Origin of the sequence: Ahrensia kielensis DSM 5890 (assembly GCF_000374465.1) — a bacterium.
GTDB lineage: Bacteria > Pseudomonadota > Alphaproteobacteria > Rhizobiales > Rhizobiaceae > Ahrensia > Ahrensia kielensis.
In genome coordinates this window covers 1-51,302 of sequence record NZ_KB894536.1, presented here as the reverse complement: position 1 = coordinate 51,302, position 51,302 = coordinate 1, and the positions used below count along the sequence as shown (strand labels likewise).

Annotated in this window: 49 protein-coding genes and 1 pseudogene; 14 read left to right on the top strand and 36 right to left on the bottom strand. The window is 47.0% G+C overall.

The window, feature by feature from the left end; translation table 11 throughout:
* Positions 1-119: 119 nt before the first annotated feature.
* The 3 genes from C504_RS0116400 to C504_RS0116390 form a co-directional block, all read right to left on the bottom strand.
* A complete protein-coding gene (locus C504_RS0116400) occupies positions 120-1,430 on the bottom strand; it encodes a TRAP transporter large permease (RefSeq protein ID WP_018690459.1) in 1,311 nt (436 codons plus the stop codon).
* A complete protein-coding gene (locus tag C504_RS0116395; RefSeq protein ID WP_018690458.1) occupies positions 1,427-1,933 on the bottom strand; it encodes a TRAP transporter small permease in 507 nt (168 codons plus the stop codon). The genes C504_RS0116400 and C504_RS0116395 overlap by 4 nt, the downstream gene beginning before the upstream one ends.
* Before the next feature lie 79 nt (positions 1,934-2,012).
* Positions 2,013-3,029 (bottom strand): TRAP transporter substrate-binding protein, encoded by a 1,017-nt coding sequence (locus C504_RS0116390; RefSeq protein WP_018690457.1) that lies wholly within the window; start codon positions 3,027-3,029, stop codon positions 2,013-2,015.
* 314 nt (positions 3,030-3,343) lie between these two features.
* Between C504_RS0116390 and C504_RS0116385 the strand changes: the two genes are divergently transcribed.
* Positions 3,344-4,033, top strand: coding sequence for a GntR family transcriptional regulator (locus C504_RS0116385; protein WP_018690456.1), 690 nt, complete (start codon positions 3,344-3,346; stop codon positions 4,031-4,033).
* Between the two features lie 101 nt (positions 4,034-4,134).
* On the top strand, positions 4,135-4,884 hold the full coding sequence (locus C504_RS0116380; RefSeq protein ID WP_018690455.1) for an SDR family NAD(P)-dependent oxidoreductase: 750 nt from the start codon (positions 4,135-4,137) through the stop codon (positions 4,882-4,884).
* A 97-nt stretch (positions 4,885-4,981) separates the two neighbouring features.
* Here C504_RS0116380 and C504_RS0116375 read toward each other — a convergent pair whose 3' ends face one another.
* From C504_RS0116375 to chvE, 12 genes are all read right to left on the bottom strand, one after another.
* A complete protein-coding gene (locus C504_RS0116375) occupies positions 4,982-5,590 on the bottom strand; it encodes a TetR/AcrR family transcriptional regulator (protein WP_018690454.1) in 609 nt (202 codons plus the stop codon).
* Between the two features lie 3 nt (positions 5,591-5,593).
* Positions 5,594-6,238, bottom strand: coding sequence for a DsbA family oxidoreductase (locus C504_RS0116370; protein WP_018690453.1), 645 nt, complete (start codon positions 6,236-6,238; stop codon positions 5,594-5,596).
* A complete protein-coding gene (locus C504_RS0116365; RefSeq protein ID WP_018690452.1) occupies positions 6,216-6,422 on the bottom strand; it encodes a hypothetical protein in 207 nt (68 codons plus the stop codon). The genes C504_RS0116370 and C504_RS0116365 overlap by 23 nt, the downstream gene beginning before the upstream one ends.
* A 73-nt stretch (positions 6,423-6,495) precedes the next feature.
* Positions 6,496-7,065: a carboxymuconolactone decarboxylase family protein gene (locus C504_RS0116360; RefSeq protein WP_018690451.1), complete on the bottom strand. Its 570-nt coding sequence runs from the start codon at positions 7,063-7,065 to the stop codon at positions 6,496-6,498.
* Between the two features lie 293 nt (positions 7,066-7,358).
* Positions 7,359-8,687: a putative bifunctional diguanylate cyclase/phosphodiesterase gene (locus C504_RS18135; RefSeq protein WP_018690450.1), complete on the bottom strand. Its 1,329-nt coding sequence runs from the start codon at positions 8,685-8,687 to the stop codon at positions 7,359-7,361.
* A gap of 276 nt (positions 8,688-8,963) precedes the next feature.
* Positions 8,964-10,478 (bottom strand): aldehyde dehydrogenase (NADP(+)), encoded by a 1,515-nt coding sequence (locus tag C504_RS0116350; RefSeq protein WP_018690449.1) that lies wholly within the window; start codon positions 10,476-10,478, stop codon positions 8,964-8,966.
* A 19-nt stretch (positions 10,479-10,497) separates the two neighbouring features.
* Positions 10,498-11,421: a Gfo/Idh/MocA family protein gene (locus tag C504_RS0116345; protein WP_018690448.1), complete on the bottom strand. Its 924-nt coding sequence runs from the start codon at positions 11,419-11,421 to the stop codon at positions 10,498-10,500.
* Entirely contained in the window at positions 11,421-13,163 is a 1,743-nt protein-coding gene (gene araD, locus C504_RS0116340) for an L-arabinonate dehydratase (protein ID WP_018690447.1), read from the bottom strand. Before araD ends, C504_RS0116345 begins: the two co-directional genes overlap by 1 nt.
* 3 nt (positions 13,164-13,166) lie before the next feature.
* Positions 13,167-14,162 carry an AraD1 family protein gene (araD1, locus tag C504_RS0116335; RefSeq protein ID WP_018690446.1) on the bottom strand — a complete coding sequence of 332 codons (996 nt, stop codon included), beginning with the start codon at positions 14,160-14,162 and terminating at the stop codon, positions 13,167-13,169.
* 2 nt (positions 14,163-14,164) lie between these two features.
* Positions 14,165-15,415: a multiple monosaccharide ABC transporter permease gene (mmsB, locus tag C504_RS0116330; RefSeq protein ID WP_018690445.1), complete on the bottom strand. Its 1,251-nt coding sequence runs from the start codon at positions 15,413-15,415 to the stop codon at positions 14,165-14,167.
* Positions 15,416-15,424: 9 nt separating this feature from the next.
* On the bottom strand, positions 15,425-16,942 hold the full coding sequence (gene mmsA, locus C504_RS0116325) for a multiple monosaccharide ABC transporter ATP-binding protein (protein WP_018690444.1): 1,518 nt from the start codon (positions 16,940-16,942) through the stop codon (positions 15,425-15,427).
* A gap of 78 nt (positions 16,943-17,020) precedes the next feature.
* Positions 17,021-18,085, bottom strand: coding sequence for a multiple monosaccharide ABC transporter substrate-binding protein (gene chvE / locus C504_RS0116320; RefSeq protein ID WP_018690443.1), 1,065 nt, complete (start codon positions 18,083-18,085; stop codon positions 17,021-17,023).
* Positions 18,086-18,243: 158 nt separating this feature from the next.
* Here chvE and C504_RS0116315 point away from each other — a divergent pair, with 158 nt between their 5' ends.
* Positions 18,244-19,185 carry a LysR family transcriptional regulator gene (locus C504_RS0116315; protein ID WP_018690442.1) on the top strand — a complete coding sequence of 314 codons (942 nt, stop codon included), beginning with the start codon at positions 18,244-18,246 and terminating at the stop codon, positions 19,183-19,185.
* Between the two features lie 105 nt (positions 19,186-19,290).
* Here C504_RS0116315 and C504_RS18130 read toward each other — a convergent pair whose 3' ends face one another.
* The 5 genes from C504_RS18130 to phnD all read right to left on the bottom strand — a co-directional run bounded on the left by C504_RS18130 (position 19,291) and on the right by phnD (position 23,604).
* Positions 19,291-20,139 carry an HAD-IIA family hydrolase gene (locus tag C504_RS18130; protein ID WP_211097989.1) on the bottom strand — a complete coding sequence of 283 codons (849 nt, stop codon included), beginning with the start codon at positions 20,137-20,139 and terminating at the stop codon, positions 19,291-19,293.
* 62 nt (positions 20,140-20,201) lie between these two features.
* Positions 20,202-21,011, bottom strand: a complete 810-nt coding sequence (gene phnE, locus C504_RS0116305; RefSeq protein ID WP_018690440.1) for a phosphonate ABC transporter, permease protein PhnE — start codon at positions 21,009-21,011, stop codon at positions 20,202-20,204.
* Positions 21,008-21,802 (bottom strand): phosphonate ABC transporter, permease protein PhnE, encoded by a 795-nt coding sequence (phnE, locus tag C504_RS0116300; protein WP_018690439.1) that lies wholly within the window; start codon positions 21,800-21,802, stop codon positions 21,008-21,010. The genes phnE (C504_RS0116305) and phnE (C504_RS0116300) overlap by 4 nt, the downstream gene beginning before the upstream one ends.
* Positions 21,799-22,575, bottom strand: a complete 777-nt coding sequence (gene phnC / locus C504_RS0116295) for a phosphonate ABC transporter ATP-binding protein (RefSeq protein WP_018690438.1) — start codon at positions 22,573-22,575, stop codon at positions 21,799-21,801. The genes phnE (C504_RS0116300) and phnC overlap by 4 nt, the downstream gene beginning before the upstream one ends.
* Before the next feature lie 54 nt (positions 22,576-22,629).
* Positions 22,630-23,604, bottom strand: coding sequence for a phosphate/phosphite/phosphonate ABC transporter substrate-binding protein (gene phnD, locus C504_RS0116290; RefSeq protein WP_018690437.1), 975 nt, complete (start codon positions 23,602-23,604; stop codon positions 22,630-22,632).
* 178 nt (positions 23,605-23,782) lie between these two features.
* Here phnD and C504_RS18125 point away from each other — a divergent pair, with 178 nt between their 5' ends.
* Complete coding sequence (locus C504_RS18125; RefSeq protein WP_041951804.1) at positions 23,783-24,562, top strand: DeoR/GlpR family DNA-binding transcription regulator; 780 nt, start codon at positions 23,783-23,785, stop codon at positions 24,560-24,562.
* Positions 24,563-24,642: 80 nt separating this feature from the next.
* Here the strand turns inward: C504_RS18125 and C504_RS0116280 are convergent, their stop codons facing one another.
* Positions 24,643-25,845, bottom strand: coding sequence for an ROK family transcriptional regulator (locus tag C504_RS0116280; RefSeq protein ID WP_018690435.1), 1,203 nt, complete (start codon positions 25,843-25,845; stop codon positions 24,643-24,645).
* A 171-nt stretch (positions 25,846-26,016) separates the two neighbouring features.
* Between C504_RS0116280 and C504_RS0116275 the strand changes: the two genes are divergently transcribed.
* From C504_RS0116275 to C504_RS0116260, 4 genes are all read left to right on the top strand, one after another.
* Positions 26,017-27,048: a sugar ABC transporter substrate-binding protein gene (locus C504_RS0116275; protein ID WP_018690434.1), complete on the top strand. Its 1,032-nt coding sequence runs from the start codon at positions 26,017-26,019 to the stop codon at positions 27,046-27,048.
* Between the two features lie 84 nt (positions 27,049-27,132).
* Complete coding sequence (locus C504_RS0116270; RefSeq protein ID WP_018690433.1) at positions 27,133-28,215, top strand: ABC transporter permease; 1,083 nt, start codon at positions 27,133-27,135, stop codon at positions 28,213-28,215.
* A complete protein-coding gene (locus tag C504_RS0116265) occupies positions 28,215-28,991 on the top strand; it encodes an ATP-binding cassette domain-containing protein (protein WP_018690432.1) in 777 nt (258 codons plus the stop codon). Before C504_RS0116270 ends, C504_RS0116265 begins: the two co-directional genes overlap by 1 nt.
* A gap of 7 nt (positions 28,992-28,998) precedes the next feature.
* Complete coding sequence (locus C504_RS0116260; protein WP_018690431.1) at positions 28,999-29,634, top strand: nucleoside/nucleotide kinase family protein; 636 nt, start codon at positions 28,999-29,001, stop codon at positions 29,632-29,634.
* Positions 29,635-29,809: 175 nt separating this feature from the next.
* Here the strand turns inward: C504_RS0116260 and C504_RS0116255 are convergent, their stop codons facing one another.
* From C504_RS0116255 to C504_RS0116220, 6 genes are all read right to left on the bottom strand, one after another.
* Positions 29,810-31,924, bottom strand: coding sequence for a TRAP transporter permease (locus tag C504_RS0116255; RefSeq protein ID WP_018690430.1), 2,115 nt, complete (start codon positions 31,922-31,924; stop codon positions 29,810-29,812).
* A gap of 61 nt (positions 31,925-31,985) precedes the next feature.
* Positions 31,986-32,999 (bottom strand): TAXI family TRAP transporter solute-binding subunit, encoded by a 1,014-nt coding sequence (locus C504_RS0116250; protein WP_026317595.1) that lies wholly within the window; start codon positions 32,997-32,999, stop codon positions 31,986-31,988.
* Positions 33,000-33,545: 546 nt separating this feature from the next.
* Positions 33,546-34,484, bottom strand: a complete 939-nt coding sequence (locus C504_RS18120) for an ABC transporter permease (protein WP_018690427.1) — start codon at positions 34,482-34,484, stop codon at positions 33,546-33,548.
* Positions 34,474-35,964 carry a sugar ABC transporter ATP-binding protein gene (locus tag C504_RS0116235; protein WP_018690426.1) on the bottom strand — a complete coding sequence of 497 codons (1,491 nt, stop codon included), beginning with the start codon at positions 35,962-35,964 and terminating at the stop codon, positions 34,474-34,476. Before C504_RS0116235 ends, C504_RS18120 begins: the two co-directional genes overlap by 11 nt.
* Before the next feature lie 65 nt (positions 35,965-36,029).
* On the bottom strand, positions 36,030-36,971 hold the full coding sequence (locus C504_RS0116230; protein ID WP_018690425.1) for a sugar ABC transporter substrate-binding protein: 942 nt from the start codon (positions 36,969-36,971) through the stop codon (positions 36,030-36,032).
* 421 nt (positions 36,972-37,392) lie between these two features.
* The gene (locus tag C504_RS0116220) at positions 37,393-38,022 is read right to left on the bottom strand and encodes a TetR/AcrR family transcriptional regulator (protein WP_018690423.1); all 630 of its coding nucleotides are present in this window, start codon (positions 38,020-38,022) and stop codon (positions 37,393-37,395) included.
* A 72-nt stretch (positions 38,023-38,094) separates the two neighbouring features.
* Here C504_RS0116220 and C504_RS0116215 point away from each other — a divergent pair, with 72 nt between their 5' ends.
* On the top strand, positions 38,095-38,814 hold the full coding sequence (locus C504_RS0116215; RefSeq protein WP_026317594.1) for an SDR family oxidoreductase: 720 nt from the start codon (positions 38,095-38,097) through the stop codon (positions 38,812-38,814).
* Positions 38,815-38,938: 124 nt separating this feature from the next.
* Here the strand turns inward: C504_RS0116215 and C504_RS0116210 are convergent, their stop codons facing one another.
* Positions 38,939-40,570 carry an FAD-binding oxidoreductase gene (locus C504_RS0116210; protein ID WP_018690421.1) on the bottom strand — a complete coding sequence of 544 codons (1,632 nt, stop codon included), beginning with the start codon at positions 40,568-40,570 and terminating at the stop codon, positions 38,939-38,941.
* A gap of 53 nt (positions 40,571-40,623) precedes the next feature.
* Entirely contained in the window at positions 40,624-41,265 is a 642-nt protein-coding gene (locus C504_RS0116205) for a glutathione S-transferase (RefSeq protein ID WP_018690420.1), read from the bottom strand.
* A gap of 216 nt (positions 41,266-41,481) precedes the next feature.
* Here C504_RS0116205 and C504_RS0116200 point away from each other — a divergent pair, with 216 nt between their 5' ends.
* Positions 41,482-42,381, top strand: coding sequence for a LysR family transcriptional regulator (locus C504_RS0116200; RefSeq protein WP_018690419.1), 900 nt, complete (start codon positions 41,482-41,484; stop codon positions 42,379-42,381).
* A 79-nt stretch (positions 42,382-42,460) separates the two neighbouring features.
* Here the strand turns inward: C504_RS0116200 and C504_RS0116195 are convergent, their stop codons facing one another.
* The 4 genes from C504_RS0116195 to C504_RS0116180 form a co-directional block, all read right to left on the bottom strand.
* Positions 42,461-43,612: a low temperature requirement protein A gene (locus C504_RS0116195; RefSeq protein ID WP_018690418.1), complete on the bottom strand. Its 1,152-nt coding sequence runs from the start codon at positions 43,610-43,612 to the stop codon at positions 42,461-42,463.
* A gap of 147 nt (positions 43,613-43,759) precedes the next feature.
* Positions 43,760-44,176 (bottom strand): hypothetical protein, encoded by a 417-nt coding sequence (locus tag C504_RS0116190; protein ID WP_156815987.1) that lies wholly within the window; start codon positions 44,174-44,176, stop codon positions 43,760-43,762.
* Between the two features lie 39 nt (positions 44,177-44,215).
* A complete protein-coding gene (locus C504_RS0116185) occupies positions 44,216-44,665 on the bottom strand; it encodes a GNAT family N-acetyltransferase (protein WP_018690416.1) in 450 nt (149 codons plus the stop codon).
* Between the two features lie 98 nt (positions 44,666-44,763).
* The gene (locus tag C504_RS0116180) at positions 44,764-45,639 is read right to left on the bottom strand and encodes a LysR substrate-binding domain-containing protein (protein ID WP_026317593.1); all 876 of its coding nucleotides are present in this window, start codon (positions 45,637-45,639) and stop codon (positions 44,764-44,766) included.
* Between the two features lie 220 nt (positions 45,640-45,859).
* Between C504_RS0116180 and C504_RS0116175 the strand changes: the two genes are divergently transcribed.
* On the top strand, positions 45,860-47,041 hold the full coding sequence (locus C504_RS0116175) for an MFS transporter (protein ID WP_018690414.1): 1,182 nt from the start codon (positions 45,860-45,862) through the stop codon (positions 47,039-47,041).
* 33 nt (positions 47,042-47,074) lie between these two features.
* Here the strand turns inward: C504_RS0116175 and C504_RS0116170 are convergent, their stop codons facing one another.
* Complete coding sequence (locus C504_RS0116170) at positions 47,075-47,959, bottom strand: LysR family transcriptional regulator (protein ID WP_018690413.1); 885 nt, start codon at positions 47,957-47,959, stop codon at positions 47,075-47,077.
* Positions 47,960-48,081: 122 nt separating this feature from the next.
* On the opposite strand from C504_RS0116170, the gene C504_RS0116160 reads away from it, so the two are divergent.
* The 3 genes from C504_RS0116160 (at position 48,082) to C504_RS18115 (ending at position 50,366) form a co-directional block, all read left to right on the top strand.
* Positions 48,082-48,516 carry a DoxX family protein gene (locus tag C504_RS0116160; protein ID WP_018690412.1) on the top strand — a complete coding sequence of 145 codons (435 nt, stop codon included), beginning with the start codon at positions 48,082-48,084 and terminating at the stop codon, positions 48,514-48,516.
* A 68-nt stretch (positions 48,517-48,584) separates the two neighbouring features.
* On the top strand, positions 48,585-49,487 hold the full coding sequence (locus C504_RS0116155) for a VOC family protein (protein ID WP_018690411.1): 903 nt from the start codon (positions 48,585-48,587) through the stop codon (positions 49,485-49,487).
* A 177-nt stretch (positions 49,488-49,664) separates the two neighbouring features.
* Positions 49,665-50,366 carry a GntR family transcriptional regulator gene (locus C504_RS18115; protein ID WP_018690410.1) on the top strand — a complete coding sequence of 234 codons (702 nt, stop codon included), beginning with the start codon at positions 49,665-49,667 and terminating at the stop codon, positions 50,364-50,366.
* 64 nt (positions 50,367-50,430) lie between these two features.
* Here C504_RS18115 and kduD read toward each other — a convergent pair whose 3' ends face one another.
* Positions 50,431-51,174 (bottom strand): 2-dehydro-3-deoxy-D-gluconate 5-dehydrogenase KduD, encoded by a 744-nt coding sequence (gene kduD / locus C504_RS0116145; RefSeq protein ID WP_018690409.1) that lies wholly within the window; start codon positions 51,172-51,174, stop codon positions 50,431-50,433.
* Positions 51,171-51,302 (bottom strand): annotated as a pseudogene (locus tag C504_RS18980) (5-dehydro-4-deoxy-D-glucuronate isomerase); the annotation flags it as partial. The pseudogene C504_RS18980 and the gene kduD, both read right to left, overlap by 4 nt.

The following is a 51,302-nucleotide window of genomic DNA, read 5'->3' as shown; positions in this document are numbered from 1 at the left end:
AGCCATCTGTGTCGAGGGTTTTGGCCGTTGGTGGATCAATCGCATAGCGCGTTTCGGAAATCTGCATTTTAGTCCTCATAAGTTATAAAAAATCGGCGCGGCGCGGCGCATTTTTGAGCTTATTTAAAAGAGTCTGGCATTAAGGTTGTAGGCAACCACAATGCGATCTCAGGGAACAAAATCACCAAAAGTAAGATGAGTATCATCGGCGCCAGAATGATTATGACGTCCGGCAAAACCTTCATCACATTGATGTTGCCAATAGACGCAGAGATCAGCAAACACAGCCCATAGGGCGGCGTTACCAGTCCGAAAGCTAGAGAAATAATGCCGATGATCGCAAACACAACAGGGTCAATTCCCGCCGCTGTTGCAACAGGCATTAGCACTGTGCCCAGAATAATAATTGTTGGAATGGCATCAATAAACAAACCAAAGAATAGGAATAAAGCTGCGATCAAAATCGCCGTCCCAAATGTGCCGAACTCCAAAGTTGTCATGAGCTCCACGATCAAACGCGGTGCATTGTAGAATGACAACATCCATCCAAATGCAGATGCTGTACCAATGGCAAACAAGGAGATTGAGGCAAATCGGCCCGTTTCATAGAATATGAAACCCAGATGCCTAATTGTTACGGTGCGGTAGACAAATACGCCAAGGATTAAAGAATAAGCCGCAGCAATAATGGCGCTTTCTGTTGGTGTAACCAAACCGCCAACGATGCCACCGATCACAAGAAGCGGTGTGAGCAAGGCGAGCGAAGCCCCTTTTAATGCCTGCCAGAACGTGGCGAATGTAGGCTTTGCGACAATCGGATAATCATAGATTTTTGCGTAAACATATACCGTTGCCATTAAGGCGAAACCGATGAGAAAGCCTGGAATAGCGCCCGCCAAAAACAACGCGCCGACGGATATCTGCATAACGCCGCCCCACACAACCATTAAGATGCTCGGCGGGATAATTACGCCCATAACAGACGAACAAGCGGTCAGCGCTACGGCAAAGCGTAAGTCGTACCCCTCTTTTTCCATCGCGGGGATAAGAATTTTACCGCACCCTGCAGCGTCAGCTGTCGATGAGCCTGAGATGCCAGCAAAAAGCATAGATACGGCAACATTCACATGACCAAGGCCACCTGGCAGCCATCCGGTCATAACGCGCGCCAGCGCAATTAGTTTGTCTGTAATTTGGCCCGAATTCATGAGGTTCGCAGCAAGCAGGAAAAACGGGACAGCGAGTAGAATGAACGAATTATAAGATTGGAACATCCGGTCGATAATAATAAACGGCGTCAAACGTACATCGAAAACGACAATCGGTATCGTTGCCAAACCAAGGGCGAAAGCCACTGGTACGCGAATGAAAATGAGAAATAGAAACCCGCCAACAAGAAGGGCGCAGGCGATGCCTGTGGAAATAATCATGATGTTGAGCCCTTATTGTCGCTGACGGCTTGGCGATATGCGGCAACCGCTTCGTATAGTCGGTAAAATGAGAAAAGCGCCCAAAATGAACCGGCGATCGGCACTGAAATGTAAATCCATAAGAGGTTGGCGCGCATCATTACTGAGCTTTGTATTGAACCAACCTTGGCGTATTCGATGCCATACCAAGCAAACAAAAATGCAAAAATAGATATGGAAATGTAAACTACGCTTTTTTGCAGCAGGACCATGAAAGGTCGCTCCGCGTCTGGAGTGATAACGACATCAAAATGCGTTCCCTCCCACACGGCGACCATAGAGCCGATCATCACAATCCAGATGAAAATGAACGTGGAAAGTTCTTCAGTCCATAAAAATGTCGGGATGAAATCGATATATCTCGACAAGACCTGCAACCCGACAGGGATAGCGAGCGCGGCCATAAGCCAGCCAATTAAAAATTTCAAACCATGGCAAAAAGTTTCCAGCGCATGCCCGAACATATTAGATCCCCACTGTGGTCGGAAAAGTTATATCGAGAAACGAAAAGGGCATCCGCCAAACGAATGCCCTTTCATGTTTTTACATATCGCGGATAGCTGTTAGCAAATCGGAAGCACCGATTTCTGCAGCATAGTCGTCTTGTACAGGCACGACCATTTCAAGCAATTTTTCTCGGTTTTCGAACTCTGTTGCTTTGATCTGACCAGCATCGATCATCTCTTGTAATTTGAGACCATCTTCACGCGATTCAAGTTCGCGGCCATATGCGCCAGCTTCCATTCCAGCTTTTTGAATTGCTGCTTGAAGACCTTCTGGCAAATTCCGGTAAGTTTTTCCGCTAAAGACGATTGGGCGCACTGTGATCGTGTGACGTGTGAGCGTCACGTTTGGTGCAACCTCGTAAAATTTAAGGTTTTGAATACTCGCAGCTTCGTTTTCAAAGCCTGCAATAACACCGGACTGAATAGCGTTATAAACTTCATTATAGGCAATTGCTGACGGCGCTGCAGTAAGAGCTGCGAAAATCTGAGCCTGAATTGGAGCGCCCATAACACGCATTTTATGACCTTGAAGATCATCAAGATTTACCACTGGCTCACTGGATAAAAGGTTGCGTACACCGCCGCCTGTATAGCCAATGATCTTGATATCGGCGTTTTTCAAAAGCTCTTCTTCGAGCGGTGCGAAAGTGGTGCTTGATAGAACCTTTTCCCAATGATCGAGATCACGGAACAAGAAAGGCATGTCCATCAACGGAATGGATGGCGCGAATTTTGCCATGTTTGACGGCGCTAAAATGGTGTAATCAATTGCTACACCCTGCTGCAGAAAGTTCACATAGTCGCTTTCGACGCCAAGCTCACTGTTTAACCGCAGATCAAACTTCACGTCGCCATCATAATATTCGTCAACCAGCTCAGCGAACTTGACCATCGTTTTAGTAAAGGCGTGGTTTTCATCGAACATGCTCGCGCCGCGCAGTGTAACCTCTTGCGCATTCGCAGGCGTAATTGAAGGCGCGCCTATAGCGAGCGCCAACGCTAAACCCAACGCACATCCCAAATTGCGTCTCTTGGCCATATCAAAAAGTTTCATAGTAATCCTCCCAGTTGCTATTTGCGTTCATGACTGCCTTGAGGCGACAAATTCAATGAACCTTAATTTGGGGTAACCCCTTTATTAGGGTTTCGTCAATAAAAATGTTGACTAGTATGGTAAATTGCTTTGTAGATTGTTTTAATGACACAGAGAAGTCACCAGCCTGAAAAACAAATAGGCTGTGCCACAATCCTAAAAACGAGTAACCACAACGCAGAAACCTAGAGCGCAGCCAAAGATTGATTACGGCGAGAATATCGGGTTACTAAAGATGTGCGCGTAACTGCGCACTTCACGCAACGGGGCAGCATATGAATATTCAGCAGACACTGAGTGATACGAGACGCCAAACTTCAGCTGAAGAGATTTTTCAAAAGCTGAAAGACGATATTGTTTCGCTGCGTTTGCAGCCTGGAGCAAAACTTTCTGAAGTTGAGATTGCCAAACAATATGAAGTTTCACGGCAGCCTGTGCGTGAAGCATTCCTACGTTTGGGGGACTTAAACTTGCTGCAAATCAGGCCGCAAAAAGCCACACTAGTGCGCAAAATATCTCTCCAAGACCTTAGAAATACACGGTTTATTCGGACAGCGGTCGAAGTCGAGGTCGTGCGTATTGCCTGCAAGAAAGCTGATAAAGATAGCCTCGCTCTCCTGCGAGATAACTTAGAGAAACAAGCCCTGGCAATTGAAGGTAAAGACTCCATTCAGCTGCATAGTCTGGATTACCAATTCCACCGCTTGATTTGCTTTGCTGCGGATCGCGTGCAAGCTTTTGAGGTTATAGCCGCAAATAAAGCCCATACAGATCGCGTATGCACATTGGAATTAGCCGACACATTTGGTATGGCTGAAGTGCTCGAAGACCACAGCGACATTGTAAACGCCATCGAAGCCAAAGACGAAGACTTGGCCGTTGCATGCACCAGACATCACTTAGCTCACCTTGATGGGACGCTTTTTAAAGCCTGCGAAAATCACGCAGACTTTTTTGAAGACTAGCTTTTCCAACTTCAGCGTTGACACCTCCAGAAAACTACCATACCAGATTATCAGTTTGTAATCTCAAATCGCAATCAGCGGTTCAAGCTGAGGAGCTCGTAATGAATTTAAAAGGTAAAACAGCAATCATAACCGGTGGTGGCCGCGACATTGGCCGCGCTTGTGCGCTTCGCTTGGCTCAAGAAGGTGCAAAAGTCGCAATCAATTATCACTCAAGTGGTTACGGTGCCGATTCTGCTGTCGCGGAAATTGTTGATGCTGGCGGCGAAGCATTTGCTCTACAGGGCGACATGACAAAGCCTGCTGATGTTCAAAAACTTATCAGCGAAACACAATCACGATTTAACAGTGATATTGACGTTTTAGTTCATGTTACGGGCGGTCTTGTTGCACGCAAGAAATTTGGTGAAATGGACGCGGCGCACTGGAATGCTGTTATGGATCTGAATGTGACGTCGCTGTTTCATTTGGTTTCAGCAGCTACGCCTCACATGTCTGAGGGAAGCAGCATCATAACCTTCGCTTCACAAGCTGGACGTGACGGCGGTGGCCCTGGCGCTATTGCTTATGCTGCCTCTAAAGGCGCAGTCATGACAATGACCCGTGGCATGGCAAAAGAATTCGGCCCTAAAATTCGCGTCAATGCGCTTTGCCCAGGTATGATAAGCACTGACTTCCACAACACCTTCACGAAGGACGAAGTTCGCAAGAACGTTGCCAATGCCACACCGCTGAAGCGTGAAGGATCATCTGAAGATGTCGGCAATTTAGTCGCATACCTTGCATCTGACCAATCCGCCTTCATTACTGGCGCATGCATAGACATCAATGGCGGTATTTTGTTCTCTTAAGCGGCCGATAAACACGGTTAGTTCAAAGCAGAACCATCGTTTCACATTATTAGGATCGCGGTCTAATCGACTGCGGTCCTTTTTTATACACTCGCCATTAATGAGATGTTTGCGACAGGCCGATCTGCATTGTTTCTTGCGCCATATCTTCAGCAAGCGCGATCATGTCGTCCTTTGATCTTTCTCGCTCCAACTCTACCCGCAAGGCAGTTAAATTAGCTTGATATCGGCGTGCGAGCCGTTTGGGATCTGCGTTTGAAGGCAACTCGCCAATATCTAGCGCAGTCTCGAATGTCTTTGCGAACTCCGCGCACATACGATCTAAATATTTCTGTGAAGCTTCAGCAATTTTGGGATCTGTGGATTTGGTATCCACAAGCGTTTTCATCAACATACAAGATCGGCGTGACGGGTCTGCATCCGCAAGGCTAACGTAGTTTTGAAACTGTGCGGCCAACCCTTCCAGTGGTGACTCAAACTGCATCATCTTTGCTCTAAACCCTTGGCGTGACGTTTCGAAATAACGTTCTATCGCCAAGAGGTAGAGGTTTTCTTTGCTCTCGAATGCAGCATATATACTGCCCGGCTTCATGCTAAGTGTCGCTTCCAAATCTTTTAGCGACGTTGCGTGGTAGCCTTTGCGCCAAAACACAGCCATGGCCGCATCAAGTGCGGCGTCACGATCATAATTTGCAGCGCGGGCCATGGGTCAACTTTTCAATTTTGCGATTTGGGACAGAATATTCGTGTAGTTTTCCACGCCTTGTGCACCTGTGACAAGGTGTTTGCGATCAAACACGACGGCCGGCACACCTGAAATACCCTGTTGTTGCCAAAAAGTTTCGGCGGCGCGCACGTCATTTGCATAGCGCTGATCTTCAAGAACAGCCAAAGCCTCTTCGCGGTTCAAGCCGATTTCAGCGGCTATATCAGCTAGCACATTATCATCGGATAGGTTGCGCTGATCCGTGAAATGAGCTGTGAACAGCGCCATTTTAAGATCGTGGCGACGGCCTTGCGTATCTGCCCAGTGCAGCAATTGATGCGTGTTGAATGTGTTGTGCATGCGGGAATCATCCGTCCATGCAAAGTCAAATCCAAGGCTATCGCCCAGTGCCTTCATCTGCTGGCGCGATTGCTCAGATTGCTCCGGCGTGCTGCCGTATTTTTCCATGATGTGTTCGCGCGTATTTTGCCCTTCGGCAGGCATTTGAGGGTTTAGTTCAAAGGGATGCCAGTGAACTTCGTGCGCGGTTCCTGAGGCCTCAAGCGCTGCAGACAATTGGCGATATCCAATAATGCACCATGGGCACATCACATCAGACACAATATCAATACGTAGGGGTTCGGTCATATTTATACACTCCAGATGCGTCTAATAACACGACGATCACGCCAAGCCATAAATGCAAATCATTGATTTCAAACAACAGTGTGAACACATTCGCTGTAAATAGGACAGTGAGGTAGGTGTCATAAGCACCAATTACCATAGAGCGGGTGAAAAACAGCGCAAGAAGCGAAGGGCTAAAAACCATAACACCCGCCACACAGATAGGTGTCACTTGGTCGGGGTAAGTGCCGAAGCGATCACACACTCCGGCGCTTCAATTATTCAGCCGCGACTGCTGTTTTCTTTTCCCAAGCGAACTTTTGGAACACTTGGTCAACAGGCGTTTTTGCAAAGTGGTTGGTGTAGTTTGACATCAGCTTTTGCGCAGCGCCCAGAATGATTTCAAGGATGTTCGTTTCTGTGAAACCGGCATCTAAAAAGGCTTGAGTATCGGCTTCAGCAACGAAACCGCGGTCACGAACCATAGCCAATGTGAATGTACGCAAGGCTTCGAGTTTGGCAGTCGGAAGCGGTGTTTCATCGCGCAAAGCATCAGTGATTGCATCATCGATCTTCATCATTTTCGCAATTCCAGTATGCGCAGGCACACAGTAATGACAATTGTTTTCAACATTGATTGTTTGCCAAACGACAGTTTTCTCCTCATCAGTCATTGAGGTTGCCATGAACTGCTGATGCGCGAAATTATAAGCTGCGAGCAATGGCGGTGCATCTGCCATGGTGCCGTGCAAACCTGGAATGCGACCATTATTTTTAAGTGATGTTTCTAAAAGCGGCTTACCTGCTTCAGGTGCAGATTCAATCGTGTGAATAGTAAAGTTTGTCATGGATTTTCCTTTTTAGAAATTCTTCTCGGTTTCGATGATTGACACTTAGAATAATTTGAGTGATCACTCAACAGTATAATTGAGTAATCACTCAAACGTGATGCGACCAAACTGAAACCGAACAGTTTCGGTAAGAACCAACGCTAAAGGAAAATTGTTTTTGTACAGAGTAGCGAAGCTTTACTTCGCTTTCGTGACCACCTGCCCCATGGCTTCATAGGTCTTTGCGAAATGAAGGCGCTCGAAAGAAAACTTTTACGTTTGCTCCTCCCTGTACGAACCGCAAGCTCTTCTCACGAACCCATGTTGCGCTCTTCAAATTCGGCCAAAGCCATGGGCTTACCATAGAGATAACCTTGAAACTCAATGCAGCCGAACTCAGCCAACAGCTCGTGCTGCTCTACCGTCTCCACCCCTTCGGCCAGAACGGTGCGTCCCAAATCTCGAGTCATAGTGACAATATTCTTGACGAGCGAAGCGCTGCCTGAGCTGTTCACGGCATCTTGCACGAAGCTGCGGTCGATCTTTATCTGCTGGATAGGCAAACGGCGCAGATATGACAGCGAAGAATAACCCGTGCCAAAATCATCGAGTGCAATAGTGATCCCCATTTCACGCAGCCCATTGAGCCTAGCAATCACCAACTCGATGTCAGTGACCATCACGCTTTCGGTCAATTCAAGGACAAGTCGCTGCGGGTCCGCATGGGTTTTAGCCAGTGTGTCGCGCACAAATGTCTCAAAATCTTCGTGCATAAGCTGGCTGGTGCTAACATTGATGGACAAGGTCAAATGTCGAAGATGAGGCGTTTCGCCCCATTCGGCCAAGGTCAAACAACCCCTTTCGAGCACCCAGCTGCCGATGGCGACCATAAGACCTAGTTTTTCCGCCTGCGGGATAAATTCGACAGGAGATACCAAGCCGCGCTGCGGATTATTCCAGCGCAGAAGCGCTTCAGCGCCAATTGTATTTTTCGAAACATCGACCTGTGGCTGATAGACGAGATGGAACTCACCTCTCCATAGGGCGTCCATAAGATCACGGCTGAATTTGTCTTTGCGTGTGAACTCGGCCTGCATGGCATGGATGCAAGCGGCAAGCATTGTTGTGGCCATAAATGCATTGGCCCAAGTGCCTATGGTGTGCACCATTTCGGGCAGTACAACATAGGGCGATGTTAGATGCGCACTGGAGAGCACAATGAACGACAGTAGGCACAGACCAATCAGTGCCAACTGAGCCCGTGAATTTTCTCGCTGATAATTGAGATAGCCTAAAGCCGCCAAAACCAACAAATAAAGATGACTGATACGGGGTGTTTCAGAGGTAGGGACATCGAGAAGCAATCCCATTGCTATTGCAATCACCATCAATGCGGCTTGGCCGGCCAAAACCCCGAAAGCAAGATGGCCACGCCGGATCAGAATGTAAATTGCGATCCCCGCAATGAAAACAGCGACCTCCATTGCCACTACCAACCACGAACCAATCAAGGCAAAAATGACGGCTTGGATGAGACCGATGCCAGCAATCGCCAGCGATCCATACCGAAAAGCCGTGACCATTCGCGTTGAATACTGCTTGGAAAACTCAGACAAGATCGGCGGCTTCGTGATTGCCATTAATGTTCCTAGCTTGGCATCATAAGATGTTTCAGCCCATAAATAGCATCTGACTTATTAAGAAGATATTGTCAGAGAAATTTCGACCAAGTTCATAAGCCGACACAAGCGATCATTATGCCGGGCACGAAGCGCGTCAACCTTATAAACATTGATCGCGTAAACATATGAAATTGTGCAGTTTTTCAAGTCATGAAGAATTATTTTCGTTGCCAATATCGAGATTTAACCCTATCTCTTTGGGAAAAGCATACCCCATTGACAACGGCCTTGTTCTTACTCGCTAAGAGCTTTTGGCAGTAATTCAACCGGAAAATTTTGGTAGCAAACAGGTCGCAGGAAACGGCGAATAGACATTGAACCAACAGATGTGGCACCAAAATTGGTTGAAGCAGGATAAGGGCCACCATGAACCATCGCATCGGCAACCTCTACGCCGGTTGGAAAGCCGTTTACGAGCAAGCGCCCTGCTTTGCGCTCAAGGATCGGTAGTAAATCTTGTGCCAAAGAAAGGTCCGTTTCATCCATGTGAAGCGTAGATGTTAGCTGTCCCTCCAAGGACTTTGCGATCTCTATAATTTGTGCATTATCTTTGGCCCGAACCACAATTCCCAAAGGTCCAAACACCTCTTCGCTGAGATCATTTTTCTCAAGCCACACATCGGCATTAACTTCGTACAATTGAGCGCCCGCTTCGCGATCAGCACATTTATTTTGTACAAGTGCCTTTACGCCTGTTATTGCTGCCACCCGCTCGGCATCCTGCTGGTAACTATGGGCAATTGCAGATGTAAGCATTGTTTGATTTTCAACGCTTTCCAATGCATTTTTAGCACCTGAAATAAAACCATCAGCTTGTTCGTCCAAGATCACCGCTACGCCGGGATTTGTACAAAATTGTCCAGCGCCCATCGTGAGCGATGATGCCCACCCTTTACCTATATCAGCGCCGCGTGCCGCGGCAGCTTGCGGTAATATAAACATCGGGTTGATTGAGCCAAGCTCTCCAAAAAATGGGATTGGAACCGGCCTTTGAGCACATAGCTCAAAAAGAGCACGGCCACCGCGTAAAGAACCGGTGAAACCGACCGCGCAAATTAATGGATGTTCAACCAGTGTCTTACCAACATCAAAGCCATTATCTTGGATCAGAGAAAATACACCGGGATGTACGCCGCATGACTTAATGGCTGCTGAGATAGCATCTGCAACCAATTCACCAGTACCAGGATGTGCGGGGTGCCCCTTCACGATAACTGGACAGCCGGCGGCAAGCGCCGATGCCGTATCTCCACCCGCTGTCGAAAATGCCAAGGGAAAGTTAGAAGCGCCAAATATAGCCACAGGCCCTATAGGACGTTGTACCATTTGCAATTCAGGACGCGGTAAAGGTGCGCGGTCCGGTAATGCCTCATCCTTGCGCTGGTCAAGATATGCGCCTTTTCTGATGTGCTCAGCAAAAAACTTCAATTGTCCCGTAGTTCGTCCGCGCTCACCTTCAAGTCGCGCCTCTGGCAATCCAGTTTCTGAAGCCCCCAAAGCCGTGATATCCGCGCCGCGCTTTTCTATCTCTTCAGCAATCTTTTCTAAGAAAGACGCCCGCTGCTCATTTGTCGCCCAGCCATAGGATGAAAATGCATCTTCAGCAGCTTGCACTGCGCCGTGGACATGTTCAAGCGTTCCCGTACTGAAAGAATATGCGGTTCCACTTGCAGGTTGAGACTGAAAAGTTTCAGTTCCAGAAACCCAATTTCCTGCAATCAGATGCTTACCGTGCGGAGTGTAATTCATAGTATAAATCTTTCAACTTTTAAAAGTGAAATGGTGCAACAGTGGTGCGCTTACCCAATGCGAATGCATCGCAAACATGGATCATAGGACTCAAATCAAAATCGCTTTTATGCGCCTGCAGCAGCCCATCCATTTGCGTGTACAGATTGGCGTATTCATGATCGCTACCATCAATCCTCACGTTGCCATCAATGCTCATCTTTGCGCCGCCAGACGATATTTTTAGGTCGCCTTGATCCGTTTCGACATCAATGTCCCATGTTTGTGGGCCCTCTTGGCGCCAATCAAATACTGCCTCAACATTTGCTCTATCAGCGTTCGTAAAAGAAAGTTTTGCGGCAATCGGCGTATCTCGATTGGACGGAAATTCCAAAGTTGCAGCATTTAGATGGACAGCAAATGGCAAAATTTCAGTCATGATAGAAAGCGCATTTATCCCAGGATCAAACACCCCCAAGCCACCAGGACTCCACACCCATTCTTGCCCTGGATGCCAACGCCGCACATCTTCTTTCCAAGTAATTTGAAAGCGTTTGATTGTGCGCGAAGAAAGCCATTCTTTCGTAGCTGGAATAGAAACCGCATATCGAGAATGCCATGTGGCAAACAATGTCACATTTTTTTCAATTGCCAGTTTTTCCAGCGCATAACATTCCGCTAAACTTTGGCCCGGCGGCTTTTCCAGCATCAAGTGACGCCCTGCTTTTAAGGCTTTAACAGCGTAATCAAAACGTGGTTGCGGCGGTATGGCTAAAGACACGACCTTAATATCAGGCCGCGCTTCAAGCATTTCATCAAGGGTTGCGTAGCTATCCACACCGTCGACAGAAGCATTTCGACTAACTGTAGCACTTAGCTCTAAGTTAGGATTATTGGTGATGGCTGGAATATGCTGATCAATGGCAATCTTACCTATGCCTACCAAAGCTATTTTATGTACCATTAATGTGAGTCCTTGCCGACTGCTGAACCGCGACACCCTTTTAGAAAATCAAAATCTGCCCCCGTATCAGCGCCCTCAACATGGTCATGAAACAATTTTGCATAACCACTCACAGGCACATCGTGGCTACGTTTCCAAGAATCAAGTCTTGACTGCAACTCATCATTTGGAATGTCGAGATGAAGGCTTCGTGCTGCCACATCCAGTTCAATCATGTCACCATTTTGAACAACCGCAAGCGGCCCACCTGCTGCAGCCTCCGGTGCAGTGTGCAATATAACCGTTCCATAAGCTGTACCTGACATGCGCGCATCTGAAATGCGTACCATGTCTGTTATTCCTTTACGCAAGACCTTTGGTGGTAACCCCATATTGCCTACTTCAGCCATTCCAGGATATCCCTTGGGGCCACAGTTCTTCAGAACCATGATGCATGTCTCATCAATATCAAGCGCTTCATCATTGATCTTGGATTTGTAATCATCAATATCTTCAAAAACGACAGCGCGTCCGCGATGCTTGAGCAGAGATGGTGTTGCTGCAGAGGGTTTAAGCACGGCACCGTTGGGAGCAAGATTACCGCGCAAAACGGCAATCCCGCCCTGCGGCGTCAGCGCATTTTCAACAGGACGAATAACATCTTCATTCCAGTTTTTAGCGTCTTTGACTTCATCCCAAATCGATGTACCCGAAACAGTCAGAGCATCTTTATGCAACAGCCCGCCATCACCCAAAGCTTTTAGCACAACCGGCAAACCACCTGCATAGAAAAACTCTTCCATGAGATATTTTCCCGACGGCATAAGATTAACAATGGTCGGAACTTCACGCCCGCACCTGTCCCAATCATCCAACGTTAAATCAATGCCGACGCGCCCTGCCATAGCCATCATATGGATGGCTGCGTTTGTCGACCCACCAATTGCGCCGTTAGTTCGGATCGCATTTTCAAATGCTTGTTTTGTCATGATGTCGGAAGGTTTAAGATCATCCTTGACCATTTGTACGATACGGCGCCCTGACATTTGCGCCATAACACGGCGTCGTGAATCAACGGCTGGTATCGCCGCATTACCTGACAATGCCATGCCAAGTGCTTCGACCATTGAAGCCATTGTTGATGCCGTACCCATAGTATTGCAAGTGCCAGATGACCGCGACATAGATTGTTCCGCCTCAGCAAACTCTTCTGGGCTCATCTCACCAGCTTTAATAGCTTCAGCAAATTTCCACAGATGCGTTCCAGATCCTAACCGCTCTCCGCGGAACCAACCATTGAGCATCGGCCCACCTGTAACAGCAATGGACGGAATATCAGTAGAGGCTGCTCCCATAAGGAGTGAAGGTGTGGTCTTGTCGCATCCGACCAGCAAAACCGCTCCATCAATTGGCTGTCCGCGCATTGCTTCTTCAACAGACATAGCAGCCAGATTTCGGTACATCATGGCGGTGGGGCGAAAAGTATTTTCTGACGCAGAAAAAACAGGCACTTCAAGCGGAAAACCACCGGCCTCCCAAACACCTGCTTTAACCTTTTCAGCAAGCTCGCGCAGATGCCCGTTACATGGTGTAAGATCAGACCATGTATTCAATATGCCAATAACCGGCCTTCCGTCGAACAAATCGTGCGGGTAACCTTGGTTCTTAAGCCAGCCTCTATGATAAATCGCATCGCGTGAGGTACCGCCATACCACTCTTGCGAGCGTAATTTACGCGGCCACTTTGCAGGTTCAAAAGTCATAATTTATAGCACCTCAACAGAAATGAGGGCGTCGGTCTTACGTGCCATTTGTAATGGATTGCGCAGTGGCATACCAAAATCAGGTGCGGAGATCACAAATTCGTCGCCATTTTCACAAGCGATTTTATCAGCGAACGAAAGTGTTGCTGTACCAAACATATGGACGTGTACATCACCCGGCTGTCGGAACAATTCATATTTAAAATGATGATGTTCAAGATTGGCAATTGTATGGGACATGTTGTCTTCGCCAGACAAGAATGGCTTTGACCATATTGTCTCACCATTGCGCACAATAGAGCTCGTACCACGGATATCTGCCGGCAATTCGCCGATAAAAATCTCTGGTCCGAATGATGCTTCACGCAGTTTGGAATGCGCAAGATAGAGGTAATTTACCCGTTCCATGACATGATCTGAAAATTCGTTCGATAGCGCAAATCCAACACGGTGGACCACCCCAGTATCCCCGATCACATAAATGCCAGCAACTTCCGGTTCTTCCCCACCATCATCAGCAAATTCAGGACTGTTAAGTGAATGGCCCGGCGCGACTGCAGCTGTACCATTGCCTTTGTAGAACCATTCTGGTTGGACGCCAACCTTACCAGCAGCTGGTTTGCCGCTTTCCAGTCCCATTTGGAACATGCGCATAGAATCCGTCATTTTGCTGCTTTCGACAGCATTTTTACTATGCATTGCATCACGCGTTGAAGCGGACCCTAAATGTGTTAGTCCAGTGCCGGTTAAATGCATATGTGACGGGTCATCATGATGGATAGGCAAAAGTATGCGATTTTGCTCGGCTAGCACTTCAAGATCGACAGCTGGTCCAAGTGTGTGTTCGCGAACACATGTAGCAATCGACATTTTACCGACAATGGCTTTGCGTACCAACGCATAGCTACTATCAACCCCCTGTATGATAGAGGCTTCAGCGCCATTTCTAACAACGACACTAATGCCGCCTTGGTCGTTTCTAATCTGAGAAATCAACATGCTCAGGCCTCCTTATTCTTATTGTAAACATCGAAAACTACTGCAGCGAGAAGGACGAGCCCTTTGATCATTTGTTGATAATCAATACCAATACCCATGATGGACATGCCGTTATTAAGAACCCCCATCAAAAAGGCACCAATGACAGCGCCAACTATCGTACCCACGCCTCCTGACATCGAAGCGCCGCCGATAAAGACCGCAGCGATCACATCCAATTCGAGAGCGAAACCTGCTTTAGGTGTCGCAGTATTCAAACGGGCTGCAAAAACCATGCCGGCGGCGGCGGCCAAAAATCCCATATTTGTAAATGCGAGAAATGTTAAGCGCTTGGTTTTGATACCCGATAATTGAGCGGCTTTTTGATTGCCCCCCAGTGCGTAAATGCGGCGTCCAATAACGGTATTTTCAGTTACAAAGCCATAGATGACGGCAAGAAAACCCATCGTCAAAAGTACATTGGGTAAACCACGGAATTGGCTTAGCTTGTACATTACGAAAATAAGTGCAGCGGCAACGATGAAGGTGCGTACATAAAAGATAACTGCGGGTTCTTCTTCAACCCCATATGCGATATTTGCAGCACGTTTACGCATGCCCATCCAAACAAGTAGAATGGCAGCTGCAATACCCGATAGGAATGCGACAGTATTGATCTGCCTTACTGCAAAAATGCTAGCCAGCCCCTCACCTATAGTCTTGGGGAAAAAATCACCCAAAAAGCCTGTCGCTATAATTTGAAACTCACGCGGAAATGGTCCGACTGATTGGCCTTCAAGTAAGAGCAATGACAATCCGCGGAAAACCAACATCCCTGCCAAAGTGACGATAAAAGATGGAATGTTCCAATAAGCAACCCAGTACCCTTGTGCAGCGCCTATAAGCGCGCCCGTAGCAAGGCATATAGCGCCTGCTAAATAAATATTCATATCAAAATTGACGATCATGACCGCCGCCAGAGCCCCGATGAATCCCATAACTGAGCCCACCGAAAGATCGATATGTCCCGCAACAATAACGATCAGCATGCCAAGAGCCATAATGATGATATATGAGTTTTGCAGTAGCAGGTTTGTTACATTCACCGCGCGCAAAAGCGTACCATCAGTAACAATTTGAAAGAAAACCATTACAACAATAAGAGCTAGAAGAAGCCCGTACTGGCGTAAGTTTGCAGACAGATAATGCCCAATACTTTTTGTTTGCACGGCAGGTTTTGTCGAAGATAATTCTTGTGTTTCGCTATCAACCATCTTGTATCTCTATTCTTGAACGATCAGCGCCATGATGCGCTCTTGGTTTGCTTCAGCCGCGTCTAACTCACCGACGAATTCACCCTCATTCATCACGTAAATTCGATCACACATACCCAGTAGTTCAGGCATTTCGGAAGAAATCATCACAACCGCTTTACCAAGATCAGCCAGTTCATTGATGATGTTATAAATTTCGTATTTTGCACCGACATCTATCCCGCGGGTCGGTTCATCCAAAATCAGAACATCCGGTTCAGTAAATAGCCATTTGGCTAAAACCACCTTTTGCTGGTTACCGCCAGAAAGGTTGACGGTTTTCTGAAAGACCGATGGCGTGCGCACTGCAAGCGCATTGCGGTATCGCTCCGCAACGCTTGTTTCCATATTGCGCTTAATAACACCTGCAGAAGATACGCCGTCTAGATTGGCAAGCGTGGTATTGAAGCGGATAGTTTCATCAAGTACCAAACCATAAACTTTACGGTCTTCCGTTACATATGAAATTCCGGCGTCAATTGCACGATCAACACTCGATACATTGACCGGATTGCCATTTAATTTTACCTCGCCCGAAATCCGTTTGCCGTAAGATTGGCCGAATATTGACATAGCGAGTTCGGTTCGTCCCGACCCCATGAGACCAGCAATGCCAACAACTTCTCCCGCACGCGCCTGGAATGAAATATTCTTGATTATTTGGCGTTCAATATGTTCGGGGTGCCATACATTCCAGTTACTGACATCTAGCAATACATCGCCAGGCGTTCTTTTGTGTTCGGGAAAACGATGCGTCATATCGCGGCCAACCATATCGCGCACGATATCATCTTCTTTAAAGCCGCTCTTAGCACTAAGCTTGGAGACCGTTGAACCATCACGGATCACCGTAACGCTGTCGGCAACATAGCGTACCTCACCTAACTTGTGAGATATGATGATGCTCGTGACGCCTTGCGCCTTCAATTCAAGCATCAAATCCAGCAATTTTCGGCTGTCATTTTCCTGCAATGCAGCGGTTGGCTCATCTAAAATAAGTAATTTAACATCTTTCGACAGCGCTTTAGCAATTTCAACCAATTGCTGCTTACCAACGCCAATGCTACCGACCTTCGTTGTCGGCGCCTCAACAAGACCTACCTTTGCAAGTAGCGCTTCTGTTGCACGATTGGTTTCGTGCCAATTGATAACAGAGTTTTTTGAACGTTCATTGCCGAGGAATATATTTTCAGCAATCGACAATTGTGGAACAAGCGCGAGCTCTTGATGAATGATGATGATGCCGCGGTCTTCGGAATCGCGTATATCGCGCAGATTCAATCGCTGCCCATCGAAGATGATTTCACCTTCATATTGTCCCTTAGGGTAAACTCCTGACAGGATCTTCATGAGGGTGGATTTTCCAGCGCCGTTTTCGCCAACGACCGCATGGATTTCGCCTTCAGCGACCTCAAGATTAACGTTATCGAGTGCCCTGACCCCTGGAAACGTTTTGGTGATGTCGCGCATTTCTAACAGCGTGGACATGCTCAACTAACCTTCAGTGAAATCAAATGAAATTGTCCGGCCGCCTTTTAATCAGCAGCCGGACTCGGGAGACCGTGATTACTGGACCTGATCTTTAGTGTAATAACCGCTGCCAATTAGGACTTCTTCCCAATTTGACTTGTCAACGGACACTGGCTCAAGAAGATAAGACGGAACCACTTTAACACCATTGTCATAAGTAGATGTGTCATTAATTTCTGGCTCTCCGCCTTCAACCAATGCATTCACCATACCAACTGTGACACGAGCAAGCTCACGAGTATCTTTAAATACTGTTGAGTATTGCTCGTCAGCAAGAATAGACTTTACTGACTGCACTTCAGCATCCTGTCCAGATACGATAGGCATCGCCAAATCGCCTGATCCATAGCCAACACCTTTAAGCGAAGACAAAATACCAATCGACAAGCCATCGTACGGACTTAGCGCACCGTGAAGTACTTTATCGGTGTAGTGGGCAGACAAAAGGTTATCCATACGCGCCTGCGCAACCGCGCCATCCCAGCGCAATGTGCCGACAGTATCCATACCCATTTGGCCAGACTGAATTACGATTGTGCCATCATCAATTAACGGCTGAAGCACACTCATTGCACCATTGTAGAAGAAGTAAGCATTATTATCGTCAGGCGATCCGCCGAACAACTCTACATTGTATGGACCATCGCCAAAGCGTTCTTTAAGTCCATTTGCAAGTGACGTTGCCTGCTGAACACCGACTTTGAAGTTATCGAATGTCGCATAGTAATCGACATTGCCGCTATCACGGATCAAACGGTCATATGCGACAACTTTAATGCCAGCTGCCGCTGCATTTTCCAATGCGTTCGACAATGTTGTGCCATCGATAGCTGCAATGACCAATACATCGGCACCTTTGGTGATCATATTCTCGATCTGAGCCAATTGGTTTGGAATATCATCTTCTGCATATTGCAAATCGGTTGTGTAGCCCGCTTCTTTGAATTGCTCGACCATAGAATTACCGTCAGAGATCCAGCGCGCGGATGATTTGGTCGGCATAGCGATGCCGATCGTGCCTTTGTCCTGCGCCACTGCAGGACCAACAGAAATAGTGGCCAATGCAGCAAGAGCGGCAAGACCTGTTCTAAAGAATTTCATAGTTTCCTCCCACGATCGCAGCTAGCGATCCCTAATTAATTTTTCCCAATCCGAAAGCACAAGCGCACTTTTAGATACCCTGTCATGAACAAACTAGACATACCCGTCAAATTATTTAATCTTATATTATTATATCAAAAATGTTATATTGAGTGGCTATGTCGATTGATTTATTGAACAGAGGTTTAAAACTATCTCACCTCCGCTTCGCCGCTGTCTTACGCCAGTATGGCGGTATTTCAGCTGCAGCAGATGCCATCGGCATCAGTCAGCCTGCCGCTTCGCGATTGGCAAGCGAGCTTGAACAGTTAAGTGGCATTGCAATGTATCGACGTACCGGCCGTGGTATTGAACTGACAAGCGCAGGAGAGAAATTTGCTCTTCGCTCCTCGCGTATTCTTCGAGAGATTGATGATGCGGGCCAAGAAATCGATGAACTCGCCAAAGGCATTTATGGTTCGGTTTCACTTGGTTCAGTAACTGGGCCAGCAATCGATTTTGCAATACCTGCATTGCGCCGTATTCGGTTAAGTTATCCGACTATATCTTTACGGGTGGATGTTGCGGCAAGTGACGCCCTCATTCCTATGGTACTAGATGGAGAACTTGATTTTGCCCTGTGCCGACTGCCCCATCATGCTGATCATAGGCAATTTACACAGTCCATAAAAATAGAAGAACAGGTTTCCTTCGTCGTAAGACCTGGCCATGCACTGGCGAGAAAAGGCGGGATGTTGCCTATCGATGCTCTGCTGCCTTACGATTGGATATTACCGAAAGCCGGTGCAATTTTACGGACAACCGTTGAACGAACATTGAGCCGTGCAAAGATACCGTTGCCGCAAAACATTCTCACCACGTCATCATATTTGTTTACGCTAGCGCTGGTCAGGCAATCCAATGCCATTGCACCCATTGCGACATCCGTTGCGAAAAGTTTTGCAGCTGAAGAAGGTGGAACAAACGGTCTTGTTACACTTAAAACTAACTTACCTATTTCTGTTGAGCCTTATTCTTTAATTAGCCGCGCTGGGGCAGAATTTACACCTGCCGCATCAATGGTCTTCAATGAAATTGAGCGCTCTTTTCAAGAAGCTTAGGGCGTGAACGACAATGTTTGATGCAAGTCGTATTTCGGATCTCACAATCCTCCACATTTATGCAAATATAATGGGCTCGAGTATAAATTAGGGAAATCAGTAAGATTATATCTCGTCGATCACAAAGTTAGGGACAATGCCAGAACGCTTGATTGCTTTGTCTGCATCAAATCCTGAGAGCAAGCCGTGTTTCATTACGAGCGCGGTATCAAACCCCATCTGGCTGCCACCAAGGATATCAGTATGCAATGTATCGCCTACCATCAGCACCCGTGATGGCTCCAGTTTCAGTGATTGCCTTGAGAGAGCCAAATCATAAATCTCTTTAAATGGTTTTCCGATGAAATGCGGCTTGACGCTGGTCTTATCGGCTAATCGGTGCGCGAAATAGCCCGGTTCACGTGACAGCCCTCTTTCCCGCGGAGCAACCATATCTGGATTACCGACAATAACAGGGCGCGGTTTTTTGCGTAACGATCCCTCTAACATTTCTTGGCGTTCATCACTCCATGCATCTGCACCGAACAATAAAAATCCATCAACCGCATCATAGGTGGACGGCTCATCCGTTAAACACTCTGCATTCACGCTTTCTAGATCGCTGATACCATGCGAGGCATTCAGCATCATGCCCCATTTCATAGAGTTAAATTGCTCAATATATTGCACCAAAGCCTCACGGCTTGTGACGACTTCAGATGGTGTGAAATCAAAACCAAGTCGCGCATATCGCTCCATCATGCGCGGCTTTGGGTATGCGGCCGAATTTGATACTACCATTACCTTTTTGCCACATTCACGTAGTGAGGCAATGCGTGATGCTGCGCCTTCAATGGCGACTTCCCCCACATTCAAAACACCATAAGCATCGAGCATTATGACATCATAAGGCTCAACAATTGCTTCTAATGTTTTCGCTTGCACCCATGACGTCGGAAATTCTGCAAACGGCAAGCGATCACGTACCTATATATAGGCACTGAATGCGTTATGTGCGTCAGTGCTCATCATTGATATTATAAAATACGGCTACGCAGAAACGCGGCAATAAATTCACCGATTACTACCAAAGCAATAATAGCGAGTAACACCGTTGCTGCCTCAGGCCAATTGAACGTATCAATCGCACCTTGCAAAACAATACCGATACCTCCCGCTCCAACAAGACCAAGCACAGTGGACTCACGCAGATTTATGTCCCAACGCAATATCGCTACCGCCCAAAATGTCGGTATAACTTGCGGAACAATCGCATAGACAATTACTTTGAAGCGGGACGCACCTGTTGCCTCAAGAGCTTCTACAGGACGCTTATCAATTTCTTCAATTGCTTCACCAAGCAATTTGCCTATGAAACCTATTGAGCGGAACATGATAGCCAGAATACCCGCAACAACTCCTGGGCCGAAAATCGCCACAAAAAGCAATGCCCATATGATGGTGTTCACCGACCGTGATGTAACAAGGATCAATCGCCCAAGCCAAAGTGTAGCCCGGTTGGGTGTCGTGTTCTGAGCGGCTAAGTAAGCAACAGGCAAAGACAGCAAGACACCAAGAACAGTTGCAAATGTTGCAATATTCACCGTCTCCAGCAAGACGCTGAGAATTGTCTTTAGATTACGCGCATCGGGTGGATACATCCGTCCGAACAAATCTGCCATTTGTTCTGGCGCATCCCAAACCCAAGGCCATATGACATCAATCGAGCTTATAGCCCACCCAAGTGTTAACGCGCTAAAAGCAAAAACGGCATAGCGCTGCAGCCGTTGTTTGGGTGTAAAACGCGCCCAATCTTCACGACCGAATTTTTCCGCAATCGTACTCATCCGATGCGCTTCCTTATCTGTCCGCTTATTCCTTCAGAAATCAAAATGACGCCCACGATGACAATTGTAATGGCTAATGCGAAATCGTAATCGTACCGCCCAAATGCGTTAGCCAATGTGGCACCGATACCGCCTGCACCAACGAGGCCCACCACTGCTGAAGCACGTAAATTGGAATCAAGTTGATAGATCGCCAAACCGATTTGACGGGGCATAATTTGAGGAAATATCGCATAAAACAAAGTAGAAAGATAAGGTGCACCTGCGGCGCGCATCGCTTCAACTTGTCCAAAATCAATCTCTTCAATTCGCTCCGCTAGCATTTTAGCAACGAAGCCTATCGAATACACAATGAGCGTTAGAACGCCTGCAAAGGGTCCAAAACCAACAGACTTAACGAAAATGATCGCAACAATAACGGGGTGAAAACTACGTGCAATAATAATGATCGCACGTCCAATATAATAAACAGGTAAGGGTACAATATTGCGCGCCGCCATAAAGGCGATTGGGATCGATAAAATCACACCACCAGCCGTTGCAAGCAATGCGATTTTTAAACTTTCAAGAAATCCATCAATCAGCAGACCGCTGCGTTCAAAGCTTGGCGGAAAAGCTCCACCAAAAATTTGACCAGCCCTGCCTATACCTTCTGAAACACGGACCCAATTGATCGGCATCGTTGCACCGACCCATAAAAAATAGGCTATCGCCCCGCCATAGACGAGCCAACGTAAAGCGGTATTGGCGATGAAAGGCGGTTTTTGCCAATGATCACGCACCTCGCTCATGCTGTCTCCAACATGTTTTGGTTACGATCTGCTTGCGGATTGCCCGAATAGATTTTGTCCATAGCCTCTTTGTCGAGTGCATCTGGTTTATCATCAAAAATAATCCGCCCGTAGCGCATACCAACAATCCGGTCGGTATAGATTTTTGCTTCGGTCACATTGTGAATATTGATGAGAACAGGCAGCTTCAATTCAGCAGCAAGATTGCGCAACAATTCCATAATTTGCTCAGACGTTTTAGGGTCAAGCGAGGCCGTCGGTTCATCGGCCAGTAATATTTCAGGGTTCTGCATCAAAGCGCGAACCACACCCACACGTTGGCGTTCACCGCCAGAAAGCTCATCGGCTCGTTTGTTGGCATAATGAGCGATGCCGACACGCTCCATCAATTCGAATGCACGGCGAATATCTTCTTTTGGATAACTCCGTGTCACAGCAGCCCACGTTGAGATGTAACCCAAACGGCCTGACTGAACATTTTCCATCACAGTCAGTCGGTCGACAAGGTTGAAGCCTTGAAAGACCATACCGATTTTACGCCTAGCTGTTCGTAACTGCCGACCTTTAAGCTTCGTCAGTTCATTGCCATTCAGCTCGATACTGCCGGATGTGGGTTCTACCAACCGATTGATACAACGCAGAAGCGTGGACTTACCTGCTCCCGATGAACCGATAATAGAGACGACACTTTCGCCCTCAATCATCAAGTCAAGATCTTTTAAAACCGGCTCGCCATTACCGTAGCGTTTGACCAAGTTGGTGATTTTCAACATATACGAGCTCCTTGGATGGATCGGCAACAAGGTGCCGATCCCCAACGCTTTTGATTATTCTGCAGCAAGGCCTTCAGGTGTGTATTGAACACCGTTAGCTTTTTGAATCTGGCGGATAACTTTCCACTGATCCTTATATGTAATCGGAATGAATTTGCTCACACCGGAGAACTCTTCACCAAGGGCCGTACCTTTAAAATCAAAGCTGAAGAAAGCCTCTTTGATTTTCTCTTTTAGCTCAGGCGCAAGATTATGCGCGAAAGTGTAAGACGTTGTTGGAAATGGGTCGCTTTCCCACACAATACGTACTTTTGCAGGATCATAAAGACCGCGCTCAGCCATACGATCAACCACTTCCGATGCTACAGGAGCAGCATCATAATCGCCTGCAACCACACCCAACATAGATTGATCGTGGGAACCGGAATAACTTACAACGTAATCTTTATCCGGCACGACGCCGAGATCTGGGAACAATGCACGCGGCGCAAGATTACCTGAGTTTGATGTTGGTGAAGTATGCGCGATGCGCTTGCCAGCCATATCAGCAACTTCTTTTATGTCACTGTCGGCTTGTGTGTAAATCTGAAGCTTGTAACCGAACTGACCATCATCGCTACCCATGATCGCAAATGGCACTGCACCAGCAAGGTTAACCGCATAGGGCGTTGGGCCCGTTGAGAAGCCGGCGATATGCAAACGTCCAGAGCGCATAGCTTCAACTTCTGCCGAGTTTGATTGAACAGCAAAGAATTGAACGTCTTTGCCTGTCACCTTTTCAAGGTGATCGATGAATGGTGTCCAAATATCTTCATAAATTGCAGGGTCTTCAACGGGTGTGTAAGCGAATACGAGTGTGCTTGGGTCATCCAGCTTAGCAGCATCAGTCGGTGCGTCTGCAACAAGATCGCCGTCTGCATCAGTATATTGACTGTCCAGCGATGCTGTCTCTTCCTGCGCATAGGCTGCGCCTGTTGTAATCAAAAGTGTTGCCAGTATCGTCGTGGCCCACGGTGCTTGTCTGAGCATTTGTTTCTCCTCCCAGAAAAATATTTTGTCCGGCGAACCGGACACGATAGGAGAAATGACACCACTAAAATCTGCGATAAGCAAGATGTATTCTTTCAAAATTTTGGATTTCCAATATTTTTTGTTGAATAAATGTTACAAAACTACGCTATAAAGTAGCCATGCAAGAGGGTGAAAAGTGCTAACACGACGATACAGAAAGCAGGAACGGCACGCGCAAATACTGCTTGAGTTGAAGCTCAAACCACATGTTCGCGTTGCTGAATTGGCCAAACAGTTCGGCGTCACGACCGAGACAGTGCGCCGCGATTTTGAAGAGTTGGGGCGCAGCGGGTTGTTGCAAAAAGCCCACGGCGGCGCATCTGCGCAGCACCCTGGAGCACCCAGTGATCTTGATGAGCGACGTCATCAACGTGTCGCAGAGCGCGAACGGCTTGGCCGATTTGCTGCTTCCACAGTCAAGGATGGCACGTCAATCATGATTGACGCCGGTGCCACAACGATGGAATTTGCACGTATTCTTGCCTTTCGCGAAACACAGATAATCGCAATTACCAACAGTTTGCAGGTAGCGATGATTTTAGGCCAAAACCCCAAAGCCGACGTACGTCTTGCCCCTGGCGAATATCTACCACGCGAAGCTGCAGTTATTGGCCTTGAAACATGTGAATACTTAGCAGGCTACAACGTAGATGCTTGCTTTCTTGGGGCCACAGGCATCAGTGATGTCGGGGTAACGGAAGCTGTTAAGGGCTTTGCCTCTGTCAAACGCGCCATGATACGACAAAGCCGACGGTGCAATTTTCTTATCGACGCCAGTAAATTTGGTCAGACGCATCTGACACATGTCGCAAAGTTTGATGAAATTGACACTCTCATAAGCGACAAGCGGCCAGCCGCCGACTTTACCAAAAAATTAGAGGAAAATAGCGTTCAGATACTTGTGCCTAACTCCTAGCGCGGCGTGTAGCTTGCCGATTCAACGATCAAAGTAGAAAGTGAAAAATCATTATAATATCGTGAAACAACACCTTTTCCCTACTGAACCTTAGCTAAACCCACATTTGTGTTTAGTAAATATTGTGCGAAAATCGGGCCGCTGGCCGCGCCCAATGCACGGGCATTGCCGCCAATACTTCCAGCTTCAATCTTGGGGGGGATTAATCCGCGCATATCTTGATTTGCAATATAGCGCGACGTTCTTTCTGCCAATTCAAAGCGGATATTTTCAGGAAAAGCGCCATCGATGAGCACCGCCTCGAAATCAATCACCGAACAGGTTGATAAAGCAGCTTTGGCGAGCTCCTGCGCAGTTTCGCCCATCCACGCATCAACGTAACGTGTGATACCGCTCCAATCCTGCGGATGCCGCCATAAAATGTTTCGGTCTATCCCAGCTTGCTCTAATCGCGATTCAAGCAAATGGATTGAAGCGATGTCAATTAATTGTCGACTCTCGCCATTTGGGCCCGTGCTTCTTAGCGATCCCAACGCACCGGCATTGCCTTGATGGCCTTCAAAAACAGAATGATTGAGTACGATGCCGCCACCAACAAAAGCTGCTATAAAGAAATAAGCATAATCGCGGAATTCTTTTCCCCGACCATAAACATGTTCTGCACGGCAGGCAGCTGTAGCGTCATTCATTATATAGATTGGCAATGCGCTAAACCGCGAAACCTGTTCGCGAAAATCAATATCGCGCCACCGCAAAAATTCTTCTGCCGGAGCGCCTGCAAACTCATACCAATTCCACAACTCGAATGGCGCAGCCAAACCAAGGCCGCATATCCGCTCACGCTCAAGCAACGATAAATTAGAAGCAATGTCGCTCATGCCAGTTTCTAGAAAGTCAAAAATCTGATCCGGCATTGGGTAGTCATAAGAAAAATTCTTTTGTGCGCGGATCCCACCCTTAAAGTCAATAAGAATAAGATCAGCATTGCGCCTTCCGATCTTCAAACCATATGCATAGGCACCGCCAGCAGCTAATCCCATAGGTATTGATGGTTTTCCAACTCGTCCACGTTGCGGTTCACCGCGCTCCAAGAAACCGTCATTCTCCAGTTTGCGTAAAATGATTGAGACTGTCTGTGCTGACAGACCCGCGTGCCGTGCCAAATCACTTCCCGGCATCGGCCCATTGCGCAGCAGCATGGACAGAAGCAAGCGCTCATTATAATCGCGCAAACCGCTTTGATTAGCGCCGCCGCTAAGAGATCTAATTTCTGGCACGTTCATACCGCCTCCTCTAATCCATTTATTGCAACATATATAGTGCGCATATTCAATTAATAAATAAACTTGATTTATTAATTGACAACGATCAATTTTTGAGTCTGAATAGGCGGGTCATCAGATGTACGATGACGTTATTTGTTTCGCGGCATGGTGCCGCTTGGGAGGAACATCATGAAAAAGTCCATTCTGGCAGCCGGTGTCGGCGCCCTAGTTGCATCAGCAGCAGCGATCACTCCAGCCTCAGCCGCAAGCCATTCGGTTAGCGCTTGCCTTATTACAAAAACGGACACGAACCCGTTCTTTGTGAAGATGAAAGAAGGCGCAGCAGCCAAAGCTGAAGAGCTTGGTGTTGAGTTGAAAACTTTTGCAGGCAAAATTGACGGTGACCACGAAACGCAGGTCGCAGCGATTGAAACCTGTATCGCAGACGGTGCGAAAGGCATTTTGATAACGGCGTCTGATACCTCATCAATCGTTTCATCGGTTCAACAAGCCCGCGATGCTGGCCTGTTGGTGATCGCGCTTGATACACCGCTAAACCCAATTGATGCTGCCGATGCGACATTCGCAACAGATAATTTCTTAGCTGGTGAATTGATTGGTAAATGGGCAGCGGCATCTCTGGGTGCTGAAGCAGCAAACGCTAAAATTGCAATGCTTGATCTCGCAGTTTCACAGCCAACCGTCGGTGTTTTACGCGACCAGGGCTTCCTGCAGGGTTTCGGCATTGAACTTGGCGACCCAAATAAATGGGGCGATGAAACCGACCCGCGTATCGTTGGCAATGACGTAACAGCAGGAAACGAAGAAGGTGGCCGCAAGGCGATGGAAAACCTTCTGGCCAATGATTCAGAAATCAACGTGGTTTATACCATTAATGAACCTTCCGCCGCAGGCGCTTATGAGGCTTTAAAATCAATCGGGCGCGAAAACGATGTCCTAATCGTTTCTGTTGATGGCGGATGTCCAGGCGTTCAAAATGTTGCGGACGGCGTCATCGGCGCAACATCGCAACAATATCCACTTTTGATGGCATCTAAGGGAATTGAGGCCATTGCAGCATGGGCAAAAGACGGCACGAAACCAGCATTGAGCGAAGGCAAAGATTTCTTCGATACAGGCGTTGCACTCGTCACCGACAAGCCAGCAGAAGGCGTTGAATCAATCAGTGTCAAAGAAGGCATGGATAAGTGTTGGGGTTGATCTCCCTTTGAAATAGATAAACTCTAACATGAGGCGGCTGATTTTTTGCCGCCTCATTGCCAATATTTTATGCTGGGAGAAATTATGGCTGACGCTCAAGATTATGAAAAATTAGCGACGAGCAATGCACAAACGGTTGCTCAGTTTGCAGATGATGATCGCGGTTTTGTTGGCCGCTTACAACACCGACTGCACTTAACCCCGTCCCTTGTGCCTCTGATTGTTCTTGTTCTCGCAATCATTGTTTTTGGTATTTTACTTGGCAGTAAATTTTTCTCACCATTTGCGCTCACGCTCATTCTTCAACAAGTTGCGATTGTTGGCATTGTTGGCGCAGCACAATCGCTTGTTATTTTGACCGCCGGCATTGATTTGTCCGTTGGTGCGATCATGGTTCTTTCATCCGTGGTGATGGGCCAATTCACGTTCCGTTACGGCCTACCGGTTGAAGTTGCCGTCGCCTGCGGACTCTTGTGTGGCACGTTATGCGGCTTCATCAACGGATGGCTCGTTGCGGTCATGAAGCTCCCGCCTTTCATTGTCACGCTCGGCATGTGGCAGATCATATTGGCAACCAACTTCCTCTATTCAGCGAATGAAACCATTCGCAGCCAAGAAATCGCAACCGAAGCGCCGCTTTTACAATTTTTCGGCACAACCCTTACCATTGGTGCGGATGAAGCAGGACGAGGCGGTGCAAACTTTACCTACGGCGTTATTTTCCTAGTCGCCTTAGTTCTTGCCCTTACCTATGTACTGCGCGAAACCGCTTGGGGAAGACATGTTTACGCTGTGGGTGATGATCCCGATGCGGCAGAGCTGTCAGGCGTTCGCGTCAAGCGCACGCTTATTTCTGTCTATATGTTGTCAGGATTGATTTGCGCCTTTGCAGGCTGGGCACTTATCGGACGCATCGGATCCGTATCCCCTACCTCAGGCCAGTTAGCAAATATTGAATCAATAACGGCTGTGGTTATTGGCGGCATCTCATTGTTTGGTGGTCGCGGGTCTGTTCTTGGCATGCTGTTCGGCGCGCTTATTGTTGGCGTTTTCACGCTTGGCTTGCGGCTTCTGGGCGCTGATGCACAATGGACTTATTTACTCATTGGATTGCTCATCATCGCAGCTGTCGCTGTCGACCAATGGATCAGAAGGGTATCAAACTAATGGAACCGATTTTGAAAGGCCGTAATTTGGTCAAGCGCTACGGCAAAGTAACCGCGTTGGATAGTTGTGATTTTGATTTGATGCCTGGCGAAATTCTCGCTGTCATTGGCGACAATGGCGCTGGTAAATCAACGCTTATCAAAACAATATCCGGTGCCGTTATTCCCGACGCAGGCTCGATATATATTGAAGGTAAAGAGGTAAAGTTCACCTCTCCCATTCAAGCACGCGCTCACGGCATTGAAACCGTTTATCAAACGCTTGCAATGTCACCAGCATTGTCGATTGCAGATAATATGTTCATGGGCCGAGAAATCAAAAAAGAAGGTTTTATGGGTACTATTTTCAGGCAGCTTGATCGCAAGAAAATGGAAACCCTCGCCCGTGAAAAATTGACCGAGCTTGGATTGATGACAATTCAAAATATCAATCAAGCCGTCGAAACGCTTTCCGGCGGTCAACGCCAAGGCGTTGCTGTAGCACGGGCCGCGGCTTTTGGTTCAAAGGTTATTATTCTGGATGAGCCAACGGCGGCACTTGGTGTCAAGGAATCGCGCAAAGTGTTGGAACTCATTCAGGACGTTAAAGCACGGGGAATTCCAATTATCTTGATTTCCCATAACATGCCGCATGTTTTTGAAGTTGCTGATCGCATTCACATTCATCGGCTTGGTAAACGATTATGCGTCATTGATCCCAAAGATTACACAATGTCTGATGCCGTCGCATTTATGACAGGTGCAAAAGAACCGCCATCAGAAGCGGTCGCGGCCTAACAAAGTTATGTTCATCACAGAACGCAAAACTATTTTGGCGTATATTGCAAAAATCTGCAAAAGCGACAGGCGTTTAATTATAGCTGTCGCGGGTCCGCCTGCTGCTGGCAAATCCACTTTGGCTGAACGTCTAGTGGATGACCTCAATTCAACGGAGCGCGGCAGAGCGGCCCTTGTGCCAATGGATGGTTTTCACTTGGACAATGCGCAACTTGACAAAATGGGGTTGCGCCACCGGAAAGGTGCGCCCGAAACGTTTGACGCAGTAGGCTTTGTAAAACTGGTTAGCCAAATTTCGGAAAAACAATCTGAGATATATTACCCAACTTTCGATCGCACTGTTGACGCAGTCATCCCTGAAGCACAAGCGCTATCTTTGGAAACACAGATCGTGGTCATTGAGGGCAATTATCTCCTTATAAATGAACAACCTTGGTCAAACGTCATTCCGTTTTTAGACCTCACAATCTTCGTGCGGCCAAACCTAGAGACCCTCAAGGAACGATTAATCGAGCGATGGCGAGAGCACGGTTTTGGTGAGAATGCTGCCTTAGATAAAGCAATGGGCAATGATATTCCAAATGCGCTCTATGTTCTTGAAAAGAGCAAAGCTGCCGATTTAGAATTCAAAACAAACGCGTAATATGTGCTGATCACCATTGTCTTTAACCTCGCGCAACTATCTCGTTACGCGCAGGACATTTCGCCTAAACTCCCAAGTCTGAGAAACAGTGATTTTTGAAGCCTCAAAACGATGAGGCTTCAATAACAACGAGCGATAGGTGAACGCACCTACGGTATAATTTTTACCTGCCGGATTATGCCGTATTCACTTTTCTCATTCCAATTAAAGCTCTGATCAAAACAGGGGTACAGATCGCAGCTGCAACCAGCGTTGTTATTAGATCAGGAGCGACAAAGAGCAACGCAGAAACGGCCAACAATGCGCGTTCCCAAGCCAATAATGGTTGGGTTAAATATCCAGAAAAAGCCGCTGATAACGCGGTAATTCCGAGCATAGCCCCAGAGACTGCCAAAATGAATAATGGCCATGTGAACCCTTGCGTGACAATCAGCAATGATGGCGAGAAAACAAAGACAAATGGCACCAGAACCTTACCCATCGATAGGCGGAACGCTGTATTACCGGCTTTAAATGCATTTGCTCCGGCTATACCTGCCGCCGCATAAGCGGCCAGAGCCACAGGCGGTGTAACATCGGCCAAAACACCATAATAGAAGACAAAGAAGTGAGCTACGATTGGCTCAACACCCAGTGCATTCAAAATTGGCGCTGCAATGGCGATCATGATGAGATAGTTCGCTGTTGTTGGTATGCCGCATCCCATCAAAATACAGACAATGGCTGTCATGATGAGCGTGAATAATAGCGTTAGGGATTGCACCGTGAATAGATCGAAAGGAACAAATGCTATAACACTTTCGGCCCAGCCACCTGCTGTTGCTGTCACGAGATAAACGATCTTGAAGCCAACGCCCGTCAAAGTCACAACGCCGATTACGACGCCGACAAGAGCAGCAGCCGCTGTAACAGAAAGCGAATATTTAGCGCCTAAAACAAAACCGTCGAAAACATCTTGTGCGACACCGCGCAAAGCCTGCGAGAACGGCAGACGTGTTATGTTTTGAACCACCATTACAGCGATACAAGATGTGATACCCCAGAATGCCGCTGAATAAGGCGTGCGGCCTGACAGTAGGACCGCAACAAGCACGATAAGTGGGAAAACGGTAATCCAGTCCTTCTTGAAGACAGCCCATGCATCGGGCAATTCCTCTTTGGTCAATCCGCGCAAACCAAGCCGTTTGGCTTCCATGTGGACTTGCATCAAAACACCGAAAAAGTGCATGAATGCGGGAACGATTGCAGCGGTTAGAATCGTAGTCAGCGGCACCTCAAGATATTCAATCATCAAGAATGCAACAGCCCCCATGACGGGCGGTGTGATTTGTCCACCTGTTGACGATGCTGCTTCAACAGCGGCAGCAAAATGCCTCTGGTAGCCAATGCGGATCATCGCAGGAATTGTAAGTGAGCCAGTTGTCACAGTGTTAGCGATTGATGATCCAGAAATCGAGCCGAGCATGGCCGATGACAAAACGGATACTTTCGCCGGTCCACCTGCATAGCGTCCAGCTAACGCAGAAGCCAAATCAATGAACAATTGGCCCAAGCCAATACGCGTTGCCAATACGCCAAACAGAACGAAGTGAAAAACGTAAGTGGCAATAACGCCAAGCGCTGTGCCATAGATACCTTGGCTGGTCAGATAAAGATGATTGACGAGCGAGGTCCATGATGCGCCGGGATGCACAAGAATGCCCGGCATCGATTGGCCAAATAAGGCATAGGCCATAAATAAAATAGCGATGAATGGTAGTGGCCAACCCATCGCGCGCCGCGTGGCTTCGAGCAGTGATATGATGAGCACTGTGCCCATTGTTACATCAAGGAAGCTAGGGTTACCAACGCGGAAAGCAAGCTCGTTGAAAATCCACGGCACGTAAAGCGAGGATACGACCCCAGCAATCAAAAAGGCCCAATCTATCAGAGGCAAACCCAGCGGATTTAACACAGAAGAACGGTGCGGCTCAGTTTGAGGGCGTCCGGAAAATGAAAATACCGCGAAAATCAATCCTAGCGTGAAAGCGAGGTGAATGCCGCGGTGTGTTGTTTGCTGCAAAATACCGAAACCAGCAGTGTAATAGTGGAAGCAAGCAAGAACGAACAACGCCAGCGAAGAGGCGTATAAAACAGGTCGAGCAAGCGGACGAAAACGAACTTCACTATCGAACTTCTCTTCAAGCGCTCTTTGCTCGGCTTCCGTAAGCTCTACAGTGGCCGTTTCAGATTCAGCCTTCTGTGTTTCAATGTCATCTTTTGTAACACCGGTCTTTGTTGTCCCAGCCATATTCACATGCTCCCCATAGCAAAGCAGCCGGAGCGTTACCGCTCCGGCTATTTATCATTTGTTAGTCAAGCAAACCTGCTTCTTTATAGAAACGTTCCGCACCAGGATGCAGAGGAATACCAACACCGTCTAGCGCAGTTTCCTTAGTGATAGACTTGCCTTTTGCGTGACCTGAATCAAGCAAGCTGCGTGTCTTATCGTTCCACAGAGCTTTAGTGATGTTGTAAATTAGCTCTTCTGGCTGATCTGCACTCGTAATCCACTGTGCACCAACAGCAAGTGTTGAAACATCGTCAGTTTGCCCTTCATAAGTGCCTGCAGGAATTTTGTTCACAGCAAAGAATTCATACTGCTCTGTAATGCCGCCTGCATTGTCACCATCGATTGGAATAACCTTGATCGGTTGCTGGGATGCTAGCTCGGCGATAGCGCCCGCAGGGAAACCACCAACGAAGAAGAATGCATCCATAGCGCCATCACGCATACGGTCAGCAGCCTGATCTGGCTTCAAGAATTCCGCAGAAACGTCAGCTTCTGTCATGCCATAGCCTTCTAAGATAATCCGAGCATCAACAAGCGTTCCAGAGCCAGGCTCATCCATAGAAACGCGCTTGCCTTTCAAATCTGCAACAGAATTGATGCCGCTATCTACAGAAGCGATCAGGTGAATAGATTCTGGGTAGAGGTTGGCAATAGCACGTAATTTCTCGACCTTTTCTTTGCCTTCGAATACGCCTGTGCCTGTGTAAGCCCAGTAAGCAACGTCAGATTGTGAAAATCCGCTTTCGATAGTGCCGCCGTTAATACCATTCACATTGGCAACAGAACCGTTTGCAGACATTGCAGTCGCAATTAGACCAGGAACGCCGCAAGATCCGCCTTCTTCACATGAGCGTGAACCTGGCGCTGAAGAAATAGCATTGGCAAGTAAACCGCCAATTGGAAAATAAGTTCCGGAAGTGCCGCCTGTCGCAATACGGAAAAATGCAGGTGATTGCGCGATCGCTGCGCTAGCAAGACCAAGTGCTACCGTAGCTCCAATGAGCGCGGTTGCCGTACGTCTGGTAAACTTCATCATAATGATCATTACTCCCTTAATATACATCGTCATTAGGTGAACCGGCATTTGCCGGACAGTGCGTTACCGCACCTTAATCGACAGCCTCGCAGGTATTGCTGCCTTAAGAAAGGCCTTTGACATCAGAATCTGTAAATTGATAAAAGCAGGTATAATCATCACAACGGATTGCAAACCAAAAACTTGCAATAAATCTAACTTCCCACAGCTGAAAAGCCACAGGGTTCGCATCAATACTGTTTGGTAAATTATCGTATACTTGTCATATAACGTCGCGTACGATCACCTAAACGGGTGATAACAGTACGGAATATTGAACTTCATAGCGCCTCATCACCTAACGTAAGGTGAAATTAGTCATAACACATCTAGTTTAGTGATTTTCGTACGTCTCATGGTTCTTTCTTAAGGGACATAGGACGTCCTTGCTGGACAACGACACGCTATAATAAGTTCGGTTCAAGTGAAGTATAAACTACACCAAACATAGAATTCGATTACCAGGTTGTGTGCCTTGTGCGACAAGCCACCTAAACATTGCCTTTACTTGCGCATGTTAGATACCATGACAGCAATAACTATAATTGAGCCAATGACGATACTTTGCCAGTACGGATCGACTTCGATTATGTTCAAGCCATTGGCAATAACAGCCATCAGTAAAGCACCAATTACAGTGCCTGACACTTTGCCTTGTCCACCGGACAAAGATGTCCCACCGATGATAACAGCTGCAATAGCATTCAACTCATAACCCATTCCAGATGATGGCGGAGCTGCACCTACTCTAGCTGCGAAGATGACCCCGCCTAACGCGCAGGATAATCCACAAATTGTATATGCTGCTATTCGCACATAAGCGATGTTAATCCCCGACAGGCGTGCGGCTTCTTCGTTTCCGCCAATCGCATAAATCTCACGTCCAAGACGGGTATATTTTAGCAAAAACGCTGTGAGTATTGCTGCAAGCGCCGCAAGAAAAATGGGCACAGGAATCCAGAGAATAGAGCCGTCGGCTATCCATAAAAATTCTTCTGGAAAAGACATCGAAGGATTGCCGCGTGATATTAAAAGCACCACTCCGCGCGCAATTCCCATCATCCCTAAAGTTGTAATGAATGCAGGAACCTTGCCATATTGTATGATTATGCCATTGATCGCGCCGGCAGCTAAAGTTGCGGTTACAGCCACAAATCCAGCCAAAACAATATCAACATCGTGCACTACATTGAGCACAGCCATAATTGATATGGTTAGCGCTAAAAGAGAGCCTACCGACAAATCAATCCCGCCCGAAATGATGACAATCGTCATACCCAAACCAATGATGAGATTAATCGAAGCCTGCTTTCCAATATTTAATAGGTTGTTGGCTGTGAAAAAATACTCCGATAGGAATGACAATACGATTACAACGCATACCAGCCCCAACAAAGCCAAAAACTGCTGTTTATTATCCAAAATATTAGATTTAAGAGACAAGGGTTTCTCCGCTCATTGATAATACAATTTGTTCTGTTTTCAGGCTTTCACCGCTCAATTCGCTAACCAATGCCCCACGACGCATTACAAGAACGCGGTTGCAAATACCCACGACTTCGTCGATTTCTGACGAAGCAACAATGATGGTTTTGCCAGCCTTAGCCAGCTCCATGATCAGTGAATATATTTGGAATTTTGCGCCCACATCGATGCCGCGAGTCGGCTCGTCGAACATCAAAACTTCGCTATCACGAAGAAGCCATTTGGATAAAACGACTTTCTGCTGATTGCCCCCGCTTAAATTTTCAGCCAAATTTTTAGGGTTACTAGGGCGAATTTCCAACTTTGAAAAATTTTGCTCGGCGAATTCTTTTTCTAACTTGAGATCAAGAAACGGTTTTGAAATCTTGTCGAGTGAAGCAAGGCTGATGTTTTCAAGGCAACTCATAATAAGGTTTAGGCCTTGCTCTTTCCGGCTTTCCGGTAAGAGTCCGATCCTATTTTTCACAGCTTCGATGGGTGAGTGAATATTAACGACTGTGCCGTTTAGTTTTATCTCACCTGACTTAATCGGCGCGCCACCAAAAACGGAAATCAAAACTTCTGTTTTGCCGGCACCAACCAACCCCGTAATGCCCAGTACTTCACCTTTATGCGCTGTAAAAGATATATCCTCGAAACCGGCACCTGATAGATTGCAGACCTCTATGCAAGGATCGCCAATTGATATATTTTTGGGAGGGAAATGATCTTTTAATTCCGTCCCAACCATTTCAGTGACTATCGCATCAATGCTCATGTCTTGCGCTTGGTTTGTAGACATTTTTTTACCGTTCTTAAAAACGGTTATGCGGTCACAAATTTGCTTAATCTCATCCAGCCGGTGTGAAATATAAATGATAGCCACACCCGTTGCTTGTATTGTCCTTACAAAATCAAACAGCAAATGTGTCTCAGAGTCAGAGAGTGCAGACGTGGGTTCATCCATGATTAGGATGCGTAAATTTTCACGATGCACCACTTTAAGAATCTCGACCATTTGACGCGTTGCAACACCTAAGGATGACAGCTTATCGGTTGCAGATGCATCCACACCAAAACGTGTTAACAGCTCATCGGCCGTCGCGTTCATGGTTTCCCAATCGATGAAAAGCCCCTTCATTGGATAATCACCGAGAAATATATTTTCGGCGACCGAAAGAGAATTCACCTGCGAAAACTCTTGATAAATACCACCTATCCCTTGGGATTTCGCTTCTGCAGGCGTTTGAAAATCAACGGCTTTCCCGCCAATTGTCATTATGCCTGAATCTCGGTGGTATGCGCCTGTAATAATTTTAACGAGAGTGGATTTGCCAGCGCCATTTTCGCCAAGCAAAGCGTGAACTTCGCCTTCATCCAAATCAAAATCGATATTGTCTAATGCCAGCACCCCGGGGAATTGTTTAGACACCCCTTTAATTTCCAGTATCTTGCTCATTATCGCCCCGCCGACCAATTGGAAAACGCCTGCTAATTTCCATTAACAGGCGCTTATTTTGGACGTTACTGTTTGTAGTATTTGTCGACTTCAGCGGCCGTAACCAGCTCAGGCTCAATATAAGTTTCTGGATCGATACCTTCTGTTGATTTACCGCCTTCGATATATTTTAAGGCAGCATCCATGCTTAGCTCGACCATCCGCCGTGCATCCATACGAATGGTTGCAGCGACATCTCCAGCTTTAATAGCTGCGTAACCACCTTGCTGACCATCATATCCCACAAAGATTATATCGTCTTTACCTGCAGATTTCGCAGCACGTGCAGCGCCAACCGCAAGGTTGTCAGATTCACCAAATACGGCATCAACATCTGGATTAGACTGTAGAATGTCCTCCATCACTTTTAGACCTTCTTCTTCGGTCCAATGCGCGCCCTGTTGTGCAACAACTTCAAGTCCTGGATGCACCAATGCACCAAGTTCAAAGCCCTTTGTTCGCAAGATTTGTACGGGATTACCGGCCTCACCTTGAATAAGCGCAATCTTGCCAATACCGCCGAGTTTCTTGGCGATATAATCAACGGCCATTTTGCCACCTTGCCCGTTATCAACGCCAACATAGGCAACGATATCGTTTGTATTTAAACGGTTATCCATGTTCACAACTGCAACGCCAGCCTTCATTGCTTTTTTAACAACTGGCACAAGTGCTGTCGTGTGACCGGCTACCAAAATGATAATATCGGTCTGCTTCGTAATGAGATTTTCAATAATGGATATCTGGCCTTCATAATCACCAAATGAACCTGCAGGTGCATAGCGCTGAACATCAACACCAACTTCTTTGCCATACTCAACCGCTTGATCAGCCATTTCAATTTGAAATGCGTTCGTCGTGAGGTCCATCACGACAATTGCGCCCTTAAGATTTTCTGCAAACGCAGACGTTGCAAAAGTAAGCGCGCCTAATAGAGCCCCCACTCTAAGAAATTTACTTTTAGTCATTCCATTCCTCCCATTAATACCGAGGCCATCTCGGCAAAACTTAAACGTGCAATTCACAGATGAAGGCACGTCGATTCTGATGCCTACTGCTCGCTCCCCGTCACAATAAATTGCGCCTCCTAGGGGTGTTTGAGCTTTGCAAACACAAAAATGCCTGCCGTTCAGCTTCAGTGGAATGCACTATTTGATATGATCATCATTATGTCAACTGGTATAATGAGTATATACAAAATATGCTTTAAACTTACCGCAAATTTCAAAATCCGGGCTCATGGCACCAATGAGATGAGGTTAGAAATTAGTGCAAACCAATCCAGCGGCTGATACGACATTGATAAAATTCTCGTGTCACTGCTGCCTAAACACTGATAGAGTTGAAGCAATCTCTTGATTGGGCCGCTTAAATTGCAGTGTGCAAAAACTACTGTTTTTGATGTGCATTCAAATATGCAAGGCACATTAGCACCAGCTGCTCCCGAACATCTTCGGCTTCACTGTCCGAGAAATTTCGTTCAAAGGCATTTCTTATCGCGCCAAATATCACGGTTGTTAGCGTGAGATTTATGCGTTCAAGATTGCTCAGCGTTTTGTTTCTCGAACTTGAAAACATCGTCAATGTGGCAGCATTCACACGTTCTGCAAAGTTTGCGATTAGAGCCTCATTGTCTATGTCTACGACTGAGCGATAAAGAACGCGCGTTACATCTGGTCGCTCCATTTTAGCCACCCAATAGGTATCGACCAATGCCGCTACCATATCCTCAACGGTGGCACCGTGGTTGGCTTGACATGTCTTTTCAATTTTTACCGCCAAAGCCTCCAAATAACGTTCGTTGAGTGCATAGATGAGCGACTGTTTGTTAGGAAAATACTGGTACATCGTACCAATCGAAACACCGGCCCTTTCAGCGACACGAGTCGTGGTCAACTTATGTGTATTCCCAATCAGTAAAACCTGAATAGTTGCTTCAAAAATAGCATCAACTGTAACGCGTGCGCGCTGCTGGTGTGGCCTTTTTCGGGGTTTCAAAGCGTCGGTTGACGATGACATGAAATGCGAATCCTAAACCTGAGTAATTCTTCATATATTAATTCAACCATTCATATGAAGGAAGGTATTCAAATGGAAAATAAACGTATTGCGCTCGTCTCCGGTGGCAACAAAGGAATAGGGCTTGAGATTGCCCGACAACTCGCAAAAGCAGGAGTAACCGTTATTATCGGCGCAAGAAACGATGACCGCGCTGCAAGCGCACTGGAAGATTTAAATTCAAACGGTCTGAATGTACAAAGTGTACATCTTGATCTCGACAAGCCTGAAAGCTTGGCAGCAGCAGAGACGAAGATAAAGGCCCAATACGGACGTCTCAACATACTGGTCAATAATGCTGGCGTGTTCGATTTCGCTGACGCCACACCGAGCAAAGCTTCAATTAATGCTGTTCGTAGAGTGATGGAAGTCAACTTTTTCGGCGCGCTTGCCTTAACCCAAGTCATGCTTCCACTATTACGCAATGCACCTGAAGGTCGTATCGTGAATATATCAAGTTCGCTTGGTTCGCTCACTTTGAATGGGGATCCAAATTCCACTTTTTATGCGCAGCAATATATTGGCTACAACGCATCAAAGGCTGCACTAAGCATGTTAACCGTTCAATTAAATGAAGAATTATCGGATACGAATATCAAAGTGAATTCGGTGAGTCCGGGCTTCGTTAAAACTGATCTTACGGGATATGGAGAGATGACACCCGAAGAGGGCGCGAGACTTCCTGTTCAGTTTGCACTTAATAGCGTGGAAACGGGTGGGTTTTTCGAGCCCAAGGGCAGAACACCTTGGTAAAGCGATTAATAAAACACGGTATTAGCAATCATTGAGAATGTTGTTTTTGCCACTTCTGACACTCACCGTTTGTCGAGTTCTTAGGCAAACGGTGGGCAGCATGCAACGAGTATGAAGAAAGAGGTTAGCTGGACGGCCCAAAGCTCTCAAAGTGAATTTGTGACATCGGTACTCCACCTTTTTCGAGGCCATTTCGAATATTTGCAATAAATGAGGCTGGGCCACACAACATGTATTGTGCATCAGCGCCAGTATTCAGGGCAAGCAATGCATCGGCAGTTATCCGCCCACTGTTGTAGATATTTTCCCCATCAGCTTCATCGGCAATCGCTGCACTATAAAAGATTTGATATTTAAAATCACTCAATTGAGCAGCGATAGCTTCAACTTCTTTTTGAAACGCTTGGGTTTGAGGATTGCGTGCTCCGTGGATAAACCAAAGTGGTCTAGGCTGCTTTTCCTTCATCGCCGCATATAGCATCGCCATCATCGGCGTCACGCCAACGCCTGCACTAACCAACACCAACGAACATCGACCATAGGGCGCAACAAAATCACCAGAAGGTTGTTTTGCATTGATTTCGTCGCCTATATTCAACTGGTCGTGGATAAATCGTGAGGCAACACCTCGGTCTTCACGTTTTACGCTTATCCGGTAATGATTTTCATTTACTGGACCAGACAGCGAATAATTGCGCCTCACGGTCCCCGCTTGACCATTTACATTCAATTCAATCGGTAGGTACTGGCCAGCGAGGAAGGGGGGCAGAGCTATATTGTCTTGGTGAGCCAAATATATCGAGGTAATTTCAGCGCTTTCTTGAACTTTATCGACGACCTTCAGGCGCAAATGATCATCGGCGTTTTCACGCCACCGCAAAGCAAGCGCCGCAGGGCGCTCTATGACTTGCTCGATTGTCACCTCAATCATACGACGCGCATTTGGATCATGACTGCCGATCGCTGACCAGTTGATGCGAGCGCGGCCTGTTATATGCAACATGCTGCCGCTGACAAAATCGACAAAGAGTAAACCCACACGCGGATCGCGTAACAAATTACCAATGGTATTGAAAAATTTATTCCCATCATAATCAGGAATGTGAAGGGTGCCCTTCGAGTCGATACGCACGAACCCAGGGTCACCTCCGCGATGAGAGGCATCGTATCCATCACCGCCCTGTCTTGCAGGTAAAGAGAAACCAGAGCCTATGAAAAATGTATCAGCGGCTTTTATCTGTCGACATTGAGCATCGCTCAATTGATCTGAGACACGCGTTCCTAATGTTGGCTTATGCTTTACGCGATACCATTCACGCTCACGAATATATTGCGGACAATTGCCAAAGCTCTGATCTACATCGACGATAAATTTCTCACCATCATTTCGGATCCTTCCATTCAGGCGGTTTCTACGCCTCGTTGAAAGTTCAATTCCCAAAATGCCAATATTTGCATCATGATGAAACGACTTCATAAGCGGATCATCATGCGAAAATGATGAAGCGAATGTCAGGCTTTGCGGCGTGGGTGACTTAGCGAACCCTTCTTCACCCTCAAGAATTGATACCCATGGCCGCCCTGTATCATCAGCCCCTGCCACCACGAGAAAAGGCAACGCCGAAAAGAATGCGCGATGTTGCTCCGGCATAAAATCTCGGATGAACCCGCCCGTTGACGCTGCTGCTTCCCGTGTACCAGCGCGCTCCTGTGCCTCTATTTCTCCTATATGAAATGGGCCTTCTTCTTTTGGCATAGCAACGCGCTCCTATCGGCATTGATTTGAGTGATCCAGTGTAAATATTGGCATCACGCAAGTTCGGGCGAACGCGCCATGCCAATAAATTTTGGAAGAGACTCAATTCGAACAAGCCAAGTCCGGATATTTGGATATGGGTTTAAGGACACCCCACCCTCAGGCGCATGGGCTATGTAACTATAACCCGCTATGTCGGCGAGCGTTGGCCGGTCAGACACAAGCCAATCTCGCTTTGCAAGATGTTCATTCATAACTTTAAAAAGCGTATACGCTTTTGCCTTGGCTTCCTCATGATCCAAGTTCACACCAAAAACAGTAACAAGACGTGCAGAACAAGGCCCATAAGCGATTTCACCGGCAGCAATCGACAGCCAACGTTGTATTTGTGCTTTCTCAATCGGAGAGCGACCGACCCAATCACTGGCATTACCATAACGCTCTGCCAGATACGTAATAATCGCATTTGAATCACATAGACTTACTCCGCTATCCTCAATTGCCGGCACTTGTCCAAGTGGACTTATTTTTAGATAATTTGTGGCTTTATGAGCTCCGTTTGCCATATCCAGATCGATGGTTTCATACGGCAAATCAAGAAGAGCGAGCATGAGTTCGACTCTGTGGCAATGGCCTGATTTCGGATTACGATAGAGTTTAACAGGCTGGTCAATTCGTATGTTTGTTTCAGGCATGACAATCTTCCAATCAATATCGTGTCAACAATGGTTCCGTGCTTCAAACTTGAAGGAGTAGCTGCGGGCAGATTTTGTAGGCGGTAATTGAAAGCAATGGTTTCACCACTAACCGAAACAACCGAACCTGCTGAAAACAAGATAATGATTTTCTAAAACAATAATAATATACTATGTTTGAACTTCATTATTTCTAAATCTGAAATTAAGTGAAGCATGGATCACCTTAAAGCACTTAAAATATTTGTTTCAGTTGCTGACACTCAAAGCTTTAGCGCGGGTGCAAAAGCGTTGGGGTTAAGCGCACCTACCGCAACGCGCGGTGTTAATGAACTTGAAATAGAAATTGGCGCTAGATTATTCCGACGCACGACTAGGCAAGTAAAGCTAACGGAAGTGGGCAAAGCTTATCTGGATGACGTGCGTGAAATTCTAAACCAACTTCAAGCTGCAGATGATGCTGCATCGGGGGCTGCAAGCAAACCTATGGGTAATTTGCGCATTACATGCCCGCAAGAATTTGGCAGAATATATGTAGCCCCACTTGTCGCAGAGTTTCTTGAACAGAACCCTGATGTTAATGCTGATATTCTCATGGTGGACCGCAATGTAGATCTTATTGAAGAAGGTTACGACATTGCCGTGCGTATTGGTCACCTTCCTTCATCCGGCTTATCCGCCACCAAGGTTGGATCTGTGCGTAGAATCATCTGTGGTGCGCCAGAATATTTCGCTGAAAATGGCCGTCCAGAACAGCCAAATGATCTTATCCCATCCCATCGCATCATCTTCACAACGGCTGACAATTCATCGAATGAATGGCGCTTCGGGCATGACAATAAAATTGCGATCAAATTTAAGCCGAGACTTACTGTGAGTAGTGTAGCCGCATCCATCGACATCGCACATCAAGGCTGGGGTTTGTGCCGCGCCCTTTCCTATCAAGTCATTTCGGATTTAGAGGCCGGTTTGTTGGAGCCAGTGCTTATAGACCACGAACCAGAGCCGTTACCAGTTAATCTAGTGCACGTTGAAGGGCGTAAAGCACCGGCAAAAATACGCGCGTTCATCAATTTTATGAGCCACCGCCTTCGACAAATCGATGCGCTGAAATAAAACTATACTATAACCAACGGTATAATTTCACTTTGTCTGGCATGCAGCACACCGAACATCTTCGATGTGCTGCAGCATCTTATTTAAGATTATTTTGCGCCAAATAGTTTCGCACCAAAACGCTTAATGCAGTCATAGCCGCGATGCCCTCAAGAGCAAGAGGCGTGAGCGGCGCAAGAAGCACAAGAACAGCAAATATTGGAAGCACGAGTTTCGCGTTCCCTGTTAGGCAAAAACGATCACGCACAAACCATAGGCCGAGCATATAAATTGCCACAGGAATACCCACGGGATAGTCGCCCACCAAGAGAGACGCTTTGGCATGACCTGAAATCACATCGACAAGAACGGCAAAGCCCGCTCCGACTGCCGCGCCGGATGCAAAAATAATAAAATGCCCATAGCCCCACACTAACGCACGGTTAAGGTCGCTGGTTTGAAGGTGTTCTTCTTGGCTAAAATATAGCCACCACATCGAAAACACGATAACAAGTGCTGAGATAGCAATGTGAACGAATGCAATATTTGTTTCACCATTTGCGACTTGCTGCAGCGAGATTACGCCCGCCAGAAAGGTCTCGCCTAGCACGATAATATTCAACAAGCCGTAACGCTCAATAATATGGTGGCGATGCCATGGTGTCGTGTTTTTACGCTCTGCTATTACGGGAACAGCCAGCTCCAAAACAACGCCCACAATGAACAGTCCATAGACAAAAGCAGGGGTAAGAGGCTGAAGGAATAAGAAGCTCACCCAGAAAACTTGCACTAAGCCAATACCGATTGCGTATGTCATGGCCGTAGAGCGGTGATCAGGATCGCTAACTGCCGCACGAAGCCAAAGCGCAATCATGCCAACGCGCATGATAATGTACCCAAGGATAACCATTGTCAGGTCACCCGATTTAAACAGCGGGCTAATTCCTGCCGCCATAAAAAGTGACCCGCCCATAATGAGCATTGTCAGCAGGCGAAAAAGAGCATCATCATTGTCATAGGCGGAGGCAAACCAAGTGTAATTCATCCATGCCCACCAAATGGCGAAGAACGCCATTAGAAATGTGATGATGCCCTGCACCGCATGCGCTTCGGCAATTGCATGATGCAATCCTAAAGCTGCGGCCGCTATCGCAATGACAGATACCAAGTCGAACAAAAGCTCTAAGGGGGTAGCTGCGCGGTGTGTTTCTTCGGGGCTACGAGGGGAAAGTGGTCGATAGAAAAAGGCCATGATATCCTGCGATAACTGAGTTTCCAGTATATTATCGCATTGCTTAAACAAACGAAACAAGTTTGTAACGTGCCTTTTCAGAGGGAATTCCTCTTTTATTAAAGTAGTGAGTCCTGCCCAAACAAAGTCGGGCAGGAAATTCAGTGATTACTTTGGCTGGACCATCAAATCTTGAACCATTACCTTGCCGCCGCCACCAACAGCTTTGGCTTTATTTTGCTTCACATTCGATTTGGTCTGCTTTGCAAGAGCTTCAAATTCTTTTTTGTTTTTAATCACTTTGAAGTTTGCTGGCAGCTTAGAAGCGATGCCCATATGGCAACCCAGCCGACCGTCTGAATATATTCCAACAGTACCGCCTTGGCCTTCACAGCCTTTTTTATGCGCTGCATATTCAGCCGTTGTGTATGCTGAGGCAGACGTAGCAAATAAAGGCACTAGGATAGCCATAAGACCAATTTTTTTAACTGTTGAAAAGTTCATCGTTTCTCTCTTTATGTTAATTTGAATTCGTATTTTCACTCTAAAGATTACGTCTGAACCAAAGATGCATAGAGTATTCATTTTCCGTTCACGATGCTTTCACATCAAACACGATGGCAGTTACAACCCAAGCTCTTTCCTCATCGAAACAGTACTATTGAGTCGAGAGACCTCCTCCCACCCTAGGCACTCATAAAGTTGAATATTTTCGGGCATATCTACATGCGTGTTTAACCGCATCTCGTTATAGCCTTGCCGTTTTGCTTCGCGTTCTGAAAGCGCCATCAATTTGCGCCCAATGCCTTTACCGCTGTGGCTTGGATGAACTGCCAAATTTGCAAGCTTCATAAAGCCGTCTTCCTTTATGAGCACAAGGCAGGCAATGATCTCATCAGCTTCCACGGCAACCCACACCTGATTGTGGGTTATATCCTCTATAATTCCATCAGAAACGGACGGCATTTCGGATATGCGGTTCGAATATTTTGCATAGGCTGCATCGATACACGAAACCAAGGCTTCGCTATCTTCCAACACTGCTTTGCGTGGCTGAATATTATTTGAACTCAAAATGTTTCCTTTACACGAGCGTTCGCTCTAACACGAACAATCCATCATTGTCGCATAATCGCGGACTACGTCTGCTCCTGCAACACGAATAGGCTTTGTTATCGAAACTCCCAATTGGCCATGCACCATGACCAAACGGCATCGACGGTTTCACGAGGGTGAGGTGAGCGTTTTCTCACAAGATAGAAATCAGACCCCGCTTTAAAATCTGCCGAGCATATTTTGATTAGGCGCCCTCCATCTAGATCCGGCTGAACAAAGGCACGGCAAACAATAGCCACTCCCTGCCCTGCTAAAGCGGCATCGAGTGCCAGTGTTGTCTGGTTGAATACTGCGCCAGGTAGTTTGTCAGGTCTGTCGAAAAATTTAGACCAGTTATTGTAGGCATCGTGCAGTAGAGGAAGCTCGCTGATTTGTTTCCGCGTCAATGGTAACTGCGCATCACCCAATAAGTGCGGGCTTGCCACAAGAACCAGATCATGACGAAACAGCAAGTGCGTCTCTAGCGAGGCCGGAAACGGTGGGTGTGTTTGACGTACTGCGATGTCAACTTGATCTCGATCGAAGTCAGAAACACTCTCGGTTGCGATTGTGCGCAGCTCCACCCCTGGCAGCGCGGCTTTCAAAATAGACATTTGCGGAATGAGCATTTTCGTCGCGAATGTCGGCGTGACACTAATCGTAACACTGTCGGGTCGGTTGTGAAGCTGGGCTGTTGCTTTACTAAGAAGATCGAACGCGCGCGTTACCTCATTAAGGTAAGTCGCTCCCTGCGGTGTAAGTGCAACGCCGCGTGGCAAGCGATGAAACAATGAAGTGCCCAAATGATCTTCTAAATGCCTGATTTGTTGTGCAACTGCGCTTTGTGTGACGCTAAGTTCTTCTGAAGCGGCACGGAAGTTCATATGGCGACCGGACGATTCGAATACCCGCAACGCGTTAAGCGGCGGTAATTTTCTGCGAGAAATAGTCATGCTAACCCTGTAATTTTTCTACAGTATAGCGGGTTTCTTTCTAAGGAGAAACTATATCGTAAATAGGCCATTATGCGATCAGCCTTTCAGAGGGCTGAACAACACCAAAATAAACCACGAGGGCTTGAAATCGAGAGTATCTGGCAGAGTTCGCACATTAAGAGCGGACCAATCTAATGCCAGTGAATACCGTTGAGCCCAAACAACACCGAGAACTATAATGCTCGTCAAAAGAGAAACTCTGATACCGACATCATATTCGGTTATTCTGGCCGTGAGCGGCACCCATTTAATTAATGATCTTATTCAATTTTTACTACCTGCGCTCTATCCAGTTTTCAAATCACAGTATTCGCTCAACTATTTCCAGTTAGGTCTCCTTACGCTGGCCCAGCAGATCACGGCATGCATATTGCAGCCGCTCATGGGGCTTTATGGGGATATCAAACCTAAGCCTTACACGCTTGCTGTTTCACTGGGCGTTGTTGCTGTAGGCATCGTCATGCTGGCAACTGCGAACTCATTTCCCCTTTTGCTTTTGGCAGCAATTGTGCTCGGTACAGGATCGGCCTTATTCCACCCAGAGGCATCGCGCGTTTGCCGTATGGCATCGGGTGGTAAACTCGGCTTTGCTCAATCCAGCTTTCAGGTTGGCGGTAACGTGGGCACGGCTTTGGGGCCTCTTGCTGCTGCATTATTTGTTCTTCCCTTGGGACAGATCAGCACCGTGTGGTTCGGTCTTTTTGCCGTATTGGGCGTCATCATTTTGCTCTGGGTTGCACGGTGGTTCTCAAACCATCAGCGGATAATGCAATCGACTGCAGCGCCACAGATCTCGCTGCCGCAAATGCCTAGAAAAAGGCTTATTTTTGCATTCGCAATCATCGGCGCATTGCTTCTCAGCAAGTTCGTCTACATTGAAACATTCAAAAGTTATTACGCATTTTTTCTTATCGAAAAGTTCGAGCTGGGCATTCAAGAAGCACAAACCATGTTGTTCGTCTTTCTCGGCGCTGTTGCGGTTGGCACCTTTGTCGGCGGCCCTGTTGGGGACCGAATTGGCCGCAGAAAAGTTATCTGGGTATCAATCGTGGGCGCTTTACCTTTTGCGCTTATTCTTCCGCATGCAAACTTAATGGGAACTATTGCTCTTAGCATATTTGTTGGGTTGATTTTGGCCTCTGCTTTTTCTGCTATCGTCGTCTATGCACAAGAACTTCTGCCGCAAAAAGTCGGCATGGTTTCAGGCTTTGTATTTGGGTTTGCATTTGGCGTCGGCGCTCTTGGAGCCGCTGCATTGGGTGCGCTTGCTGACCAAGTCGGGATGCAGCAAATGTACAACTACATGTCCATACTTTTGTGCTTAGGTTTTCTAACAGTCTTCCTGCCGGACATAGAGTAGGAAGAAATGGTCGCATGGCATCTATCTCACAGCCTATTTAAGACCTTGAGGACCAGCTAGAAAATCGAGGAAACTTCTTACTTTGGCGGGCAAATAACTACGATCTGCATAGATCGCATTCACATGTAGCCTAGGCCATTCGATTTCCGGCAGAACCAGTTCCAAATTACCTGCCGCCAAATCATCTTGTGTCACCCAATTGGGCAACATTGCGTAGCCCATGCCCGCTAAAGCAGAGAAGTGAAGCAGACTTTCATTACCGCTAACCAGCACAGGTTTAAGTTTTACGTCTACACCATTTTCACCACCAAAACGGATACGCCCGTCTGCAGCAACTTGAGAATAAGCAAGCATAGGGGCGCCAGAGAGATCGCCTACCGTAAGAGGGCGTGAAACCTGATCCAAAAATGCTGGCGCAGCAACCAGCTGGAACGTAACTTCAGTCAATTTGCGGGCGATTAGCCCCTCGTCCAAAGCTGCTGTTACCCGCAGCGCTAAATCAAAACCTTCTTCTACGATATTAATCTTACGCCCACTGACATCGATATCGAATGCCACGTGCGGGTTTTCGCGCTGATAGGCTGCTAATATTTTCGCAAATACTGGATTAGACATCCAAACCGGCATTGATATTTTTAAAGTCCCACGGGGCGCAACTGTATCATTTGACAGTTGAGTTTCAGCTTCTTCTAAACCTTCCAACAATGGATGTACCGCCATTAAATACTGAGCACCAGCTTCCGTAAGGCTAACATTCCGACTGTTGCGGTTGAGCAAACGCGCACCAATGCGCGTTTCAACATGCTGGACATGCTTGGTGGTCATTGCTGGCGACAAATTCATTCGCTCAGCCACGGCAGAAAAACTCTTATGCTCCGCAACGGCAGCAAGAACGCGAAGGCTCAGTAATGTGTCCATAATCATCAACTCACAGTGAATGGTACTTCAATATACAGACCAATGATCAACAAAACGGAAACTGTTACAAGCAATTCAAACTTAACACCACCGCATCTTGGTGGACTTAAAGGAATTGAAAAATGACAACGATTGACACGACGATGAAACCAGCAAGCAATAAATGGAACGTTGGCCTTTGGGTAGCGGCAGTTCTGCTGGCTCTGCTCTATGCAATGTCCGTTTACATGAAGCTCTTTTTATCCCACACCGAGATGGTGCAAATGGGCTTGGCTTGGGCAGAGAATGCACCCATAGCTTTTGTAAGGTTTATTGGAATTGCAGAACTGCTTGGCATCATTGGATTGATCCTACCAGCAGCAACTCGCATTATGCCAAAGCTAACTATTTATGCTGCAATGGGCTTGGCGGCGATACAAGTACTGGCCATACCTTTTCATATGTATCGCGGTGAATTTACCGCCCTTCCATTCAATTTAATTTATCTAGGACTTGCTATTTTGATCATCTGGGGTCGCAGCAAAAAAGCACCAATCGCAGCACGCATTGGACACTAAATATTTGTAGCGTTCCTCCACCTGATGTCGGGGCGCTTCCTTTATCTTACTCTTGAAAGATCGCCTAAATGACCAATCTGCCCCTCGCTACATCGCCAAATTATAAACTCCAGACCGATCGATTGTCATGGGGCGTGGTTGAACTTCAAGTAACCGACCTTAAGCGCGCAGCAAACTTTTGGATGTCGGCTCTGGGACTGATCAAACGAAACAGCGCCGCAACAAGCATATCCTTGGGAACGAATAAAAAGACACTTTTTGTTCTGCACACAGGCGCATCCAAAGCAGCCGAACCGGCTTATACGGGCATGTATCACGTGGCAATTGGGGTACGCAGCCAAGTTGAGTTTTCTCGTCTGCTAGCCCGATTGATACAACTGAAAGTGCGCGTTAGTCCAACCGATCATTTACTCGCAAAGTCGCTTTATTTGATTGACCCTGATGGTCTCGAAATTGAAATTTATTTTGAAACTCCCGAGCGCTTTGGCCACTTTGGTGATGTGTCTAGAGGACTCTCTATGTACGACAGCGAAGGTCGTCCTCACAACGGACGAGAGCCCTTAAATGTTCATGCTGAATTAGCCCATACCACATCTGCCAACGTTAACGCTGACATTGCTGATGATGCTTATATTGCACACATTCATTTCAAAGTGGGCAACATCGAACCAGCTTTAGATTGGTTTGAAACCCTTGGGTTTTCCCGTCATCTCACACTGACGAATTGGGGATTTGCCGATATGGGTGCTGGCGTCGCCAATACTCACCGTTTGGCTATGAACATCTGGGCGGGACAAAATCTTCCTGCGGCCCCTAACGATATGGCTCGATTAATCCGCTATGAACTGATTGGCCACGATGCGGGCTTATTAACAAACGCTCCTTTGAAACGAGATGGAAATATCCTGCGCGGATGCGACCCAACTGGCGTTGATATAAGTTTACGTTTAGCTGACAGTAAAGTTGATTAAAACACAGCGCCCTATTTCTGGGAACGATGTAGAAAGCAAATCACCTCACTTACAAAGCGCTTAAAGAAATTGAAAAACAAACAAACTTAAAGTGCTTTACGCGTGAATATGTGGTAGCTCTAAGAGAGTATTTTATAATACACTCTTAGAGGACTTTGCACTTCGCATTGAATACAAATGGACATTGTTCACCAGTCAGAAAACAGCCGCAACGTAACGGTTAAACGTTCGTCTTCGGCCGATGTTTTCGATTCTATATATGATCAGATAACATCGCTAGAGCTGAAACCGGGCGAAAAAGTTTCTATTGTTGAAATTGCAAAGCAGTTTGATGTTTCACGGCAGCCAGTTCGTGAAGCTTTCATTAAGCTGAGCAATATGGGCCTGCTGTTGGTTAAACCCCAGAGCGCCACGATCGTACGAAAGATTTCAATTAGCGAAGTTGCTGATGCTCGTTTTATTCGCAAATCAATTGAAATCGGCATCGCAAGAAAAGCGTGTGCGCGTTGGAACAGCGATTATCTAGCGGATTTCCAACGTAATCTTGATGAGCAGCGCGCAGCAGCAAATCGCGGCGACCTCAATCATTTTCGTGAACTTGATTCTCAATTTCACCAACTTCTTTGTACTGTTGCAGGGCACGCCGATGTCTATTCTGTAATCGCGGAGAACAAAGCGAAAGTAGATCGCCTCTGCGCACTATCGTTTACATTACATGCAGAAACTGAAGCAGTTTATCGTGAGCACACGGATATCGTTGATCTTCTGAACAAAGGTGAGGAAGAACCACTGATCCGCCAAATGGATGCGCATCTTTCGCGGCTTGATGGTATGATTGAAGAAGTATCAAAGACACACCACGAATATTTTGAAGCATAAGCGGCCGGAAAGTTTCAATCCGGCCGCTGTTCACTATAGATGAACCTGCATTAGTTTGCAGGTATCAGCGTGCCAGCCAACCACCATCGACATTTAAAATAGCACCATGCACATAATCGGCAGCAGCCGATGAAAGATACACAGCTGTGCCGGCAATATGTTCCGGCTTGCCCCATGTACCCGCTGGTATGCGCGATAAAATTTCCGCTGACCGCACAGGATCATCGCGCAAGGCTTCGGTATTGTTGGTTGCGATATAACCAGGTGCAATTGCGTTTACATTGATGCCTTTTGACGCCCACTCATTTGCTAGAATTTTTGTCACACCTGCAACACCATGCTTGGACGCTGTGTAAGACGGTACGCGAATGCCCCCTTGAAAAGAAAGCAACGACGCAATGTTGACCACTTTGCCTTGGGCGTTACGCGCGATCAATTGTTTAGCAAAGGCCTGCGTTGTAAAGAACAACGCCTTGAGATTAACGTCCATGACGTCATCCCAATCTTTTTCTGAAAAATCAGTCGAATCTGATCGACGTATAATGCCTGCATTATTGACCAAGATGTCGAGAGTTCCGAGCCCTTCAATTGCTTTTACGCCAGCCATTGGATCATCAAAATCAATAATGATGCTTTCGCCGCTGGCACCAATTTTCTCGATCTCGGCTACTGTTTCTGAACATGTTCGCCGTCCGGCGCACAACACATATGCGCCAGCCCGTGCAAGCTCGACGGCAATAGCTTGACCGATGCCAGTATTGGCGCCCGTGACAAGCGCTCTTTTTCCTTCAAGAGAAAACAGGTTCACCGCAACGCCTCCATTGGAACCATATCCATATCAGTGAAGTCGACATTGTCACCGGCCATCGCCCAACAGAACGTGTATGAACCTGTGCCTACGCCGCTGTGAATTGACCAAGGCGGTGAAATGACGGC

What these genes read in the sequence shown, in the direction of transcription:
- C504_RS0116400 (WP_018690459.1), bottom strand. Translation starts at nt 1,430, where the DNA reads ATGATTATTTCCACAGGCATCGCCTGCGCCCTTCTTGTTGGCGGGTTT.
- C504_RS0116395 (WP_018690458.1), bottom strand. Translation starts at nt 1,933, where the DNA reads ATGTTCGGGCATGCGCTGGAAACTTTTTGCCATGGTTTGAAATTTTTA.
- C504_RS0116390 (WP_018690457.1), bottom strand. Translation starts at nt 3,029, where the DNA reads ATGAAACTTTTTGATATGGCCAAGAGACGCAATTTGGGATGTGCGTTG.
- C504_RS0116385 (WP_018690456.1), top strand. Translation starts at nt 3,344, where the DNA reads ATGAATATTCAGCAGACACTGAGTGATACGAGACGCCAAACTTCAGCT.
- C504_RS0116380 (WP_018690455.1), top strand. Translation starts at nt 4,135, where the DNA reads ATGAATTTAAAAGGTAAAACAGCAATCATAACCGGTGGTGGCCGCGAC.
- C504_RS0116375 (WP_018690454.1), bottom strand. Translation starts at nt 5,590, where the DNA reads ATGGCCCGCGCTGCAAATTATGATCGTGACGCCGCACTTGATGCGGCC.
- C504_RS0116370 (WP_018690453.1), bottom strand. Translation starts at nt 6,238, where the DNA reads ATGACCGAACCCCTACGTATTGATATTGTGTCTGATGTGATGTGCCCA.
- C504_RS0116365 (WP_018690452.1), bottom strand. Translation starts at nt 6,422, where the DNA reads ATGGTTTTTAGCCCTTCGCTTCTTGCGCTGTTTTTCACCCGCTCTATG.
- C504_RS0116360 (WP_018690451.1), bottom strand. Translation starts at nt 7,065, where the DNA reads ATGACAAACTTTACTATTCACACGATTGAATCTGCACCTGAAGCAGGT.
- C504_RS18135 (WP_018690450.1), bottom strand. Translation starts at nt 8,687, where the DNA reads ATGGCAATCACGAAGCCGCCGATCTTGTCTGAGTTTTCCAAGCAGTAT.
- C504_RS0116350 (WP_018690449.1), bottom strand. Translation starts at nt 10,478, where the DNA reads ATGAATTACACTCCGCACGGTAAGCATCTGATTGCAGGAAATTGGGTT.
- C504_RS0116345 (WP_018690448.1), bottom strand. Translation starts at nt 11,421, where the DNA reads ATGGTACATAAAATAGCTTTGGTAGGCATAGGTAAGATTGCCATTGAT.
- araD (WP_018690447.1), bottom strand. Translation starts at nt 13,163, where the DNA reads ATGACTTTTGAACCTGCAAAGTGGCCGCGTAAATTACGCTCGCAAGAG.
- araD1 (WP_018690446.1), bottom strand. Translation starts at nt 14,162, where the DNA reads ATGTTGATTTCTCAGATTAGAAACGACCAAGGCGGCATTAGTGTCGTT.
- mmsB (WP_018690445.1), bottom strand. Translation starts at nt 15,415, where the DNA reads ATGGTTGATAGCGAAACACAAGAATTATCTTCGACAAAACCTGCCGTG.
- mmsA (WP_018690444.1), bottom strand. Translation starts at nt 16,942, where the DNA reads ATGTCCACGCTGTTAGAAATGCGCGACATCACCAAAACGTTTCCAGGG.
- chvE (WP_018690443.1), bottom strand. Translation starts at nt 18,085, where the DNA reads ATGAAATTCTTTAGAACAGGTCTTGCCGCTCTTGCTGCATTGGCCACT.
- C504_RS0116315 (WP_018690442.1), top strand. Translation starts at nt 18,244, where the DNA reads ATGTCGATTGATTTATTGAACAGAGGTTTAAAACTATCTCACCTCCGC.
- phnE (WP_018690440.1), bottom strand. Translation starts at nt 21,011, where the DNA reads ATGAGTACGATTGCGGAAAAATTCGGTCGTGAAGATTGGGCGCGTTTT.
- phnE (WP_018690439.1), bottom strand. Translation starts at nt 21,802, where the DNA reads ATGAGCGAGGTGCGTGATCATTGGCAAAAACCGCCTTTCATCGCCAAT.
- phnC (WP_018690438.1), bottom strand. Translation starts at nt 22,575, where the DNA reads ATGTTGAAAATCACCAACTTGGTCAAACGCTACGGTAATGGCGAGCCG.
- phnD (WP_018690437.1), bottom strand. Translation starts at nt 23,604, where the DNA reads ATGCTCAGACAAGCACCGTGGGCCACGACGATACTGGCAACACTTTTG.
- C504_RS0116280 (WP_018690435.1), bottom strand. Translation starts at nt 25,845, where the DNA reads ATGAACGTGCCAGAAATTAGATCTCTTAGCGGCGGCGCTAATCAAAGC.
- C504_RS0116275 (WP_018690434.1), top strand. Translation starts at nt 26,017, where the DNA reads ATGAAAAAGTCCATTCTGGCAGCCGGTGTCGGCGCCCTAGTTGCATCA.
- C504_RS0116270 (WP_018690433.1), top strand. Translation starts at nt 27,133, where the DNA reads ATGGCTGACGCTCAAGATTATGAAAAATTAGCGACGAGCAATGCACAA.
- C504_RS0116265 (WP_018690432.1), top strand. Translation starts at nt 28,215, where the DNA reads ATGGAACCGATTTTGAAAGGCCGTAATTTGGTCAAGCGCTACGGCAAA.
- C504_RS0116260 (WP_018690431.1), top strand. Translation starts at nt 28,999, where the DNA reads ATGTTCATCACAGAACGCAAAACTATTTTGGCGTATATTGCAAAAATC.
- C504_RS0116255 (WP_018690430.1), bottom strand. Translation starts at nt 31,924, where the DNA reads ATGGCTGGGACAACAAAGACCGGTGTTACAAAAGATGACATTGAAACA.
- C504_RS0116250 (WP_026317595.1), bottom strand. Translation starts at nt 32,999, where the DNA reads ATGAAGTTTACCAGACGTACGGCAACCGCGCTCATTGGAGCTACGGTA.
- C504_RS0116235 (WP_018690426.1), bottom strand. Translation starts at nt 35,964, where the DNA reads ATGAGCAAGATACTGGAAATTAAAGGGGTGTCTAAACAATTCCCCGGG.
- C504_RS0116230 (WP_018690425.1), bottom strand. Translation starts at nt 36,971, where the DNA reads ATGACTAAAAGTAAATTTCTTAGAGTGGGGGCTCTATTAGGCGCGCTT.
- C504_RS0116220 (WP_018690423.1), bottom strand. Translation starts at nt 38,022, where the DNA reads ATGTCATCGTCAACCGACGCTTTGAAACCCCGAAAAAGGCCACACCAG.
- C504_RS0116215 (WP_026317594.1), top strand. Translation starts at nt 38,095, where the DNA reads ATGGAAAATAAACGTATTGCGCTCGTCTCCGGTGGCAACAAAGGAATA.
- C504_RS0116210 (WP_018690421.1), bottom strand. Translation starts at nt 40,570, where the DNA reads ATGCCAAAAGAAGAAGGCCCATTTCATATAGGAGAAATAGAGGCACAG.
- C504_RS0116205 (WP_018690420.1), bottom strand. Translation starts at nt 41,265, where the DNA reads ATGCCTGAAACAAACATACGAATTGACCAGCCTGTTAAACTCTATCGT.
- C504_RS0116200 (WP_018690419.1), top strand. Translation starts at nt 41,482, where the DNA reads ATGGATCACCTTAAAGCACTTAAAATATTTGTTTCAGTTGCTGACACT.
- C504_RS0116195 (WP_018690418.1), bottom strand. Translation starts at nt 43,612, where the DNA reads ATGGCCTTTTTCTATCGACCACTTTCCCCTCGTAGCCCCGAAGAAACA.
- C504_RS0116190 (WP_156815987.1), bottom strand. Translation starts at nt 44,176, where the DNA reads ATGAATACTCTATGCATCTTTGGTTCAGACGTAATCTTTAGAGTGAAA.
- C504_RS0116180 (WP_026317593.1), bottom strand. Translation starts at nt 45,639, where the DNA reads ATGACTATTTCTCGCAGAAAATTACCGCCGCTTAACGCGTTGCGGGTA.
- C504_RS0116175 (WP_018690414.1), top strand. Translation starts at nt 45,860, where the DNA reads ATGCTCGTCAAAAGAGAAACTCTGATACCGACATCATATTCGGTTATT.
- C504_RS0116170 (WP_018690413.1), bottom strand. Translation starts at nt 47,959, where the DNA reads ATGGACACATTACTGAGCCTTCGCGTTCTTGCTGCCGTTGCGGAGCAT.
- C504_RS0116160 (WP_018690412.1), top strand. Translation starts at nt 48,082, where the DNA reads ATGACAACGATTGACACGACGATGAAACCAGCAAGCAATAAATGGAAC.
- C504_RS0116155 (WP_018690411.1), top strand. Translation starts at nt 48,585, where the DNA reads ATGACCAATCTGCCCCTCGCTACATCGCCAAATTATAAACTCCAGACC.
- C504_RS18115 (WP_018690410.1), top strand. Translation starts at nt 49,665, where the DNA reads ATGGACATTGTTCACCAGTCAGAAAACAGCCGCAACGTAACGGTTAAA.